Genomic DNA, 56,313 nt, shown 5'->3' on the forward strand with positions numbered 1-56,313 from the left:
CTGTTCGCTTGGGGCCTGAGCGGCACGCAGCGGCGTCCGGCCCCGGATGATGTCTGACGCCTTTTCGGCGATCATGATGGTAGAAGCATTGGTATTGGCACTGACGATCGCGGGCATGATCGATGCGTCCACCACGCGCAGCCCTTCGATCCCGCGCACACGACATTCGGGATCGACGACGGCTCCGGGATCGTCCGCAGCCCCCATGCGACAGGTCCCGACGGGGTGATAGCAGGTCTCGAGCGTCTGCCTGATCCAGCGATCGATTTCCTCGTCCGTCCGCACGGCAGGTCCCGGAAAAAGCTCGGCGCCGGCGAAGGGTATAAGCGCCGGCTGCGACAGCACGCGGCGCAGCAAATGAACCCCGGCGCGCAGATCGGCGAGATCCTGCGGATCGTCCAGATAGTTGAACAGGATCTCCGGTGCCTGGAAGGGATCGTTGCTCGTGGCGCGCACATGCCCGCGGCTGCGCGGCCGCATCAGATCGATGTGAACCTGAAAGGCATGTTCGGCGCGAACTTCCGTTCCGCCCGGCACGACGGCCAAGGGCATGAAGGTGAACTGGAGATCCGGATGGTCGAGTTCCGGACGGCTGGTAATGAAGCCACCCGCTTCAAAATGGTTCGTCGCCGCGGGACCCGAGCCCTTCAGCATCCATTCGACACCGGCAAGCCAGCTGCGCGGCGCGCGCGTTACCGGATAGAGCGAGACGGGCAGTTTACAGGCATGTTGAATGACCAGATCCGGGTGGTCATTCAGGTTTTCGCCGACCCCGGGCAAAGCGTGTCGCACCTTGATGCCGGCCGCCGCGAGATGCCTTTGCGGCCCGATGCCGGAGAGCTGCAGCAGATGTGGCGAGCCGATGGCCCCACCCGAGAGGATCACCTCCTGTGCGGTTGCGATATGCTCGCGGCCATCCTTGGCATAGCGCAAGCCGGTGGCGCGCGATCCCTCGAGCATGACCTCAAGCGCATGTGCGCCGGCGATGACGGTCAGATTGGGGCGGTCGCGTACGGGATTGAGATAGGCATGCGCGGCACTCCAGCGACGACCGCGCCATGTGCTGCGCTCGACAGCACAGAAGCCCTCCTGCTGGCCGCCATTGAAATCGGGCGTGGCCGGATAACCAGCCTCGATCCCGGCGGCAATGAAGGCCCTGGAGAGCGGTGACGCCTCGACATCGCCGCGCGTGATCCGGATTGGGCCACCCTTGCCGCGCAGCTTGTCATCCACCGGTGCGGTTTCCGACCGACAGAAATAGGGAAGCACGTCTTCGTAGCTCCAGCCGCGCGCGCCGAGCTGAGCCCAACCGTCGAAATCGCGGGGATGGCCGCGCAACCAGACCATCCCGTTGATGGATGAGGAGCCGCCGACGACCTTGCCACGGGGATGACCGAGCTGCCGGTTTTCGAGATGCGGCTCGGGCGCCGAGATGAAGGCCCAGCTGTAGCGATCACCCCAGACGACCCGGGACATACCCGCCGGCATTCTGAGCCAGATGGACCGGTCTTCCGGACCGGCCTCCAGCAGCAGGACCCGGCAGGCCGGGTCCTCCGACAGCCGTGCCGCAAGCACGCAGCCTGCCGACCCCGCGCCGGCGATCACATAGTCCCAGGACATGCCGGCATTTGTCGTCATTCCCGGATCGCCTTGTAGCAAAGCGTATGGAAATGATGGACGAGATTTTCACTCTGATGTGGACGGGCAGGATCGATCAGATATTTGCCTGAGCCGAAGCCGAGCGAATGCAGCCCTTTCTGATTGGTGACGTTGAGTTCGATATCTTCAGGGCCGAGCTGCGTGTTCATCCATTCGATCGCCGCCTTCGTCACCGGTGGCGTCTCGCGTCCTTTCGGTGTGTAATAGCCGAAGCGAAGCAGGGACTTTTCCGGTGTCAGCGGGATCATGATGAAGGTGCCGACCATGTCGGTATAGGGGAAGGAATAGAAGGTCGTGTTCGGGAAGATCCCGATGTTGAAGAACCAGTCCGTCTGCCAGGTCGATCCGTCGAGCGGCACGCCATAGGCCTGCGTGGCGCCCTTGTTCGGAGGGCCGATATAAGTCCACCAATCGCCATAGGGCGTGAGCGTATAGCCTTCGAAATTGATGAGCGCGGCCAGATCCTTGTGCACGGGGCCGGAGAGATCGAAGTGATAGCCCTCGATCGAATTCTCCTGAATGACCTTCCAGTTCGCGTCGACGACGACATCGGATTCGGAGGAGAGCTCGAGATTGTCGAGATCGGGCAGGAAACGGCGCATCTCGACATCCGCGCCCTTGGCGATTTCGGCAACCGGGGCGGCATTCTGGTCAAGCGTGATGAAGACGAAGCTCGCGAAGATTTCGAGCCTGACATGCCTGAGGCCCCATTCCTTCTTGTCGAAATCGTCGAGATTTTCTGTGCGCGGGGCGGCACGCAGGCTGCCGTCCTGGTTATAGCACCAGGAGTGGTACATGCAGCGGATCACGCCGACCTTGTTGCCGCGCCGATCCTCGATCAGCCGGTTGCCGCGATGGCGACAGACGTTGTGAAAGGCATTGATCTCGCCATCGCGGCCGGCCATCACGACAACGCTCTGCTCGAAGATTTCCTGCACGACGAAATCGCCGGGTTTGGCAAACTCGCTGACATGTCCGACGACGTGCCAACAGTTCATGAAGATCTTCGCCTTTTCTTCGTCAAACACACCCTTGTCGAAAAAGAACGGCGCCGGCATCGATGTGCCCGTCCGCGGATCGCTGTAGTCCCAGGTCAGTTGCGCTATGGTCATGTCCCACCTCCTGCTCACGATGCGGCCCCGAGAAGGCCGGCTACAGGAGAATGGTAGGATCGGAATTACGTTGTCGTTTGACGATATCTGACACGTTTTGCGCGCAACTACTCTGGTATCTTGTCAAAATCTCCAGGTATTTTAGTATTTTACAGACGAAGCTGGATTCACATGACGAGATTTCCGAAAATCTAACGATTCCAGACATGCCGCGTCTGAAATAATCAAGGTTGATCATGCCTTTCGAGAACTCCAGATCTCATCACATCGGCCTCGTCCTCGTTCCGGGCTTTTCCTATCTGGCGATGGCGATGGTCATCGAACCTTTGTTCATCGCCAATTGGATTGCACAAAAGAAGCTTTTCAGCTGGAGCACACTCTCGACGGACGGATTTGCCGTGACGGCGAGCAACGGCATCCAGACCCCCGTCGATCATCCCCTTGGCACAACGGAGCGTTTCGATGTCGTTCTGGTGCTTGCGAGCTTTGACTCGCGTCGCGGCGCCGAGGACACACGCCTGCTGAAATGGCTGCGCTTCATGGAGCGGGCAGGCAGTGATGTCGGCGCGGTCGAGACAGGCAGCGAGATACTGGCCGCAGCCGGCATGATGGAGGACCAGATCGCCCCCGTTCATTGGTACAATATCGAGGGGGTTCGGGAACGTTATCCCGATGTGAACGTGACGGATACGCTGTATAGCCTTTCGGCACGGCGCCCCATCTCTGCGGGCGCAACTGCGACCCTCGACATGATGACGGCGCTCATCGGTCGCGCCGCGGGCCTCGAGCTCGCAGATGAAGTCGCCCAGCATCTGCTCCTGCAAAAGCGGCAGGGCAACGACCGCCAGCAGACGCTTGAACTCAAGGATCTCGGTGCGACGGCGCGCGATCCCGTCGCCCAGGCACGCCAGATCATGGCGGCAACGATCGACGAGCCCAAATCCTGCATCAGGATTGCTGAGATGGTCGGCGTTTCCGAAAGGCACCTGCAGCGCATGTTCCAGAGACAGCTCGGTTCCGGCATGGCGCAAGTCTATCACATGCTACGCATGGAGCGGGCGCATCAGTTGGTGCAACAGACGGATCTGACAATCACGCAAATCGCGGTTGCCTGCGGCTTCGCATCTCTCGAGGTCTTTTCCCGCACGTATAAAAAGGCCTTCAAGGTCTCGCCCAGCCGGGATCGGCATCAATCCGTCGACAGCAGCGTTTTCCGGCGAGGCCATGCCGGGACACGATCACGGCAATAAGCGCCCTCCGAAGACCAGCGCGGAATCGGCGTCAGTGCTGGCATTGACCGTCACGTGGCAGAATGCATTGGCGACATCTCAATGCATGTCCTCGGCCTGTATCCAATGGCAACCTGTCTTTCCGGCGATCGCTGCGTCGAGCAATGACGCTGCGATCATTTCGGCTGGATTGACATGAAATCTTTTCGGCAGGATGGGTGCTAAAATCCGAGCGGCCATCAGCGCTATCTCCTCTATCGGCCGCGGTTCAATCCGGTCTCCGCCGATGAGGCTCGGCCTGCTGATCGTCAGCGAACGGAAACCGATCTTCTGGAGGTCTCTCTCCACCTCGCCTTTGGTTCTGTAATAGAAGCTTCTGGATTGTGCGGAAGCACCCATGGCTGTGACGATCGCGTATGTTTCGACGCCGGCAGCATATGCGGCCTCGCCGAAGGCGATGGGCAGTTCGTAATCAACGTACCGAAATCCATCCTTTGACCCTGCTATGGCCTGCGTTGTTCCCAGAGCACAGATCACGATATCGGGCTTATAAGACATAGCAACGGAAACAAGGCCTTCCAATCGCGGCGCGACGGGATTGATCGGTCGATCACTCCGCTCCAAAGCCAGTCGCGTCGGCGCAGCTGTCCGGAGGACAGCAGCAGCGTGTGGCAATCGCCCGCTCGCTTGCCGTCGGTCCGAAGCTGATGCTGTTCGACGAGCCGACATCGGCGCTGGACCCCGAACTGCGCGAGGAAGTTCTCAAGGTGATGCAGACGCTCGCCACCGAGGGGATGACCATGCTCGTCGTTACCCATGAGATCGGTTTTGCAAAGCGTGTCGGGTCGAGACTTCTCTTCATGGAACGCGGCCAGCTCGTTCATGACGGAGATCCGAAAACGCTGCTGGCCGAACCGCCCAGCGAGCGCTTTCGAGACTTCCTCAGACATGTGCATTAAGGCCTTGATCGCAGCCTTTTGCGCGCTTGTCAGCTGTAGCCGCCGGTCGCCTTGATCTCCAGGAAGTCCGTGAGGCCGAATTCACCATGTTCGCGGCCGTTGCCCGATTGCTTGTAACCGCCAAAGGGGGCGGTTGCATCCCAATCCGACTGGTTGATGTAGACCATGCCGACGCGCAGCTGGCGAGCGATGCGGCGGGCGCGTTCGACATCGGGTGTCTGAATATAGCCGGCCAGCCCGTAGACCGTGTCGTTGGCGATGCTGACGGCATCCGCCTCGTCCTTGTAGGCCATGATCGACAGGACCGGGCCAAAGATCTCCTCGCGCGCGATGGTCATGTCCGGCGTCACATCAGCAAAGACGGTCGGCCGGATGTAATAGCCGCGATTGAGACCCTGCGGACGCCCCGGGCCGCCGGCAACAAGTGTCGCCCCTTCCGCGATACCCTTCTCGATGAGCGACTGGATGCGCTCGTACTGAGACCGATTGACGACCGGGCCATGATCGGAAGCGGCATCCGTCGGCGGGCCGATCCGGACGGAATCCGCAGTGCGAGCGGCAATAGCCGCAGCCTCCTGCATGCGGTCCGCAGGAACCAGCATGCGGGTAGGCGCCTTGCACGATTGGCCGGTATTTCCATAGCATCCATGCACGCCGCGGCTGACGGCCTCTTCAAAATCGGCGTCGTCGAGAATGATGTTTGCCGACTTGCCGCCGAGTTCCTGGTGGACACGCTTGATGGTGTCGGCAGCCGCGCGAGCAACGGCAACGCCAGCTCTTGCCGATCCGGTCACCGAGATCATGTCGACATCGGGATGCCGTGACAGCGCCTCGCCGACGATCTTCCCCTCACCGTTGATGTAGTTGTAGACGCCGTCCGGGAAGCCCGCCTCCTTGACCAGACCGCTGAAATGGATCGAGCTCAGCGGCGAAAATTCGCTCGGCTTGACCACCATCGTGCATCCTGCCGCAAGCGCCGGCACGACCTTGACCACGAGCTGGTTCATCGGCCAGTTCCAGGGCGTGATCAGCGCGCAGACACCGACGGCTTCCCGCGAGATCAGAATATCGCCGCGCAGCTCCTCGAAGGCATAATGATCGAGCACGTCGATAATCGTTTCGAGGTGAGACCGACCACACCATCCCTGTGCCGATCGCGAGAAGGCCGACGTGGTGCCCATCTCCTCGGTCATCATGTCGGCGATCAGCTCATAGTCGCGATTGTAAAGGTCGAGCAGCCGCTTGAGGAGACGTTGCCGTTCCTTCACCGGAGTTGTCGAGAAGGCCGGAAAAGCCGCCTTTGCCGCAGCAACGGCCCGATCGACGTCACGCTCGTCGCCCATGGCGATCTCGCAGACGGCTTCTTCCGTCGCCGGATTGATCAGCGTGTGGCGCCCCTTGCCAATGGGATCCACCCAGTTGCCGCCAATCAGGAATTTCAGTTCGTTTCCGGACATGACCAATCCTCCCCGGCCCTCATTCGAGCCGTGCTTCAAGTGCTGCCGATGATTTGGAACCCTCAGGTTCAGTGGAAATAGATGCCGCCGCAGACGTTGAGCGCCTGCCCTGTGACGAAATCGGATTCGCTAGACGCAAAGAAGCGAACGGGACCGACGACATCTTCGGGATTGCCGAGCCTCTTCAGGGAGGCGACCGTCTCCCAATGACGGATAGCCTCATCGCTGCCGAGATTGTTTTTGCCCATCTCGGTGAGGATGATGCCGGGGCAAATCGCATTGACGGTGATGCCGTCCGCACCGGCCTCCTGGGCCAACACGCGCGTCAGCGTGATGACGGCCGACTTGGTCGCCGCATAATGACCCTGGGTGGCGACACCCTGACGCCCGGCGATCGAGGCGATATTGATGATGCGGCCGGACTTCTGCTTCCGCATCTGCGGCAACACCGCCTGACACATCAGGAGGACGCCCTTGGCATTGACGTTGAAATGCGCATCCCAGTCCTTTTCGGAGAGTTCCTCCAACGTCGAGGGCTTGAGGATGCCGGCGTTGTTGACTAGCACGTCGACACTGCCTTCCTTCTTGGTCACGTCAGCGACAACAGCGTCAATCTCACTGCGGGCGGTGACATCGACTTCGTATTGATGGGCGACGCGGCCCTTCGCCTCGATCTGTCGCGCGGTTTCGGCAAGCTCGCTCTTCTGCGATGCCAGATCGAGAACGGCGACGTTATATCCGAATTCCGCCAGGCCGACGGCGATGGCGCGACCTATGCCGCGGCTCGCTCCAGTGACGATGGCGATCTTGCCTGTAGGGCGTATCATGATGTCCATTCCTTATTGCTCAAATAAATTATGCGGCGGCCGGCTGCTTGACCGGAAGGCTGTTCATCGCCTGTATCGTGTCATCGAAAGAGACGAGCTTGCCGTCGGAGCCGAGGCCCATGGCAACCTTTGCCGCCACCGCCGACGCGAATTTCATCGTCGTTTTCAGATCCCATCCCTTGATGATGCCGACGATAACACCGGCGGTGAAGCTGTCGCCGCAGCCGGTCGTATCGGACACCTTGACCTCAAAGGCGGGGAGATAGAACTCTTCGCCGCTCTCGGCTGAGACGAACACGCCATCAGCGCCAAGCGTCAGGATCGCATTCTTGACCCCGCGTTGCTTGAAGAAGGCAGCGACCTCGCGAGGATCCTTGCGGCCGGCCATCTCGCTCGCCTCTTCGATGCTCGGCACGAAATAATCGATGTAGGGCAGGCACGGCTCGACCAGCGCAAAGGTCTCGGGATTAGCCTGGATCAAATCGAAAGTCGTGATGCGGCCGAGCGCTTTCGCTCTCTGAAACAATCGAAGCGTCGGCTCACCATCGAAAGACCGCAGCAAGCCGGTGCCGCCGACATGGACGACCTTCGCGTCCAAAGCGGCTTCCATGTCCTCGGCGGCAACGTTGAAGACGGCGGCCGAACCGGGCACATGCAGGGCCGGACGCTCGCCATTCGGCCGGACCGGCAGGATGGTGGCGGAGGTCTGGACATCCCCGGTCCGCCGCACCAGCGAGCATTCGACCCCGAATTTGCGCATCTTCGCCTCGAGAAAGTCCCCCATCTCGTCATCGCCGACGGTGGTCACCGCCCGCGTCTTCAGGCCGAGGATCGCGCAATCGACAGCCGTGGCGCCGGCGGTGCCGGCAACGGTCATGCGGATTTCGTCGATGTAATCCGCGCGCCCTCCCTCCGGAATACGCGTGACGGGGCGTCCGAGGATATCAAGGACATAAAAGCCGATGGAGCTCACATCAAAACGTGTCATGGTCATGCTTTCGGTTAGTGGTCGCGGCCGCGCAGGCCGAAGCTGAGCGCAAGGACGAGGAAGACGAGCACGCCGATGCCGACCTGCTGCCAATAGAAATTCCAGCCGATCAGCAGCAAGCCGTTCTTGACGACGGCCAGCAGCGCCACGCCGAGAAGCGTGCCGATCACACTCGGACGGCGCTCGGCGCTGATGGTGGTGCCAATGAAGGTTGCGCCAATGGCGTCGAGCAGGAAGGCGTTGCCGGAAAGCGGCACATAGGATCTGACCGTGGAGGACAAAAGGATCCCGGCAACGCCGCAAAGCAGGGCGCAGGCGATATAGACGAGCGACATGTTGAACGGCACGCGGATGCCCGAATACCAGGCCACACCCGGCTGGGCGCCAAAGGAGCTGACATAGCGGCCGAAGACCGATTTGTGCAGCGTCAGATAAACAGCCACGCCGCACAACGCAAAGATGATGACGGACATCGGCACGCCGAACACGGGCGCTCGCACGATCGCCGTAAACAGCTTCACCAGATCACCGGTGACGAGATAGATCGGCTGGCCGCCGCCGGTGGCGATCTGCTGCACGCTCTGTCCTATGAACAGGACGCCAAGCGTCGCCAGGAACGGACTGATGCGCAGGCGGGTGATCAGCACCGAATTCAACAGGCCGACACACAGGGCGGCGGCAAGACCGGCCGGGATCGCGATGGCAGCTCCCCATCCGGCGGCCAGCAGCATGATGAAGACCATACTCGCCATATCGACCGATACGCCGACCGAGAGATCAATACCTCCAGCCGAGATGACGACCGTCATGCCGAAAGCGATGACGGCAAGCAGCACGACATTGTTGACGAGAATATTGAACAGATTGGCAGGCGTCAGGAAGCTTGGGCTTGCCATCGAAAAGAACACCAGCAGCAGCAGGAAGGCCAACGCCACGGCGTATCGCGATATGCCGGCAGCATCAAATCGCTGAAATCTCGAGGAAGTCTGCATGATCAGCGCTCCGAAGGTCTGGCGAAGGAAGTTGCGGCAACGACCAGCAGAATGAGCGCGCCCTGGACACCATTGACCCAGTAGCTGGAGACGTTCAGAAGCTGGAAGCCGTTGGCGAGAAAACCGATGAAAAGTGTGCTCAGCAACGTTCCCGCAGCGGTCGGGACGAAGCGTCTTGAAAAGACCGTTCCAAGCAATGCCGCCGCCAGGATTGAAAGCAGCAGTTCACCCGTTCCCGGCGTGCTGGCGCTGAGGCGAGAGATCAAAAGGACGCTCGCCATGGCGGCGCAGGCGCCGGAAAAGAGATAGGTGCCCGTCACATAGCGTCCCACGCCGATGCCTGCAGCGCGGGCCGCTTCCGGATGGCCGCCGACCGCATAGAGCCGCAGGCCGAAACCAGTGAAATGCAACGCAATAACCATGAAAACGGTGAAGACGATCAACGACCAGGCAAGGAACGAAATCCCGGCCACCGATCCCATCGCCATCGCAGCGACGAAATCAGCCGTCACGGGCAGAACCGTATTCTGCGTCAGAATAAGTTCCGCTCCCGCCACGATGTTCATTGTCGCAAGCGTAGCAAGCAGTGGCAGGATATTGAGCCGGACGACGGCGACGGCATTCATCAAGCCCACGATCAGGCCGGTCGCCAGTGTCGCCAGGAACGCTACAGGCGTCGGAAAACCGGCGTTCAGCATGCTGGCGAAGACAGCCGCGCAAAGGCCTGTCGTCGCGGCCATCGACAGATCGATACCGCCTGTCTGGACATCCGAACCACCACCGATGATGACGGTCGACATGCCGAAGGCAAGTATGCCGAGGATTGCCGACTGCTCGACAACATTCAGCGCGTTGTAGAAGGACAAAAAGCCCGGTGCCGTGAACGCAAAATAGAGAAGGATCAGCACGAAGCAGCCGATTGCGCCCAGCCGGACCAGAAAAGCGACGATCGCCTTTCTGCCGGAGGAGACCGTTGCTGGCGGCTTTTCACTGGCTTTCATCGTCATGTTCCCGTTTGCCGAAACCGCGCTCATGCTGCGCTCCTGTCTGCCGATGGGCGTGCGCCCGAGGCTGCAGCGAGCAGCCGGTCGCTATCGACTTCGTCCGCCTTGAATTCATGGGTCAGCTCGCCGCGGTAGACCACCAGGATCCGATCGCAGATACCAATCAGCTCCAGAAGGTCCGATGACATGAAGAGGATTGCCGCGCCTTCGGCGGCGAGCCTGTTGAGGAGATTGTAGATTTCCACCTTTGCGCCGACATCGACGGCAACCGTCGGCTCGTCGAGCACATAGACCTTGGACTGGCAGCTCAGCCATTTCGCAAGCGCGACCTTCTGCTGATTGCCGCCGGAGAGTGTCTTGACGAGGGCATCGCGTTGCGGGGTCTTGATCGAAAGTTCACGGATGAGCCCGTCGACGGCGACATTCTCCTTCTGCCGCGAGACAAAGCCATTCTTGCTGTAGCGGCTGAGGCTTGCGAGGGAAATATTCTCACGGACCGAAAGACCCAGGGCGACGCCATGCGCACGCCGATCTTCAGGAACCAGCGCAACATCCTGTGACACTGCCGAAACGGGCGTGGAGAGCCTGACAGCCCTACCCTCTATAGCGATCTCGCCACGATCGGCCTTCTGCAACCCGAACAGGCAATGGATCAGCTCCTTCACTCCGGAGCCGAGCAGGCCGGTGATGCCGACGACCTCCCCGGCTTTGACATCGAGCGATACATCATCGAAATGTCCCGAGAGGGAAAGGTTCGAGACCGACAGCACAGTTTCGCCGATGGCGGCGGAGCGCTTGGGAAACATATCGCCGACGTCACGGTTGATCATCATCCGCACGATCTCGTCGATGCCGGTGTCGCGCGGGGTGACGACGCCGACGTCTGTGCCGTTGCGCATAACCGTGACCTCATCGCAGAGGTCCTCGATCTCCTGCATGTAGTGCGAGATGAAAATGATCGCGATCCCCTCGTCCTTCAGGCGACGGAGAACGCGGAAGAGACTGTCGACCTCGCGCTTGACCAAAGCCGCCGTCGGTTCGTCGAGCACCAGCACCGAGGCATTCTGGGCAAGAGCACGCGTGATCTGGACGATCTTCTGCTGCGCCGTCGTCAGGTCCTGCACGAGAGTGGACGCCGGTATATGCAGATCGAAATAACGCGACAGCATTTCGGTGGCGCGCCTGGCCATCTTGCGATGATTGACGAAAATGCCGAAGCCGGGTTCGTTTTTCAGAAAGATTGCTTCCCCGACCGTGGCCGTCGGCACAAGCAGGCGATCCTGATGGATGAAATGGACGCCAAGCTTTTCGACATTGGCCGGGGTCAGACGGGAAACGGTTTCGCCATTGATGACGATTTCACCGGCATCCGGCTTCAGCATGCCGGCCAGAACCTTGATGATCGTCGATTTTCCAGCGCCGTTCTGCCCGACAAGGCCGTGGATCGTGCCACGACGTACTTTCAAATCGGCGTCAACCAGCGCCTTCACAACCCCGAAGCTCTTCGAGATCGAACGCATATCGATAGCAAGGTCATTTTCGGAGGCCATATGAACCCCTCCCCGTCATCTTTAGGTTATGGCACGCCTCGCCTCCCGGAAAGGCGTGCCGCAGAGGATCAATTTTCCTTTTTGGGAAGGAAAGGAGCCGCAGTCTTGTCAGCATTTTCCTTGGTGATTAGCACCGCCGGTACGAAGGTGAACGGGCTGACCTTTTCGCCGGCCAGATACTTGGCGGCATTGCGGGCTGCCGAGCGACCGATCTCGTAAGGTTGCTGCGCGCCGACGGCGCCTGCCGCGGAGTCCTTGTTGGCGACCATTTCCACCACTTCGGGGCTGCCATCGATCGCATAGGTCTTGATATTCTTGCGGCCTGCGGCCTCGATCGCCTGCGTGGCGCCGATCTGCGGAATGTCCCAGCATGCCCAGACAGCCGAAATATCGCCTTCATTCGGATACTTGGTCAGCATATCGGTGACGTTGGAATAGGCGCTCTGCACCGTATTCGGAATGACGTCACGCAGTTCAGGCTCGATGATCTTCACATCGGGGAAAGACTGCAGCACGTATTTCAGCTGATCGTAGCGGATCTTGCAAACCGGGACGCTGTAAAAGCCATTGAAGACGAGTACGTTGCCCTTGCCGCCCATGTCGGCAACCATCTGCAACGCGACTTCCGACGCCAGCGCATAGTTGTTCGACGTGCTGTTGTTCAGCGAATATGGTGTGGCTGTATCGACGGTAAATAGCGGGATGCCCGCATCACGGATACGCTTGAGCCAGGGGTTGAGTACATCGAGATTGCCGAGCTGCTCGATGATTGCATCAGGCTTCTGCGCGATCAATGTCTGAAGCTGCGAGATCTGTGTCTGGTCGTTCCGCTTTGCATCGAGCGCGATCGGCTCGCCGCCAAGTGCTTTCACTTCGTCGATAATACCCTGATAGGCCTTGAGGTCCCAGTTGTGGTCGGTGCCGACGGCGGATATGCCGATCTTCTTGCCTTTCAACGAGAGCTTCTCGTCGCCTGCATCCTGTGCTGTTGCTGAATGAATGCCGGCAACCAGGGCGCAAACCGCGACGGCGGCTCTGGCGATGTTACGGCGTGTATTGCTTTTCGATCTGGACATTTTTTCCTCCCAAATTCTGTCCGTGAACGTCTGCCTGCTTTCTCGCTCCGCCGGTCTTTCGACCGGAGCGGATCGTTATTCCTTGAGACCGTAGGTCCCCATCTTGGTGATCACCCGCTCGATCTCGTCTTTCGACAGCAGTGGCGGCTCGCCGAGTTGAAGTGTGCCGTGAAACTGGTGGGCAAGCGTCTCCACTTCCACGGACAGCCAGAGCGCCTTCGCGAGCGAGTCACCGACGGCGATGATGCCGTGGTGCGCCAGAAGGCAGGCCTTGCGGCCTTCGAGTGCCGTCACTGCGTTGCGTGACAGCTCCTCAGTCCCGAATGTCGCATAGGGTGCGCATCTGATGTCATCACCACCTGCGACCGCGACCATGTAGTGGATCGGCGGGATGCTGAGGCCCATGATGGCAATGATCGTCGAATAGATCGGATGGGCATGCACGATCGCATTCACATCCGGGCGTGCGATCATGATATCGCGATGGAACCGCCATTCGCTGGAAGCCTGCAGCGGGCCTTTGGTCGATCCGTCAAGCTCCAGCCGCACGATACTTTCGGGTGTCAACCGCTCATAGGGCGTGCTTGTCGGGGTGATGAGGATGAAGTCCTCGTGGCGCACGCTGATATTGCCCGACGTGCCTTGGTTGATGCCGAGGCGGTTCATCTCCAGGCAGGCGTCGATAATGGCCTGTCGTTTCTCAAGTTCGGCGGAACTAAACATCTGGTTTCCAATCAATATCAAAGAGCTGTGTAGCCGCCGTCGACCGACAGGATGGAGCCGGTGACATAGCTGCTCGCGGGTGAGGCGAGGAAAAGGATTGCGGACGCGATCTCGGACGGCTCGCCGCACCGCTTCATCGGCGTCATGTCCATCCAGACGTTGAACAACTCCGGCCGTTCGCGCATCTTGAGTGTCATTTCCGTTCCGACATAACCTGGGGCGACCGCATTAACCCGCACCCCCTTGTCGACCCATTCGAGCGCCAGCGCCTTGGTGAGCATGTGAACAGCACCCTTGCTGGCCATGTAGGAGGCCGCAAATTGCGGGCGGTTGATGATCAGGCCGGACATGGAGCCGAGATTGACGATGCTGCCGGCACCCGCTTCCACCATGAAGCGGCCGAAGGCGCGCGATGCCCAGAAGGTACCATTGACGTTGACATCCATGACGAGGCGCCATTCCTCGTCGGAGACGTCGAGTGCCGAATGCAGCCGCGCGATGCCGGCGCTGTTGACGAGAATACTGACCTTGCCATGCTCGGCCATGACCTTATCGGCTGCGGCGTTGACAGCAGCGGGATCGGTGACATTTGCCACATGCGTCGAAACCCGGCGCCCGAAAGTCGAAATCTCCGTCGCCGCCTTCGCGAGGCTCTCTGCCGCGACGTCGACAAGCGCCAGATCGGCGCCCGCGCTTGCAAGCGCCCTTGCCGTCTCAAGACCAATTCCGCTCGCGCCGCCGGTCACGACGGCGACCTGCCCTTCAAGGTTGAATTGGTTGCGATAATCCATGCCTGCCTCCCGAAGCCTGCTCACGGCACAAGAGGGCCCGTGCGTGGAGCCATAAGGCTTCTCGCTGTTTCCACTCTCTTCCTGTGAATTCCTCCGGCGCTCCCACGCCTTATGAGAGGAGACTACGGGCCAGCTGGCAGATTGTCAATCTGGTTATAACCAGAAATCAAACTTTTTTGTACCGAATGGTACATCTCTACGGATCGATGCGGACGTGAATCCGCGCGACCGCCGAATTATAGAAGGCCTTGTAGTATTCGAGCGCCGCGCCGTCGTGGTCATAGGCAATCGACTCGATGGCAATCAGCGGCGAACCGCTCGAGATTCCCATGCGCTCGACGGCGTCTTCGTCGGGCATGGCGGCCGTAAACCAACGCTCCGCCCGCTGAACGGTCAGTCCATACTGTTCCTTGATGGTCTGAAAGACGGAGCGATTATGGATATCGAGCTTCTCCATTCCAGGCACCTTATGCCCGGGCAGAGAAATATGCGTCAGCGTAATCGGCTGGCCGTCGCAATAGTATACGCGCGTGATGCGTACGACATCGCCCTCCCCCGGCAGCCCGAAGACACGTCGCTCATCCTCATCGGCGCTGGCGCGATAGAATTCGAAGGTCTTCGTGGTGACGACGTGGCCCTTGGCCGTTAGATCCCCGAAAACGCCGAGGTTCGACGTCATGAAGTCGACGTCCTGCTGCCGGGCATTGGCGACGAACATGCCCTTGCGCGGGAGCTTGATAACGTGTCCCTCGGTCGCAAGTGCACTCAATGCCGCGCGAACCACCGGCTTCGAGACGTCGAAGATCTCGCAAAGCGCCTGCTCCGAGGGCATGCGTGAATGAGGGCTGAGCTGCTGAGAAACAATCGCGTCCTGGATGCGGTTTTTCAGCTGCACCCAGAGCGGCGCGGTTTCGCCGCGATCGAGGTTTTCCCGAGCCATGGCCCGGAAAGCATCGTTGGCGCTGTCGTCTGAATGGTCATAGCGGGGGCGGCCGACCGAGCGGAGTTTTGTCGTCATGGGGCAATACTGCTTATATCTAGAATTACCCCAAACTCTTTCGCTTTTGGCCAAAGGTCAAGACGGACAGTTGCGTCCGTGTCCGGTCATACACTCTCCAGACAGATCGCCACGCCGAGCCCGCCGCCGATGCAGAGCGAAGCAAGGCCCTTTGCGGCCTGACGCTTCTGCATTTCGTGGACGAGTGTCGTCACGATGCGGCAGCCGGAGCCAGCGAGCGGATGGCCAAGCGCGATAGCGCCGCCATTCACGTTGATGCGCTCACTGTCCCAGCCCATTTCGCGATTGACCGCGATCGCCTGCGCGGCGAATGCCTCGTTGATTTCCATCAGATCGAGATCGGCGGCGCGCCAACCGGCCTTCTTGAGCGCCGCGCGGGACGCGGCGACTGGACCGAGCCCCATATCCATCGGCTCCACGCCGGCCGAAGCATAGGAGGCGATGCGCGCGATCGGCGTGAGATTGAGTTCGGCCAATCGCCTGCCCGAGACGACGAGCACAGCGGCTGCGCCATCATTCAAGCCCGATGAATTGCCAGCCGTTACGGTTCCCTCGGCATCGAACACGGGCTTGAGGCCCGCAAGCTTTTCCAGCGTGCTTGCCGGGTTGGGGTGTTCGTCCGCATTGAAGATGGCTTCGCCCGTTCGGCTCTTGACGGTGACGGGCACGAGTTCTTCGGCAAAGCGCTGCCGCTCGATCGCGGCGGCTGCCTTTTGCTGCGACGCCAAGGCAAATGCGTCCTGCTCCGCGCGCCCGACCTGATAGCGCCGGGCCAAATGTTCGGCCGTTTCACCCATATGAACGTCATGAAAAGCATCCCAAAGGCCATCGACAACCATCGAGTCCTTAACCGTCTGGTCGCCTGACTTGACACCGCCTCTGAGCCCATAGATCAGATGTGGCGCAGCACTCATGCTGTCCTGACCGCCAGCTATAACAACGTCGGCATCGCCGCAACGGATCGCCTGTGCTGCCAAATGAATGGATTTCTGCCCCGCGCCGCAGACCTTGTTGATCGTCATCGCGGGTACGTTAACAGGAATTCCTGCCGCTAGAGCCGCCTGTCGCGCCGGGTTCTGTCCGGCACCCCCCATCAACACCTGCCCGATGATGACCTCGTCGACTGCATCAGCTTCGATGTCCGCTTCATCGAGGAGCGCGCGGATCACCCTGGCGCCCAACTCGGCCGCACTGAGCGATCTCAGGCTTCCATTCAGCCGCGCGATCGGTGTGCGCCGCGCCGCAACGATGAAGACGTCGTCCTGCATCCGCCCTAATCCTTAGCTGCTGCGCGCAAAGCAATGCCCGCGAAATTTTCGGAAATGGCGCGCACCGTCATGGCGCCGTCACCACGGATCCAAAGGAAGCTGTAGAAATACATTCCAAGGACCGCTTTGACCTCGATCTTGGACAAAGACCGGAACACACCAAGCCGCGCGCCATCCGCAAAGACTCGAACCCAGATATCCTGATATTCGGCATGGAGCGCCATCACGCCTTTGCGCCGCGCTTCGGTCAAAGCATGCACTTCACGGAAACAGACAGTCATCTCCGGGCGGCTTGCAAACATGATCTCCATGAAGCTTTCGCTAAGCGCGCGCACACGGTCTGTAACGTTCGCCCCACTGATTTCGATGGTCCGGGCGGCATTGATCAGCTCCACCATATAGACCGTCATGATATCGTAAAGCAGGTCTTCCTTGGACTTGATATGATAGTATAAAGCCCCCTTGCCGAAGCCCGCCGCATCACCGACCTCGCTGATGCCAACACCGCCGTATCCCTTATCTGCAAAGAGTTTAGCGGCGACCTCCATGATCATCCGCTTGCTGTCGGAGAGGTCCCCCGGTTTTGGCACGCTTTGCAGTTCGTCCATTCTTTTCTCCAGCTCAGGCGCGGACAAGATGCAGCCTTCTTAATCGATTTCCCATCAATCCAGCCAGGAAAATCGATTGACACTTTTGTCGATATACGGAATTGTACCGATCGGTCAGTACTTTTGCAACGGCAAATATGGTGCTGTGTATGGGAGGGGAAATGCATTCCGATATTGTCTGGCAGCCCGCCGACAACTGTTTTGAGGCTAGCAATCTGGCAGCCTTTGCGCGCCTCAACGGTTTCGACCCGCGCGACTACGATACGCTGCATCGTTGGTCGATAGCCGATAAGAGCGCATTCTGGCGCGCCGTCTGGGACTTTGCCGGCGTGATCGGCACCCCCGGCGATATCGCGTTTGCCGAGAATACAGACCGGCCAATGACCGGTTCGTCTTTCTTCCCCGATGCTCGCATCAATCTGGCCGAAAATCTTTTGCGCGGCGACGACGGAGCCATCGCGATCCATGAAGCCGACGAGACCGGCCACAGGGCGCAGGTGACGCGCGGCCAATTGCGGATGATGGTCGCGCGCGTGGCCGAAGGTCTGCGACGCGCCGGCGTCACCAAAGACGATTGCGTGGCAGGCGTCCTGCCGAACCGAACCGAGGCGCTCGTCGCCTTGCTCGCCACAGCGTCGCTCGGCGCGACATGGTCGTCCTGTTCACCGGATTTCGGCACCGTCGCCATTCTCGACCGCCTCGGCCAAATTCGACCGAAGGTGCTGTTTGCTGCAACCTCCTACCGGTATGGCGGAAAGGATCACGATATCACCTCCCGCGTTGCGGAGATCGCAGCCGGTATGCAAAGCGTCGAGCATGTCGTTGTCACGTCGGGATCGGCACCGACACGCGCGTCGGGAAACTTCGAAATTCATGCCTATGAGAGTTTTGGCGATAACGCGCCGCTCGTCTTCGATCGCGTCGCCTTCTCGCATCCGCTCTACGTGCTCTACACCTCAGGCACGACCGGAGCGCCGAAAGCCATCGTCCATTCAACCGGCGGAGTGATCCTCCAGCACGTCAAGGAACATCGCCTGCACGGGGACGTCGGACAGGGAGACGTGGTCAGCTGGTACACCAACACCGCCTGGATGATGTATCATTGGCTCATCTCCGCGCTCGCCTGCGATGCCGCGATCCTGCTTTATGATGGCGCCCCGATCCTGAAGACTCCGGCCGGCCTAGACGTCACCCCGTTGTGGAAGGCATGCGAGGCAGCCCGCGTCACGCATTTTGGCACCAGCCCGAAATATCTGGCAACGCTTGCCGACGAGGGATACCATCCCGCCGAACATCATGATCTTTCTGCGCTGCGCTCGGTTCTGTCGGCCGGCGCGCCCGTATCTCCGCAGCAGTTCGACTGGGTTTACGATCACATCAAGCGCGACATGGTCTTCGCATCGATCTCCGGCGGCACGGAGATCATCGGTTGTTTCCTGCTCGGTTCGCCCCTGCATCCGGTTCGACGTGGCCACTTAACGGTAAAGGGCCTCGGACTCGCCGTTGCCGTCATGGACGATCGCAATGCGCCGGTCTTTGGCCGCCAGGGCGATCTCGTCTGCACCGAACCCTTTCCATCCATGCCGCTCACTTTCTGGGGTGACGGCGGGATGCAACGATACCACGATACATATTTTGCCCATCGCCGAGAGATCTGGACACACGGCGATATCGCCGAAATGACGCCATATGGGTCTGCGGTGATCTATGGACGCTCGGATACCACGCTCAAGCCTGGCGGCGTCCGCATCGGGACTGCCGAAATCTATGCAGCCTGCGAACGCTTCACCGAAATCGAAGATTGCCTTGTCTTCGGCGCGCCGGTTCCCGGCGACGAAGAAATCGTTCTTTGCGTGAAGTTGAAGGACGGTGCAGCGCTTTCGGACACACTCGCCAAAAAGATCCGCGGCATGATCCGCGACATGGCGTCGCCGCGCCACGTCCCGCATCGCATCCATCTGGTCGGTGCCATTCCCTACACGCTGAACGGCAAGCGCGTCGAGGGTGCCGCCCGCACCGTAGTTGAAGGCGGCACAGTCAAGAATATGGGGTCCTTGGCCAATCCCGAATGCCTCGAAGAATATAGGGCGCTCGACAGGAGCAAAGCCGCATGAGGCAGCAGGGATCAAAAGGCGCGATCATCGGTATAGGCGAATTGAAGCCGATGCGCCGGACCGAGGGTATCACGACACTGGAGATGCTGGCGAAAGTGTCGACAGCCGCCGTTGCGGACGCAGGGATCGAGCCTTACGAAATCGACGGCCTGCTGGTTGGTCCGCAAGTCGGCGAAACGCCGCAACATGTGCCGGCGACGATTGCCGAATATCTGGGGCTGCGCCCCTCAATGGGCAACGTCGTCGATCTCGGCGGCGCGTCGGGTGCCGGCATGGTCTGGCGAGCTGCGGCAGCCATTGAGGCAGGCATGTGCGAGACGGTCCTGTGCGTTCTCGGCAACGCGCGAGACGACGATCCTCCGCGCTCGCCCAATCGAAACCCCATCCGCGAATTCGACGTGCCGTTCGGCGCATCGGGCGCCAACATCTCCTACGCGCTGTTCATGCAGGCCCACATGGCCCGCCATGGAACGAAGCCGGAGGACTACGCCGCGATCGCGCATTGGGCACGGCACAATGCGCAATTCAACGAGGAGGCGATCTTTTACGGCAAGCCGGCCAGCGTCGAGGAAATCCTTGCCTCACCGATGATCGCCTCACCGCTCCACCTTTTCGAAATCGTGATGCCGGTCGCAGGTGCCGAGGCCGTTATCGTGACCTCGGTGCGGCGGGCGCGCGAGCGCCAGCAGCGCCTGGTCCATCTGCTGGGTGCCGGCGAAAAGATCACCCACAGGGCCGCATCCCAGGCTCCGGACCTGACCACGGGCCCGCTGAAGCAGGCCATCGCGCGCGCACTGGCTCAGTCGGGAACGCGCGTCGAGGAGATGAATCTTCTGTCTCTCTACGACTGCTATACCATCATGGTGGCGCTGACGATCGAGGACGCCGGCCTTTGCCAGCCGGGCGGCTTTGGCGACTGGCTGAACGGCCGCGATCTCTCGTTCAGCGGCGACACACCGCTCAACACGCATGGCGGTCAACTTGGTTTCGGTCAGCCCGATCTCGCCGGCGGCATGACACATATCGTGGAGGCGGTGCGCCAGCTTCGCGGCTCGGCGACCGGCCGTCAGATCAAGAATCCTCAGCTTGCGCTTGTCACCGGCAACGGCGCCACCGTCAGCGAGGCGACCGCACTCGTGCTGGGAGCAGATTGATGAGCCTTGATCTTTTAAGGACACCCGCGCCGACGATGACCGCGCTTACCGCGCCCTTCTGGAAGGCGGCCGAAGAAGGACGACTTTCCATCCAGCACTGCCAGGAATGCGACGTCCATGTCTTCTATCCACGCCCGATATGTCCGCACTGCTGGAGCGACAAACTCGTCTGGAAAGACGCATCGGGTCGCGCCACGCTGAAATCTTTCTCCGTGGTTCACAAGCCCGGTCATCCGGGATGGCTGCCGATTGCTCCCTACACCGTCGGCGTGGTCGAACTTGAGGAAGGGCCGACCATGCTCACCTTCATTCTGCGAGATGCCGGTGACGAACTTGATGTGGGCGCAGCGGTTCACATGGTGCCGACGCGCATAGGCGGCCGGAACATGCCGGCTTTCAAGCAGTCACGATCTCAAGAAAGGACCTGATATGAGTGAATCGAAACTGGACGGCTGGGCGGGCGTCATCAAGGGCAAGCCGAAGGTCGGTGACGTCGCCGAACGATCGAGACGCACGGGCATGAAAGACATCGAGGCGTTCACCGAAATGACCGGCGACCGCAATCCGCTCCACTACGACCGGGCGCTCGCGGAAGCCTCGATCTTCGGTAAGTTGATCGTCCAGGGCGGCGTGACGTCGGGTATCCTGAACGCACTGGTCGCAGAAGACCTTCCCGGGCCGGGCACCGTCTTCCTTGGCGTCGAATGGAAATTCGTCAAAGCCGTCGGCGTCGACGAAACAATCACCGGCCGCGTCGAAATCAAGGACGTCCGCGACGACAAGCCGATCTGCAAGATCGAGACGACCGTGCGCAACGAAGCCGGCGAAATCTGCCTCTCCGGAACCGCGACCGTCTATACCGTCGCGCTGGCGAAGGGCTGACGGCATTGGGCGCATCCGGGACCTTGCACGACCGCGCAACCGGCATTGCACCGGGCCGGTGGTCGGTGTTGCTGACGCTTTGCATATCGGTCGTGCTGTCGATGACGACCTGGTTCTCCGCAACCGCCGTAACGCCGGAATTGAAGGCGGCCTGGGCGCTGAGCGACGGCCAGGTGGCCTGGATGACCAATGGGGTACAGATCGGCTTCGTGATCGGTGCGCTGGCTTCCAGTCTCGTCAATCTGCCGGATGTCGTCCAACTGAATCGGCTGATGGCCATTGCCTCCATCCTGGCAGCGGTGGTCAACGCCACGCTGCTGCTGGAACCCAGTGCCTCGCTGGCTGTCCTCTGCCGCTTTCTCACCGGCTTGTCGCTGTCGGCCGTCTATCCGCCGGCGCTGAAGCTGGTCTCGACCTGGTTCGTGCGCGATCGCGGCCTTGCCCTTGGGGCCATCGTCGGCGCGCTGACGCTTGGCTCCTCCATGCCGCACCTGTTTCGGGCCATCACCCAGGCAATCGATTGGCATCTGGTTATTGCATTGTCGAGCGCGGCCTCTCTTGTCGCCGGGCTCTGCTTTCTCCTGTTTGCGAAAGAAGGCCCTTACCCGTTCGGAAAGGCCATCTTCAATCCACGCCAGATCGGCAAGGTCCTGAAGGACAGGGATCTCGTTCTGGTGAATATCGGCTATTTCGGCCATATGTGGGAGCTCTATGCCATGTGGACATGGCTTCTGGTCTTCGTGCGCTCCGCACTCGATGGCAAGATATCGCTCGCGCACACGTCGTTGGTCACATTCTTTGCCATCGGCGCCGGCCTCCTCGGCTGTATCGCCGGCGGCCTGCTCTCGGACCGGTTCGGGCGAACGGCAACGACGGCGGGCTTCATGATCGTTTCCGGCCTGTGCGCCTTGCTGATCGGCTTCGTCTTCGATGGTCCGACCTGGCTGGTCGTCCTGGTTGCAATCGTCTGGGGCATCTCCATCATCGGCGATTCCCCGCTTTTCTCCGCCGCCGTTACCGAACTCTGCGATCGCAATTTTGTCGGCACGGCGCTGTGCCTGCAGATGGGTCTCGGTTACGCGCTCACTGTCCTGGTGATCTGGTTGATGCCTTTGATTGCGGCCTTCACCGGAAGCTGGCACTGGACGTTCATGTTTCTCGCTCCCGGACCGTTGCTCGGCGCCTGGGCGATGCTCTCGCTCAGACGTTCCCCGTCAGCCATCAAGCTTGCCGGCGGCAGACGGTGAAAACGACGCTCGGCAGGATTTGCCTTCTGGCACTAGGCCCGGCACTCGGTCTCGGCATCGCGCGCTTTGCCTATGGGCTGTTGCTTCCGGCAATGAAGAGCGATCTCGGCTGGAGTTATTCGCAAGCGGGATGGCTGAACACGATCAATGCGGTCGGCTATATCGCCGGCGCTGCGACGTCGGCTGCTACGGCCCGTTGGCTGGGTGCTGCGCGAACTTACGGATTTGGGGCTCTCATCACGGTCGTCAGCGTGCTTTCGCTCGGCATCACCGACAATTTCGCAGCCCTCAGCCTGTTCCGGTTGTTGTCCGGCGTATCAGGCGCGTGTATCTTCGTGACGGGCGGCGCAATGACGATGGCGCTTGCTGCGGAACGGCCGCAGGGTCGAAGCGTGGCGATCGGCCTTTTCTACGCCGGAGCCGGCTTCGGTCTTGCCGTTACCGGCCTGCTGGTCCCCGAATGGCTGGAAAAATTCGGACAGGAGACTTGGCGAAGCATGTGGCAGCTGCTTGCCGCCATGGGCGCGATCTTTGCCGTCGCCGGTTATCTCGCCGCGCGAGAGACGCATGCGGGCAGCGCCATTCGTGAAAGCGAACGTCGACGCTATGCTCCGCTTGGCCATAAATGGATCCTGCTCGGCTACGCCGCATTCGGGGCGGGCTCGACCGGCTACATGACCTTCATGGTCGCCTATCTCAAATCCGATGGCCAGCCAGCCTGGCATGTCGGTCTTTTCTGGACGACGATCGGCCTCGCATCCATGGCCGCGCCATGGATCTGGCCGCGTCTCCTGTCAGGCACCAGAAACGCCGTCGCATTTTCTATCCTGGTCGGTATCAATGGCTTGGGAATGGCGATCCCGCTCTGCAACCCTTCCTTTGCTGCCATGATAGGTTCAGCACTGGTGTTCGGCTCGACATTCTTTGCCGTCGTGGCCGCGACAAGCGAATTCGTCAGGCGCCATGTCGAGGACAGCAGGCATACCGCCGCAATCGGCACCTTTACCCTCGCCTTCGGGATCGGTCAGACGCTTGGCCCCTTCAGCATCGGCCTTTTCACGGATATGACCGGTTCTCTTTATACCGGTCTTCTGATCGGCGCCGTGCTGGTCGCCGCCGGGATGATCCTGTCGCTGTTTCAGAGGAGCTGACGGCAATTCGCGGCAAGCTCCCCGTTCTCGCGTATCGAGGAACATCGGGTTTGCAATCCTATGCCTTGATGATCTTTTTTAGATACCCATCATATTCGATTGCCAAAAATGGCAAATCAGTCCACCCTTTATGCATGTCCGATATTAGCCGCCCTTTCGTGACCGAGGATGATCCAGACAGGCACTTGCGCTGCCAGGATGCCCTTCAGGCGTCTTTACAGGATCTTGTGAAGGCGGCCGAGGCGGCGGGATGGTCTGAACGCGAAGTCGTGCTTGCCATATTTGAGCTCGCGGACAATCACCTGCGCACGCTTGAGGCCAACGATAATACCGACGCCTTGATCGAACTCCTCAAACGGATGACCTGAGCGCCGTTTCCAGTTTCCAAACCTGCGTATCACGGCCTCTGATTATCGGCCCGCGCTTCCGTGAGAAGCCAGTTTGCAAAATCCTGTATCGGACCGTCGCTCAATCGGATCGGCTCGGGAAGGATCAGGCAGAAGGTCTTGGAGATCGACCGGCCGTCAGGCCACGGCGCGACAAGGCGGCCTTCCGCCAACTCCGTCTCGACGTAGAGGCGCGGCACCAGCACAACGCCGAGCCCCGCGAGCGCCGCTTCAATCAGCATGACGTGAAGATCATAGCGAGGGCCGATCGCAGGATTGGTCAACGCGATCCCGGCCTCCTGAGCATAGCGCTGCCAAGCGTCCGGGTTCTGGCGCCGATGGAGGCGCGGAAGCTCATCGAGAACGGGCGGTTCCCCACCTTTGCCAAGAAGCATCGGATGGCAAACGGGAACCAATGTTTCCTGCAGCAAGCGATGCGTTCGCATTCCGGTCCAGGCAGGATGATCGAAATGAATTGCTCCGTCAAAGCCGCTTCCGGCTAGGACGAACGGCTCCATCCTCTCGGCAAGATGCACGATAATATTCGGATGCTTCTCTCGAAATCGAGCCAAACGGGGGATGAGCCAGCGCGCGGCGAAAGTGGGAATGGTGGCGATATCGATGCTGCCACCATTGCTCGGCTCACCCATCAGATATTGGCTGTCGCGCTCCAGCCGATCGAGCGACTCGCGAACCTGGGCTGCATAACGTTCTCCATTCGGTAAAAGCCGGACACGATTGCCGATCCGCTCGAACAGCGTGACGCCCAGGAAGACCTCGAGCCGCCCTATCTGGCGGCTGATAGCGCCTTCGGTCAGCGCCAGTTCCTCGGCAGCGCGAGCAAAGCTCCCATGGCGGGCCGACGCTTCGAACGCCATCAGCGCGGAATTGCTTGGAATCTTGCGGCGCATGATCGGCTCCCGGCGTGCTGGCTCGGCACCAGCTTGATATTATGTCATTGAAGCGTGAGCCGATATCGATATGTGGCCGGCAATCAGCGCCTTATCATGATCAAATATCAACGACAAGCAAGGCCAAAGACGGCGCTTGCGATTAAAGGTGGTACAATGATCTACACGGTGGAATGCAGCTTTGCCGACCCAGTCAGCGAGGGCGAATGGAACAACTTCTATAGCTTCGACAAGCTCCCGGCCCTCATTTCGGTCAGCGGCTTTCACACGTCGCAGCGCTTCAAGGCATTGCGCGTCGGCTGCCCCGTTTATCTCGCCATGCACTCGATCGACGGCCTCGAGATTCTGACTGGAGAGGAATACCGCCAGAAGGGCGGTGGTAATTTTGCGCGCTGGCAACAGCACATCACCGACTGGCACCGAAATCTCTATGACGGCGTCGAGCGGGTAATGGCCGTTCATGACGACGAGTATCTGGTGCTCAGCGCGACGGGGCCCGAGTCACTGCTCGAATTAGGTCTTGCGCCACAAGCAATACACGCGGTCGCAATGGAGAAATTTCCGGAACGCCGATGGCTGGCAAAATCGAAGCGCGATGAGATTGCCGACATCGACCGCTTGCCCGACGGTATCCATATCTACGAGCCGATGACCGCGCAGCTGACCAGCGGTAGCGACCCCATTGTCGGGAAGGCACGATAAGCACCGATGCCGAATATCACGATCTTCCTTCCTGCAGAAAGACTGCCTTCCGACGAAGCACTCGCGCAGCTTACGGAGCAATGTACCGAACTTTGCACGGGCGTGCTGCAGGCCGCCTTGGCAAAGGTCCATGTCATCTATGTCCCCGTTCGCCACGGCCGGGGGCACCCGGTCTTTGCAGACATCCGCTATCGCCTTGAGACCTTTCGCACACCGGCCGTCATGGATCGGTTCATGAAGGGTCTGGATGATGCCATCAGACGCCACCTCGACCTGACCGCACGCATCCGTTGCTTCGGCTATGCAGCTGCCAACATTCAAGCGCGCAACTGAACTGCGGCCCGGAGACAGTCATGAATAAAACTGCATTTCCCAGCCAACAGATTGGCGACTTGACGATTACGGCGATCAGCGACGGCTACCTCGCCGCAGGCCTTGATCTCCTGTCGAATATTGCCCCTGGTGACGCCTCCCGCATGCAACAGAATGCAGGGATCGCGAATAATACCGAGATCCATATCAACTGCTACCTGGTGCGGGGAGGCGGCCGCACGATCCTGATCGACGCGGGAGCCGGCGGTTTCAGGCAGTGGGGTGGCAGGCTTGAGAGCAATCTTGGATTAGCCGGTATCGAGCCCTACCAGATCGACGCCATCCTGTTGACACACGCCCATCCGGATCATGTTGGAGGGCTCGCCAAGACTTCGGGAGAAGCGACTTTTCCGAATGCAGAGCTTGTCGTTCACAACCGGGAACTCGCATTCTGGCGAGATGACGGCAACTTGAGCCGCGCGACGGAGCGTGCTCGAGGCGGCTTCCTTGTCGCGCGTCGAGCTTTCGACGCCTATCGCGACAGGCTGCGGATTGTTGAAGCCGGCGAGGTGCTTCGCGGCATCACGGCGATGCCGTTACCGGGTCACACCGCAGGGCATACCGGTTATCGCCTTGAATCCGGCGGTCGCAATCTACTTGTCTGGGGGGACATTGTTCACTTTCCCCAAATCCAGATTCCGCGGCCGGATGTTTCGATCGCGTTCGATCATGACGCGTCTCTTGCCGCCTCGACTCGAGCGCGACTGCTGGATCTTGTGAGTGCGGATCAGCTGTCGATCGCCGGCATGCATCTGGGCGAGCTTGGTTTCGCGCACGTCGCGCGAAAGGGTGAAACCTATGCCGTTAGGTATATGGAGCATCCGCCGAAATGACTTGAGAGCAGCTACATCCCTGGAGATTGTTGCAACAATCACAATTTAATAGAAATTATTGTTGCAATTGTTCGCTTGGACAGGTTGGGCGATTGTCACCTCACAGACAACCGCTCAGCCAAACCGAAACAGCTGTTTCGGCATCATAACGTGAGGATAGTCCCATGCCGCTCACATCATCCGGATTGAAAATTCTAACCGTCGCCGTTGCAGCGATACTCCCGACATTTGCCACGATTTCGCAGGCCGCAAGCAACGCTCCAGCGGTCGGCGCGCAATACGACACCAGCCACGTTTACGTCCCAGTCGCTGAGACCGACGCCTTTGCGGCAAGCTTTGTCGCGACATTCGGCGGAGCATCAACCAAGCAGATCGTTGCCACCGTGACGCCGACGCCCAGCAGCACGACGTCGCAGTTGATCCAGACACCAGTCGGCACCATCTCGCTCTTCGGCTTCAAGACGCCAATTCCCTATCCCTTCGGCCAGGAACGGACCGGGTACCTTGTAACGGACCTGGATCAATCCATCCGTGAGGCCAGAAAAGCGGGAGCGTCCGTCATCGTCGAAGCCTTCCCCGACCCGATCGGTCGCGATGCCATCATTCAATGGCCAGGCGGCGTCAACATGCAGCTCTATTGGCACACCAAAGCGCCGAACTATCCGAAACTCGATACGATCCCGGAAAACAGGATCTATGTTTCGAAGGATTCCGCCAACGCGTTCATTCAGGATTTTCTGCGATTTTCGCATGGCAAGATTGTCGCTGACGACAAGCAGGCTCCGGGTGTGGAAATCGGCCGCCCAAGCGATACCTTTCGGCGCGTGCGCATCACATCGGACTTCGGCAAGATGTCCCTACTTGTGACCGACGGCCACCTGCCCTATCCCTATGGGCATGAAACGACGGGCTACGAAGTGACGAACCTGGAAGAGACGATTTCCAAGGCGACAACCGCCGGGGCAACGCTCCTGGTTCAACCGTATACATCGGATCAGCGTCGGGCCGCCATCGTCCAGTTTCCCGGCGGATATATTGCGGAGATCCATTCAGCCGGTGCTTCGCAGTGACGATGCGATCACTCATCTGACGTCAATCCAGAATAGTAACCGCCTTCGATCGCACGGCATCTTCCGATGTCGTGCGATCGTGCTTTCATGATGGCTGCAACCGGCACCGCATTGTCATTTCCAGTTCGGGCCATGCGCAAACTGCCATTGATCGCCTGCCACTTTCGCAATAATCATGCGCGATCCATTGCCAGCTGCGAAATAATTTCATGAACGACTACAAAGCTCTCAAGATCTTTCTCCTGGCCGCCGAAAAGCGCAACTTCGCGCAGGTCGCTCGAGAGCTGGACATGACACCGGCCGCCGTAACGCGAGCCATAGCAGCGCTGGAGGAAGATCTTGGGGTGCAGCTGTTCGTGCGCACCACCCGCCAGGTGTCGCTGACGACGGACGGCGCGGTTTTCGCCGCCCAAACCCAGCCGGCGGTCGAGGCGCTCGAAACCGCCCGCAAGGATATCCGCAATGCACACAAGGCCGATCAAGGGCGCCTGCGGCTCAGTGCGCCGACATGGTTCGGCAAGTCGGTGTTGCCACCGATCCTTTCAGGCTTTCGGCAACTCTATCCGAAAATGAGCTTCGAGATTTCCCTGTCGGACGGGCTCGTCGATATCGTCGACGGCGATTACGATCTGGCGATCCGGATTTCATCGCAACCGACGGACAAGTTCACGATCTGGCGCAAGATTCGAGTCGTGCCGCGCATCCTTGTTGCCGCGCCCGGAAGCCGGTTCGCCGAGATGCAGCATCCCGCCGAGCTGACCCCCGACGATTGCCTTGCTTACAGCGGTGAAAGCCGGGGCGAGATTTGGGTGCTGTCAGACGGTGGCTCGAGCATGACGATTTCGGCCGGACGCGCATTCAGCGCCAACAACGGCGAAGTTCTTGCCGACATGGCGGCCGATGGCGCTGGCGTTGCCATGCTGCCGGGCTTTCACATCTCCGAGCACCTTAAGACAGGACGTCTGGTTCACGTCCTGCGCGGTTGGGCGCCGCCCGATCTCTGGTTGACCTTATACTACCCGCCATACCAGACCTTGCCGCCGCGCATCGCTTCATTTTCGAAATTCTTCGAAGAGCAGATCGCATCGCACATGGCGATGCTGGACTGAGTCGCGACTTTCGGGCTGGCGCGATCCAGCGCGTGACCTCATGCCTTGTGACGGGCGATTATGTCTTCGGCGACCAAGGCCTGCAGATGCCATAGATTGCGGTCGCGGATGCCTTCAGCCTGAAGATCGACGATCGTGTTGCGCAGATACTCGGCGCAGGATCCGCCCTGCCCGCAGGCACGTGCGATGAGCTGTGAGGCCTGATCGGCCGGTAGGGGCCTCGTCAATCCGAGCCGTTTCGTGCTTGCCCAGAAGGTCAAAGCCTTGCGAGTGCCATTTTCGGTCCGCACGGGAAGCCATCGCACCATATCCCGGACCTCTCGGTATTTGATCTCGCGGGCGATCAACGCACGGAGGTCGGCACGCTGCCGTTCGGCCGACAAGGTGAAGACGATGCCATCGCACTGGCCGCCACGCTCGAGAGCCATCATCAGGCCGGGCTGCTCGCTGGTGGCCCGCCAGCGCGCGATTCTGAGCGAAAACGACCTGTGCCAGCCATGGGCGGTGGCACGCTCGCGACGGGCGGGCTCGAACTCGGGATTCCAGATGAGCGAACCGTAGGCAAAGATCATGAGAGGTTTGCCATCCGCTTCGCTCTCGACCTTGTCGACGAGATCATCGAGCTCCGCCTCGCACAGAGGCGTAAAGCCCGGCTCAGGTCCGTCATCGCGGACATCCTTGATCGTCAGGGCGACAAGCTCGGGGGTCAATTGCATCATTCCATCAATCCGCATGCCACAACAGAAAACAGGCGCGCCTGGCCACGGCATCAACCGTGGCCAGGCCTTTTAGTCAGGCCCGAACGAAGGCCAGCAGGTCGGCATTGAGCACGTCTGCATTGACGGTCAGCATCCCATGCGAGAGGCCGGGATAGGTCTTCAGCGTTCCGTTTTTCAGAAGCTTGATCGACTTGTGGGCCGAATCCGCAATCGGCACGATCTGGTCATCCTCGCCATGCAGAACGAGCGTCGGCACGGTGATCGCCTTCAGATCCTCTGTCTGGTCGGTTTCCGAGAAGGCCTTGATGCCGTCGTAATGCGCCTTGGCGCCGCCCATCATGCCTTGCCGCCACCAATTCTGGATCACGCCTTCCTGAACTGTGGCTCCATCACGATTGAAGCCGTAGAACGGGCCTACCGGCACATCCCGGAAGAATTGGGCGCGATTGGCAGCAAGAGCGGCGCGGAAGCCGTCGAAGACTTCGATGGGCAAGCCTTCCGGATTGCTTTCGGTCTTCAGCATCGAAGGCGGCACGGCGGAAACAAGCACGGCCTTTGCGACGCGGCCGGCCGGCTCGCCGTGCTTTGCAACGTAGCGGGCCACCTCGCCGCCGCCGGTCGAATGGCCGATGTGGACGGCATTCTTCAGGTCAAGATGTTCAACGACGGCGGCAGCATCGGCGGCATAGTGATCCATATCGTGACCATCGGCGACCTGTGCGGACCGACCGTGACCACGGCGGTCATGAGCGACGACGCGGTATCCCTGCTGCAGGAAGAACAGCATCTGCGCATCCCAGTCATCCGACGAAAGCGGCCAACCGTGGTGGAAAACGATCGGTTGAGCGGTCTTGGAACCCCAGTCCTTATAGAAGATTTCAACGCCGTCCTTGGTCATGATGATAGCCATTTCAGTATCTCCTTTGAATGATTTGGTGACGGTGGCAACACCGGATGAAAGCTGTTCTTCGTGAGGCGGCATGGAACGATGATCGTCTGTCATGTCTCGCCCTGTGATCGTATCGGTTTGGCTTCAGGCGATGTTTCTTTCGTCTGATGCAGCAATATTGCCGCGACAGACACTCAACAACAATTGCATTAATACTTCATATTTTGTTGCGCTTTCCGCAACATTGGCAGAGGCGTACCAAAAGCTTAGGGAAGACCGCTCCAGGCGGCGGGGGAATGTTTCACCGCAAAACTCGGCCATGGCAGCACGCGCCAGCATTTCTTTCCGATCTTGCCAAGTTCTCCAAAGGGCGGACTTTACAGAAACTACGCGCTCAACGAGTATATTTAATCTGGCCCTCGCTCCACACCGACCATATCCGCGTATTGCGTAGACGTTTTCAGACCGGCGTGCTGATCGATTGTCCGACGTGATCCGCATTTCCATCCCTATCCCAGGAGCGAGACGTCATGGCAAAGAATAGCGATGAGATCATAGCCCAGCTTGCAGATGAACTGCATATGCCCTTGGCTGCGTTGACATCACTTCCAGCGTTCGAAAAATTCCGCAATCGAGACATTTCCGAAATTCCGATCTCCGATCAGGAGAAGCTGCGCGCAGTCGTGCGGGAGAACATTCGAGCGCTGCTTCTCCGGCGCAAGGTCACCAAGGGCATAGTGGAGGCGACGACACCGGACCTTATCGAAAATGCGCTTTTCGACACACGCCAGCAGATTCTGGCCGACAAAACCGTGAGCGATGTCATGCGAGGTTTCATCGCAGATCACTGCATCTGCTGAGGCAAGCTATGGACAAGATAATCGATTATGCCAAATACACGACTGCGCTCGCAGTCGCCTTGCTGCTGTATATCCCGGCAAACCTGTTGCCGACGGAAAGCATCGTGAACCATTTCATCCTGGGTCTCACCAGCCTCATGGCGGCGCTGTCGGCGCTGTTTGGCATCCTGTTCTATACGCGGGTCACCCGCGTGATCCTCGACAAGAAGGAGAGCGACGACAAGGGCTGGTCCAAGACATGGGGTACGCTCCACATGGCTCTACTGGTCGTTGCCTATATTATCGGCGGCATCTACTTCTTCGCCGACAAGGTCATCATGGCCACGCCGGAAAAGGAATGCTCGGCGGCAATCCCCGGCACCGGCACATCGCAAATCGTCATCAAGTTCAAGTGCTCCTCAGGCGCATCCTGAGGGCGCATGCGATTGGCAGCCTCTTGCACTTGGCCAGAGGCTGCACGGTAGAGCTATCGTTTCAGGCAAACGCTAAGCACGTTACAGCGGCTTGGCGTTTGGTTGGGGGTTACCAAGGTCATCGCTCGGCATGAGCTGCTGGTCGAAGGCGGCGAAATAGGCTGCCCATTCCGGCTCACCCAGATCCACGAGCAACGCACCATCCTGCCAGATATCGTTGTGATCGTTATGGTCGTCGCCAGCCTTGTGAAGGTAGCTGCCGGTCGATCCCTGGTTCATGTGCGTATCGTGAATGCCAAGATCGCCACCGGTGTAAAAGCGGCCGAACAGATAGACATCACGGGATTCGGACTTGGCTTTCGTGAGAAGACGGATCAGCGAAGCGGCAGGCTCTACATCGGTTGAACCATCCATGATGCCACTGTCACGCCAAGGGCCTGTCGACGCGAGCACATCGCTGCGCTGGAAGTCGAGCGCCGGCAGCATATTGTGATCGGTGAGATCCGATTTGCCGGGTGCGGCGGCCGCAAGCATCTGGATGACGGCATGCTGGTAATCGTAGACCATCTTGTATTTCAGCAGGTCATCGCTGTCGCTGGTGCCGACGTTGATCGCCACGTCCCAGGTCTCTCCGTCGACATCGAGGTCACAATGGAGGTGATACTGCACCTCGTGACTATGCTTGTTATGACCACGACTGCCTTTGAGGGTCGGGGTTGAGGTTACTTTTGCCTTCACAAAGCCGTAGCCAAGCGTCATCGTTCCAGGGTCCTTCTTGGGGGTGTTGATCGAGGTTTATCGCTGGGACCGTTATTCGGCGTCGCCGCTCATCCAGAACTTCAGTTCGGCGTTGCGCGCGCCACCCGGCTTCCAGCCGGTAATCGGCTTGTAGATTTCATCGGGTTTACCCCCAGCTTCGAGAAAAGCGCGCCAGGAGTAAGCGTCGTAAACTCCATTGATATGAACGGCATAGGCCTGGGCAAGCTTCTGATTGCCGCGAATGATCAGGAGATTCTCGTCGTTCTTCTCGGATGCACTGACCGAGAAATTGTGCGAGCCCGTGACAACGACACAATCCGGGCTGAACGGATCGATGACGATGACCTTGGAATGGACGATCGCGATCAGGCCGGCGCCCATGAACTCCTCGACCGGAAACTCGGCTTCCGCCCAGCTTGGCTTGTTATCCTCGGGCACGCCTCCGGGCACCAGCACGTCGCGATGAAACGAAGCCGGATCCTGGCCCGATTTTATGACCTGACTTCCGACCCGGACAATGTCTTTTCCTGTCGCATGCACAGACGAGACGATGCCGCGCACATAGAGCTGGTTGCTCTTTGCCTGATCCAGCACGGCCGCCAGCAATGGCGAGTTTCCGGGCATGAACATGAGCGACAGAACCCCTTGCTTGGCACCGTCGATCAACGATTTGACGGCATCCATCTCCGGACCGTTCGTGGTGGCCGAGAAGAACAGCCCGATTTCATTGTCCTGCGTGCTGTCGCCGTTGCTTTGCTTGAGCGTCGCGGTCATATCGTCGCCGGCAGCGACAAGGGCGTCCCATTGCTTGCGATAGCGATCGGCGATGGCCGGGCGCTGCAAGATCACGACGTTGTTGAGCTGCGTGCAAAGCCCCGTCACGGTCCAGTTGGTGCTGCCGCTGAGCACCCGCAGGGGCAACCCGTCGGCACTCACTTCAACAACGAACTTGTTGTGGACGCTCGGCGAGCTTCGGCCATGATGGCTAAGATCGCGATGCCTCACTTCGAAGCCGGCACCTTCGAGTGTGGTGGCAACCCAAGGCTGGGTCGCGCTACCGTTGCCGATGAGAATGTGGCCGCGCGCTCCAAACGGAACGAGACCCTGAACCAGCTCCTTGTCGTTGATCTCGTAGATCGCCGCATAGATCGAACTGCCGCGTCGATCGGCGTCGGCGAGGAACTCAAGAATCTCGCTGCGCGCATCGCCACCCAGATAGCGTCGCGCTGCAAAGCCGGGATCGGCGAGATCTTTGACGAAGTTGCGCAGGGAATCCTCGGAAACATCACCCTTCACGAACCGCGTCACCACCTGCGACATCAATGTTCCGCGGTTGAAATAAGCTTCGAGCCCATTTCCCATATCGCCGGAAACAAGCGTCGGCTCCGTCCAGACGGACACCGTCTCTGCATCCGGGGCAAAGCCGCCATGACCATCATCCGTCATGCCTGTCACCCGATAGGAAAGCTGATCGGTCGCGGTGACGCCGTGATCGGTCCAAATGCATCGTCTGATGGGCGAGAGCGCTGAGGAGATGCCGCCCGGGGCGGTCGCGCCCTGTCCAGGCTTTGGCGGGATGCGATTGTTGATGATCGAAATCGCCCCGGTCTTCTCGTCCTTGCGCTCGAGCTGGAAGCCCACCAGCGCGTCGGGCCAATCCTCGGGCTCCCATGCAATCAGCACGTCGTCAGCGTTCGCGAACGCCTTGATACGGATCACCATTGCCCTCTCCTCCCATGCGTTTCGCTGCGAAGACGCAGCCGATAATCCCCACTCATCCGTCAGCAAAATCGCAGTTTTGCCGATCTCAACTGCACTTATTTGGAAGCAGACCGTCCGGTCCCAGACAGCCAGATATCAATCGCCGCAAGACTTTCATCCTCCACAAGAATTACGACACGACGGTGACAGGTCATTTGCGTGATTGCCTCAGGTAAATCGAGCATTGCCGAGCTTACTTTTGTTTTTGAAGGCAAGGCCATGTGGATTGGCAGCCGTCGAACAAAACCTGATAATAATAAAGATGTCTCGGACGCAAATATGCCAGGCACAGATCAACGAGAGCCGGATATCCGGCACCGCCTGACACATTCGATAGAACTAGTAGCGCTTGGTCTGCACAGCGCCTTGAAGAATATCACTCAAGGCCCATGAGACGGCAATCGTGCGCAATTGATTGGCATTTCTTATTTTCATTCCGATCAAGAGACGCAGCCGCGATTTCAAGGTTTTATGGCAGCACGAATTATGCGCGAACCATGGCTGACCCGAAATATTGTCTAGGACTCTCTGAAATGTTTCATCATCCTCATCAGAAAGAGGAGCTTCCATAAGACTACGATGCCCGCCCATCTTTTTCCCTAAAAGAAAGTATCAAGATCCAAAACATCAATCTGAAAGTAGAATGTAGCGGAAGAATATGAACGCATCATATAGAAACGATCCCATAAAGGATTATATAGTGATCAAAACACCGTGTATTCAGATCAATCGATGAAGATAAAGCGTATCAGATTCATCAAGCTCTATTGCAAGCGCGCGGCTGAAGACATGATCAGATCGGACGTTTGGCATTTCTCCGCTGGGTCCGCCCGAAATTCAGCAGGATCAACCCGTTCACATCCGATCTGAAAATGAACTGCTACCGCGAAAAAGAGAGCAAAAAATGCGCCCGCTCGCATCCCCCATTTGGGTGAGATCGCTCGCAAATTTCAGACACCGGCGCTAGCGCACAGCTCCGCCGCCAGGAGCTTCGTACCCCTTGAACTGTTGCCATAACTCGCTGGCAGTTAGGCCTGACGGTAAGAGCTGAGGATGAACATGGTCTGTCGCCGCACGATGGCTTTCAGCGTCGCGATCCTCTCAGCAGTGATCTTCTGCCAACCCATCAGTTCCTCGACATGTTCACGAGCCAGATGAACAACGATCAACTGTCCATTGATCGTCGTGCAAATGACATTGATCTCCTCGTCGCTGAAGCGGGATCCGCCAACCCGCGAGACGATCGCGGCGCAGCAACTGCGGATACGGCGGCCCGTAGCGCTTTTTCCTTCGGACTTCTCCGTCGGCCGGGTCAGCGGCGAATGATGCTGGGCGATGAACAAGGCGCGTGTCGCCGCATCAGGCGTGGCAAAGAGAAAATCCGCCAGCGCGTCAAGGATACTGCAATAGCCTTCGACAAGCTGCCCAATTTCCACGTTGGCGGCCAACATCTCCTCGACATCACGCGCGACAGGTCCGATCGCCTCCCAGGCCGACTCGTGAATGTCCTCGATGCAGGCCTGGTATAGACCTTCCTTGTTCTCGAAATAATACTGCAGCGACGGCGGCGGCACGCCCGCCGCACTGGCGATCTCCCGGGTGGAGACACCGGCAAACCCCTTTTCACCAAAGAGCGTAATCGCCGTCTTGATGATCTTGGTTTTCGTCTCCTCGCCGCGCGGATAGCCGTTCGCGGTGTTACGCCTTCTCAAACTCGTCATTCATCACTCCATTCCGCTGGCACGATAACACGGCCGGAAGAAATCTTCCATTCGCAAAAAATATTCCAATTGACATAATTCTTCCAAATGGAATAATTCGAGCAACAACCCCATTTCGAGTGACATGACCATGGACGCAAAAGTCACCTCCCCTCCGCTCTCGTCAGCGGAGGTCCCCACGCAGAAGAAGCGGAGGCCACGGCGATACATCGTGGCCGCCTTCGCCGCGCTCTTAGCCATCGGCGGCGGCTATTACGGCTATGACTGGTATGTGAACGGGCGCTTTGTGGAGAGCACGGACAACGCCTATCTGCGTGCCGACCAGGTCTCGATGGCGCCGGTGGTGTCGGGTCAGATCACGGAGATATACGTCGCCGACAATCAGGCGGTCAGTGCAGGCCAGCCGCTCGTCAAGATCGATCCGCGGCGCTACGAAATGGCTGTTCGCGAAGCGAAAGCGACGGTGTCGGCCAGAGAGGCCGACGTGGCCAAGAGCGAAGCCGATATGGGACACCAGAATTCGGTCATCGCGCAGGCGCAGGCAGATCTGGACAATGCAGATGAAAATGCCCGACTCGCAAAGCAGGACTTCGACAGGACTGCGCCTCTCGCGGCAAAAGGCATCGAGAGCCAGCAGAAGGGCGAACAGGTTCAGAGCGCACTTGAACAGGCAAGATCCGTCATTCGCCTGAAACAGGCGGTCCTTGACGCCGCACGCCAGCAGACGACGAGCCTGAAAGCCCAGGTCGAGCAGGCGCATGCGGAACTCGCCGCGGCAGAGCAGAGCCTCAGCAAGGCGGAAATCGACCTCAGCGATACCGTCTTGCGCAGTGCCATCTCAGGCCGCATTGGAGATCGCACCGTACAGATCGGCCAGTTCGTTCAACCCGGCACGCAATTGCTGACCATCGTGCCGACAGACAAGATCTATCTGGTTGCGAACTACAAGGAAACGCAGATCGGCGAGATGCGTCAGGGGCAACCGGCGACGATCAGCATCGACGCATATCCCGACGTCAAGCTGACGGGCGTCGTCGACAGTTTCGCCCCTGGAACCGGAGCGCAGTTCGCTCTGCTCCCCCCGGAAAATGCGACGGGCAACTTTACCAAGATCGTTCAGCGCGTGCCTGTGCGCGTCAGACTGGATGCCGGTCGGAAAGATATGCCCGCGCTGGTTCCCGGCCTCTCCATCGAGGTCTCCGTCGATACGAAGGCAACGGTCTTGCAGAAGGTTGCATCGGCGCAATGAGCAGCGAACCGGCATCGATGAGTTCTGAGAGCGCAAGCGTCACGGATTGGGTGGCGGTTGTCGCCGGCGCGCTTGGCGCCCTCATGGCGACGCTCGACATCTCGATCACCAACACGGCGCTTCCCCAGATTCAGGGCGCGATCGGAGCCAGCGGAACCGAAGGAACATGGATCGGCACGGGATACCTCGTCGCAGAGGTCATCATGATCCCTCTGACGGCTTGGTTTACACGGCTCTTTGGGCTTCGAACCCTGCTTCTCGTCACCACGACGGCCTTCGTCCTGTTCTCGATGTTTTGCGGACTTTCAGACAGCCTCATCGGAATGATTGTCGGCCGTGTTGGTCAGGGCTTCTTCGGCGGAGCCTTGATCCCCACAGCGCAGGTGATCGTGCGGACGCAACTGCCGCCTCGGCAGATGCCGGTCGGCATGAGCATTTTCGGTGTGATCGTGCTGATCGGCCCGATCCTTGGCCCTGTGCTCGGTGGCTATCTCGCCGAGGAGGTGACATGGAGATGGTGTTTCTTCCTCAACCTGCCGGTCGGGATTGCACTCTCCATTCTCCTTCTCGTCGGACTGCCCAAACAAAGCCCGAACCTTGGTCTGATTGCGAAAGCCGACTGGTTGGGCATTGCGGGCATGACCCTCGCGTTCAGCTGCCTGACCGTCGTCCTTGAAGAAGGTCAACGCGACAGCTGGTTTGAGTCTCCGATCATCGTTGAGTTGAGCATCGCGTCGCTGCTTGGCTTCGTCATCCTCTTCGTTGCCCAAAGAACAAGCGCGGATCCGGTCATCAAGCTGTCGCTTCTTCGAAACAGCGCTTTTGCCAGCGCAACGACGATCGCTCTTGCGGTGGGTGCCGCCACCTATGGCGCAACCTTTATCCTGCCGCAGTTTCTAAGTTCGATTGCCGGATACAATCCTCGTCAGGCCGGAGGCATCATGGCGCTGTCGGCAATCCCGGTGTTTCTGCTCGTGCCTGTTCTTCCACGCATCGTTGGTCGTTTCGATGCGCGGATCATGGTGGCGCTGGGCCTGCTTTTCTTTGCCGCCAGCTGCTTCATCGACATCGGTCTCAGCCCGGATAGCGCCGGAGGAGACTTCCAGATCTCGCAACTCCTACGCGGCGTCGGCCAAATCCTGGCGGCGATGCCGCTCAATCAGGTCTCGATGGCGGCCATCGGCAGGGAGAATGCAGCAGATGGCGCCGGAATATACAGCATGGCGCGCAACCTCGGCGGTTCGATGGGACTTGCCTTGAGCGGCGTCGTCATCGACCAGCGAAGCGCTGCCCATTCGGACACGATCCGCGAGGCACTCACGGCCAACTCGATCGCCGGACAGGCGCGGCTCGCGGCCAGCGGCGTGAGCCAGGGAATAGACACCGCTACCGCCAAACTGCGCGCCATCTCGCAATTGTCCAGCCTCATCGAGCGCAATGCGCTTGTGATGACCTATAGCGACTGCTTCTGGCTGATGGGTGTCATGATCCTTGCCATGATGCCCGTTGTTCTGTTGCTTCGCCGCCCAAATCAGGTGGCTGACAAAGCTACGCTGCAGGCCGCCCACTAGAGCGATCCTCCCGCTTGCTGCCAGTTCAGGCGAAAGCATGCGCCGAATTGGCGTCAAAGCCGAGCCATGCTTGATCGCCGCGGGCAAGATGCGAAATCGCCTCGTGCCCGAACGGAAGTCGAACCGACAGGTTGTCACCGCTTGCGGTCTGCGTGCTGACTTCGACATTGTTGCCGAGAAAAGTGATGTCGCTGATCGTGACCGCAAGGCCGGCCTCGACCTGCGCGCGAGACAAGGACAGGCGTTCGGGGCGCAGCAGCAGCGAGGCCTTCGTAGCCTTGCTCCCATTGGCACGCATCGGAACGCCATCGACGATCGTCCCGCCCGGCAAGGCGAGACGCGCTTTCCCATCCCCGTGCGCGACGACTTCGGCATCGATGAAATTGCTGTCGCCGATGAAGCCGGCGACGAAATGCGTTGCCGGATTGGCGTAGAGTTCCTGACCCGAACCGATCTGATCGATCTCGCCATGGCTGAAGACGGCGATGCGATCCGAAAGGCGCAAAGCTTCTTCCTGATCATGCGTGACGTAGAGGATGGTGACGCCGGTTTCCTGATGAATGCGCCTGATCTCGAACTGTATTTCCTCGCGCAGCTTTTTATCCAGCGCCGATAGCGGCTCGTCCATCAACAGCACCGGCGGGTTATAGACGAGCGCACGGGCAAGCGCGACGCGCTGCTGCTGACCGCCGGACATCAAGGCCGGCTTACGATCTTCAAACCCCTCGAGCCGCACCAGGCGTAGCGCGGCGCGCACGCGCTCGGTAACCTCGGCTTGGCCTGTACGGCGCACGCGCAACGGGAATGCGACATTCTCACCGACGGTCAGGTGCGGGAAGAGCGTATAACGCTGGAAGACCATTCCGATGCTGCGCTTGTGCGACGGTATCGAGAGAAGACTTTGGCCTTTCAGCAGAATGTCCCCCGCCGTCGGATCCTGAAACCCGGCAAGAATATAGAGCGTGGTGGATTTTCCGGAGCCGGAGGGTCCAAGGAAGGTCATGAACTCGCCTTCGGCAATATCCATCGTCACGTTCTTGACCGCCGTCACCTGGCCATAGACTTTGCGGATGCCGCGAATGGAGAGAAATGCTTCGGTCATGTTTTATGTCCCTTGCGGAAGATAGCAGCCAGGACCATGAGGACGATGGTAAAGGCGATGAGTATTGTCGAGGCGGCGGCAATGACCGGCGTCAGATCCTGACGCAAGGTAGACCAGATCTTCACCGGCAAGGTCTGAAGCGTCGGGCTCGCCATGAAAATGGCCAGCACAACCTCGTCCCACGAGGCCAGGAAGGAAAAAATGGCGGCGGCAAAAATCCCGTGGCTGATCGCCGGCACGGTGACCCGAAGCCGCGCTTCCCAAGGGCTGGCGCCGCATAGAATGGCGGCATCCTCGATTGATTTGTCGAAGCCATCGAGAGCGTTTCCGATCGAGATGATCGAGAACGGCAGCGCAATCAGCAGATGCGCGATGATGAAGGCAATCGTTGTTCCGGCAAGACCGAGCTGCAGGAACAAGGCATAAAGCGCCACAGCCAGGACCACGACCGGCAGGATCATCGGCGTCAGGAACAGCGCGCGCAAGACCTCGCGTCCAAAGAAATTACTGCGGTTTAGACCGAATGCGGCGAGAAAGCCGATTATAACGGATAGTACCGTCACGACGGCCGCGATCTCCAGGCTCGTCAACGCCGAATAAAGCCAGCGCGGATCGGCAAAGAGTTCCTGATACCATTTGAATGTCCATGACGGCGGCGGAAAGATCAGCCATTGCGACGACCCAAAAGAGAGTGCCGCGATGAACACGATGGGAAGGATCAGGAAAAGACAGACGATAACTGTCAATCCGATCAGAAAATACTTGAGGCCGCCGAGCTTTTCGAAATCGAGCAACATGGCTTACCTCGCCCGATTGGGATTGAAAAATCGAAGTTGAACTGCGTAAAGGGCGAGCGTGACCAGCAGCAGGACAAATGCAGCCGCGCCGCCCATGCCCCAATTGACCAGCGATTGAACGAACTGTGCGACGAGTTCGGCAAGCATCATGTTGGACGTTCCGCCCAACAAAGCGGGTGTCACGTAATAGCCAAGCGACATAACGAAGACCATCAAAGCCCCTGCTGCTATCCCTGGCAAAGATAGCGGCAGCAAGATCAGCATGAAACACTGGCGCTTATTGGCTCCACACAAGGAGGCAGCTCGCAATATTCCGGGATCGATCGAGCGCAGAACCCCCATCAGCGGCAGGATGACGAAGGGAAGCATGATATAGGTCATGCCGATGGTCACACCGACGAGATTGTTGACGAGTGCAAGAGGCTTGTCGATCAATCCCAGTCCGATCAGCAGCTTGTTGACGACCCCCGTACGCTGCAGAAGCACCATCCAGGCGTAAGTTCTGGCCAGCAGATTGGTCCACATGGAGAGAACGATGATCGCCAGAACCAGCCGTGACCAGCGCTCCGGCATGATGGCAAGAAGCCATGCAATCGGATAGCCGATGATGATCGAGACGATCGTAACCAGCCCCGCCACCATGAATGTATTGAGGAAGACCCGGAGATAGGTCGTAGAGCCGAGCAGCGCAACATAGTTCTGCAGCCCAAGCTGCGGTTCCAGGACGCTCCGCAACAAGAGCATGCAAACCGGCACGATAAAGAACAGCGCAATGATGAGAAGCGCCGGCAGAAGGTAGCCGAAGCTGCCTCGTCTAGGTGCTCTTTGCAGAGCGCTGCCAATCGTTGCCGTCAGTGCCATCTTGCATCTCCCGAAAGTCTGGCGATCCCGACGGCCCGGCATTGCCGGCCCGTCGGCAAATCAGCCATCAGCACTTATTTCGCTTGCCAGGCGTACCAGCGCGTGCCGATTTCATCGCGGTGCTGCGCCCAATAGTTCATGTCCGCGTTGACCTGCGTCGCGGCCTGCTGATCCGGCAGCGACTTGCGCAAGGCCGGATCCATCAGGGCAGGCGAGCCGAGATTGATCGGCGCATAGCTGGTCTTGGCGGCAAACTTGGCCTGAGCATCGGCGCTGGTCGCATTGGCGATGAACTTCATCGCTGCTTCCTTGTTCTTCGTGCCCTTCGGAACGACAAGTGCGTCTGCGGCCGTGATATTGTTCGTCCAGGATGTCTCGACGTTTACGCCAGTCTGGGCAAGCGCAGTCAGGCGCCCGTTCCAGAACGATCCGTAAGGCGCTTCCGCAGAAGCGAGCAGCTGTTGCGATTGCGCTCCGCTATCCCACCAGACGATGTCCGATTTGATCGTGTCGAGCTTCTTGAACGCGCGGTCGAGATCGAGCGGATAAAGCTTGTCGGCGGGAACCCCGTCCGCCAGAAGAGCGGCCTCGATCACACCCGGGGCCGACCATTTGTAGAAGGTGCGCTTGCCTGGAAATTTCTTGGTGTCGAACAGATCGGCCCAGCTTTGCGGGCATGCGTCGACGGCATCCTTGTTGCATCCGATGACGAATGAATAATAGAAGCTGCCGACCGAGTAGTCCGTCACGAAGCGCGGATCGAGCTTGCTCTTGTCGATGACGGAGAAGTCCAGCTTCTCCAGAAGGCCTTTACTACCCGCCTGAACCGCATAGTCGCCTTCGACGTCGACGACATCCCAGCCAACCGCGGTTGCCTCGACCATGGCTTTCAGCTTGCCGTAGTCGGTCGGACCATCCTCCGTAACGTTGACGTTTGCCGTCTTGCTGAAGGTATCGGCCCAGTATTCCTTCTGCGCGTCCTGTGTCGTCCCTCCCCAGCTGGTGAACACCATATCCTGCGCCGCGGCGGCACCCGCGAAAACCAGGCCGGCCGTAACAACTGCGATTGCAAGTGATCTAGTCATGTTCCCTTTTTCCTTTTTTGTGCTGGATAGTTGATTGCTTCACGTCGGCTCTTGACCGCCGAGCGGCGAGAAAGACGCCGGCGACATGATCTTGTTTTCCGCGGTGACGATCAGGTCACGGATCTTCGGCAGGAAGGCCTGCCACTCGGGATCAGCCGTAAGCCGGGCACGCCTCGCGTGGCGATCGTCCAGGCTCGTGTAGCCCCAGATGTGGACGATCTCGTTGATCGGCCCGATCTCCGAGGAGAAATATCCCACAAGGTTGCCGAGATGCTTTTTCTGGATCGCGATACCGATCTCGCCGACAACCTTGAGATATTCGGGGATAGCGCCGTTCTTCAGCCGGTAGGTCCTGATCTCGTAAAACATGGGCTCACCGCATGACAAAGGGGTCGGGGAATGGATCGTCCGACGTCTTGAGCCAGACAGTCTTGGTTCGCGTATAGTCGAGCGCTGCCGCAAGGCCGCCTTCACGGCCATGGCCGGACGCGCCAAAGCCGCCGAAAGGAGCGATCGGCGAGACGGCGCGATAGGTATTGACCCAAACGATGCCGGCACGGATCTTCCGGATCATTCGATGCGCGCGGGCAAGATTCTGCGTGAAGACACCGGAGGCCAGGCCATAGGTCGTGGCGTTGGCAAGGGCGACTGCTTCGTCCTCGTTCGCGAAGGATACGACCGAGAGAACCGGACCGAACAGTTCCGTTTCGAAGGACGACGCCTTGACGCCATCGCAATCGATGATCGTCGGAGGGTAGTAGAAGCCGTCACCCGAGATCGGCTGACCGCCGGTCACGACCTTGGCGCCAGCGCTGACCGTAGCGGCGACGACACTCTCGATATGCGCACGCTGCCGCGCGGCGCAGAGAGGACCGACCTCCGTCGCCATATCGAGCGGCGCACCAATTCGGATCGCTTCGGCCTTTGCCTTCAAGAGAGCGATGAACTTGTCCTTGATGGCCGCGTCGACCAGAAGACGCGAGCCGGCAACGCAGCTCTGGCCCGTCGCTGCGAAGATGCCGGCGACCTGGGCATTGGCCGCGCTTTCGAGGTCGGCGTCGGCAAACACGATAAAGGGTGACTTTCCACCAAGCTCAAGCGATGTGCTGGCTAGGTTTTCGGCAGAGTTGCGAACGACATGCGCCGCCGTCGCCGGACCGCCGGTAAAGGCGATGTGCGCAACGCCGGGATGCCGCGTGAGCGCGCTGCCGCAAGACGCGCCAAACCCTGTAATGACGTTGACGACCCCGTTGGGAAACCCGGCTTCATGCACGAGGCGAGCAAATTCCAACATGGGCGCCGGCCCATCTTCGGACGCCTTGATCACGAGCGTACAGCCGGCGGCAAGCGCCGGTCCGATCTTGACGGCGGACAGGAAGAGCTGGCTGTTCCACGGCACGATTGCGGCGACCACGCCGACCGGCTCGCGGCGGGTCCAGACCTCCATATCCGCCTTGTCGATCGGCAGGGTCGCCCCCTCGATCTTGTCGGCGAGCCCGGCATAGTAGCGATAATAATCGGCGACATAAGCGATCTGCGCCGACGTCTCGCGGATGATCTTGCCGGTATCGAGCGTTTCGAGTTCGGCGAGGCGTGCGGCGTTCGCCTGAACCATATCGGCGAGCTTGAACAGTAGCTTGCCCCTTGCGCTTGCGGTCATCGCGGGCCAAGCCCCTGACCAGAGCGCCCGCTCCGCGGCTTTGACAGCGCGATCAACATCGTCTTCTCGCGCCTCGGGCATCGACGCCCAGACGCGGCCGGTCGAGGGATCGATGCTGTCGAAACGTGCCGAGCCGTCTTCAAAGACACCATCGATATATTGCTGGAAATCCTGCATCTCGAGCCTCACTGGAATGCGGGCATCACGTCGGCGATGAAGCGCTCGAGCGACGCCTTCTTGCGCTCAAAGCTCATGCCGGTGTCGATCCAGAACGAATATTCGTTCCAGCCCTGTTTCTCGTAAACCTTCAGACGATCGATCACCGTCGCAGCGTTGCCGATCGGCATGTTTGCGATCATCTTGTCGGGGGACAGGTTCGCATTGGCGGCTAGCTCCTCTTCGTTCAACCGCTCGATCAACCCCTGTCGAATGGGTCGCTCGTTTTTGAACCAGGCGAAGAAGTAGTTGTAGTAGATGCTGATTTCCTTGGCCGCCTGCGCGATATCGGCATCGTCGGAACCGACATATGTATGTTGCAGCAGCATGATCTTCGGGCGCTGCACATCCGGAGCCTTTTCGCAGGCCGCATTGAAGCGATCCATCAGGCTTGCGATTTCGGCTTCGCCGTTTGCAAGGGGCGTGCACTGAACATTGCAGCCATTGGCGACGGCGAATTCATGGCTGTTTGGATCACGCGCGGCGACCCAGATCGGCGGATGCGGCGCCTGCACCGGCTTGGGAGCCGACGTCGTCGCGGGGAATTTCCAGAACTCGCCATCATGGGCATAGTCACCCGCCCACAGGCCCTTGATTGCAGGGATCAACTCACGCATGCGCTGGCCGGCGCCCCAGGCATCAAGCCCCGGCAGCAGCCGCTCATATTCGAAGCTGTATGCGCCGCGGGCAATCCCGATATCCAGCCGGCCGCCGCTGATGATATCCGTCATCGCGGCTTCACCGGCAAGCTTGATCGGATGCCAGAACGGCGCAATGACTGTGCCGGTGCCCAGCCGCACGTTTGTCGTCCGGCGAGCGAGATCGGCAAGATTGACGAACGGGTTCGGCGCGATGGTGAAATCCATGCCGTGGTGTTCGCCGGTCCAGATCGCATGCATCCCACCCTTGTCTGCGATCTCACAGAGCCGGATGAACTCTTCGTACAGTTCCGGATGGCTCTGGCTGGCGTTCAGCCGCTCCATGTGGACGAAAAGCGAGAATTTCATGCGTCACCTTTTTTGGCCACGGCGTGAACCCGGCCCTTTTCATGGTTGCCAAAATAAATGCCGAAATTGCCGAGCATGCTTTCCTGCGCGTAGCGCTTCACGGTTTCGCGCACGGCGCTATCCGGTATCTCGGCCAGAGGAAGATCCTGCAACGAGAATAGCCGCCCGATCTTCGGTGTGCCGTTGCCAAGGCTTGCACGATAAATGATATGCTGACAGCCGGTCTTCGTATCATCGTAAATGGAGTAGAGGAGACCGGTCTGGATCTTGAGACCGATTTCGGCTGCGAACTCGCGCTCGAGAACACCCATCCCTTCGCTTTCGGCCTTGTCGACAAATGGCAGCGTCCAGCCGCCCGAGGCTGCCGGCACAAGCAGAATCTCGCCAGAGCGCTCCGCGACCGCACCGACGGACAGGCTTCCCTCGACATTGGCGAGAAGATCCTTTTCCGTCGCAGCCGGTGTGAAATAGCCGCCACGGGCGTAGCCCAGTCCGGTTTTGCCGGAATTATCCAAAGCCTCGATGCGACCGATCAAGATAACATGGTCGCCGGCGTCGATACGCTCATGCATGGAGCAGTCGAACCACGCCGCAACCTCTGCAAACACCGGCGAGCCGAACGGCCCGGGCGCCCATGCGACGGATGCAAAGCGATCTTCGACAGGACGGGCAAATGTATTCGACACGTCCTTCTGGTCCTCAGACAATATGTTGACCGCAAAACCGCGAGCGGTCGTCAGCGTTTGATAATTGCGTGAGGTCTTCGCCAAACAGACCAGCAGCAGCGGCGGGTCGAGCGACACACTCGTAAAGCTGTTTGCCGTAAAACCGATGGGCGCCCCAGCCTCGTTCATGGTCGTGACAACAGTCACGCCGGTGAGAAATGCGCCGAATGCGTCTCTCAGAGCTCTTGCCTCAAGCATTTCTTCCTCCTCGTCTGGCTGTCCAGGTGAGCCAGTCGGCCAAGGCCGCAGTGACCTCGTCCGGTGCCGTAAGGTTGACCATATGGCGGTGCCCCTCGATAACCCGGGCCTTGCCGTTCCGCGCAGCCTTTGCCATGTCCCTGGCCATCTCCGGCGTCGAATTCGGGTCACCGTCGCCGGTCAGGAACAGGGCCGGGATCGTCACGGCCGGCCAGCAATCGCAATAAAGCATATCCCCAGTCGCAAAGGCCCGGTAAGCGGCGGCGTATCCGCCTGCATCGACCTGCTGGAGAAGGCTTCGCACCAGACAATAGGCCTCGGTATTCGCTTCATCGGCGGCAAACCATCGGCCCAATGGCGCCTCGCGATCGAACGCACCCGTGAATATTTCGTCGGCTCGCGCTTCCACCGCCTGCCGGGCCTCGGCCGTTCGCCTGTAGACCCCGTTCAGCAAGGCAATCCGCGAAAGACGCTCGGGCGCCGTTGCTGCCATCCCGGTCGCGATCAGCGCGCCCATGGAATGCCCTGCTACGTTGATCACGCCGAGCTCCAGCTCCTCGATCACCCCGCCGAACCACGTGACGAAATCGGACAGATCCGGCCTGCCCATCAGCGGCGTCGAAGAGCCGTGTCCCGGCAGGTCGACCGCAATGATGCGGTGGCGCGTCGACAGTCTCTCGATTTGCGGCCACCAGGCCTCGATCCTCATTCCGACACCATGAAGTAAAACCAGGATCTCATCTCCGCTGCCGCGGTCGATGTAGGCCGTGCCGGACGGCGTCTTAGACCGCTGCAGGGTTTGCAACATCGTGACCCAGCTCCTTGAGATCCTGATAGCGATCACCGATGCGATGGTGCGGACGCCCGCCAATCGAAGCACCCAGAGCCACGACAATCTCGTCTGCGGCCGGTGCATCGGGCACGGCGCATTGGATCGTCAGGTAATGCGAGCGCCGCCCCTCGTCATTCTTGTCCATAAGCGGAATCATGATCGGTGCATTGGCCGGCCCGCGCGTATTGCAGAAAGCGAGATAGGATTTGGCGCCAACGGCCGTGCGATAATGATTGCCGAAGCGCAGCGTATGGATCAACGCAGAGGCGTGTTCGATTTCGCCATCGAGACCGACGATGGCGGACTTTCCGTAGGCTTCGACCGCCTCTCCTGAGCCGGCTGTCTCGATGATCATCCTGGTGAGCAATTCCCCGAGAACGGGGGCAACCGTGTGGATTTCCGGCTTCAGATCTTCAATGAAACCGCGGCCCGCCCAAGGATTTTTCAGAACGGCGATGGCGGCGATCAGCTTGAGAGGAACGGCAGCGTCCTTTCCGCCTTCGATATGGGTTGTTTCGACGTGCAACAACGTTTTGCGAATAAGTGATGCCATCTGCCTCTCCTGTCCATTCAGCTGTTCGTATGTTGGTATACCATAAGACAACGTGTCAAGAGCTTGTGCAAGATTTCTTTTCGTTCTAAAAAGTCGGCATGAGCCAGAACGCAAACGACCTCGCCGCCCTCCGGATCGACTCTCCGCCCGCAACCTTGAGAGAAATCGCCCTCGATCGAATGCGACGGGCCATCATCAACGGATTGTTCGAACCGGGTGCACGCCTTGTGGAGCGGACACTGTGCGAACAGCTGGGCGTCTCGCGTTCGGTCATCCGGGAAGTGCTTCGGCATCTGGAGGCGGAAGGCCTTGTTGAGATGCTGGCCAAACAGGGGCCGATCGTTGCGCGTCTTGAATGGGACGATGCCCGCCAGATTTACGAAATCCGGGCCTCACTGGAATCGACCGCCGTCGCCGATTGCGCGCGCACCGCAGCAGATGACGTCAAGAGCAGGCTTCGCCAGGCATTGGACGAACTCGATCGCACCTCCCATCAGCAGTCACCTCAAGGCATTCTTGACGCGACTACAGAGTTTTACCGGATCATCTTTGAATCCGGCGGCCACAACATTGCCTGGGATATCGTCAGCCGCCTGAACAGCCGAATTTCGCGATTGCGCGTGATGACCCTGTCCACCACGAACCGGACGACGACAGGCCCGGCGCAGATTCGAAAGATCTTTGCCGCGATTGAACAAAACGAGCCGGACGTTGCTGCCGAAGCCTGCAGGACGCATGTCGTAGCGGCCGCAGCGATCGCCAAGGAGCTTTTGGCTTCGGCGACTTGAATGCAAACACTGGCGCTCCTCGCCCCTTCGTTCAGTCAGGCAGGCAATTGCCGAAAAGTGACAGAGGACCGAAAAGACGATAGTTCATCCTGAGGATCGGAGCCGATGCGAGATTCAGGAATAATTCTTTAGCTTCTGTTAACCATAACAGCCCCAAAAATTCACGTATCGCGTGCATATTCGGGGTTGAAATGACAAGCATAGTGACGAACAACTCGGCCATGGCCGCGCTTCAGACGTTGCGCACCATCGGGGCCGGCCTCGCATCTCAGCAAATGCAGGTTAGTTCGGGCCTTCGCATCTCAAATGCCTCGGATAATGCGGCCTACTGGTCCATCGCGACATCCATGCGTTCGGATAAAGGTGCGGTCTCGGCCGTTTCGGACGCGCTTGCTGTCGGTCACGCAAAGATCGACACCGCCTATTCAGGCATGACTTCCGTCATCGATGTCTTGTCGGAGTTCAAAAGCAAGCTGGTAGCCGCAAAAGAGGATGGCGTCGACAAGAGCAAGATCCAGGAAGAACTGGATCAACTCAAGAAACAAGTCGTGTCGATATCCCAGAGCAGTTCCTTCAACGGCATGAACTACCTGCAGTCCGATATCAGCGATATATTCGACCCACAGCAAACCGTGGGATCGGTTGTCTCTTCGTTTGTCCGTGGCTCCGACGGCGGGGTCTCTGTCAATACCGCCGATTTTGATCTCAGCAAGATATCGCTCTTCAACTCCACCGGCGGTGGTCTGCTGCAGGCAGATCCGCGCGATGTCAAAACGATTGGCGGCCTGCGCTTCGGGAGCTTCAACGCCATGAGTTCATATAGCGCCGGCAATACCGGTGGTGGAGGTGCTGGCGGCGAGGATTTCTGGTTTACCGGACCGATGACATTCGGAGCCGGCGACGTCATATCCTTCGATCTCACCGTCGATGCAGACAACCCGGCGGATGGAATCCCGGGGCCATACGATCCTGGAACGACCGCGCATGTCTTCATAGATCAGGCGACGGTGAATGCTGCCTTGGGCGTCTCGGACGGCCATATCGCAACCTATACCGACTATACGAGGGTAATAAACAAAGCTCTCGGCAATGCTGGTGCGCATGCTTTTGCTACGAATTACACCCATCCGGAACCGCCCCATCAGGATGTTATCTACGTACCGACCATCGACGAGATCGGTATTGTCAGAACCGCCGACCCGACGAAGGATGGCTCGTCCTTTCAGATCTCCAATCTGGTCTCCACAATCCCCGGCAACGGAGGACTGTCTGCAACGGCAGGCATAAATTACGGACACCGGGCTTCTTCGATGACATTGAATTTCCAACCCTTCAACGTCGCCGGCGGTGTCGTCATCAACTTCAACTTCTCGACGGATAGAGGCGGAAGCCCGGCTTACTCGTTTGATCGGGACTATATCAATACACTGCTCGGCAAAGACGACGGCACGATCCAGACACCCGCCGAAATGGCGACGCTGCTGAATTCACTCATTGCGCGGCCGGATGTCATCATTGCCGACAACGGCGCCGGCGGCGTCACGGTCAAAACGGATGTCATGTCCGATCGCAAGTCGGGTGAGAAATCCGCAATCGGCTTTAACGGCATCAACGTCAACATCGAGCCGATACCGACGCTCAACTTCACCGACATCGACATCGTTCACAATCCGGATCTGGTCGACAACTATCTCAGCTATATCGAGATTACATCCAACAGGATCACCGACGCCGCGTCCAAACTGGGCTCCCTGATCAAGCGGATCGACATGCAGACGGATTTCGCCAGCAAGCTCCAGGACAGCATTGGCAGCGGCGTCGGCCGGCTTGTCGATGCCGACATGGAAGAAGCTTCGGCACGGTTAAATGCCATGCAGACGCAACAGCAGCTTGCCGTTCAGGCCTTGTCGATCGCAAACCAGGCCCCGCAAAACGTCCTGACGCTCTTTCGGAATTAAGTCGATGGCGGCCCGAAGCGGTTGAGGGACGCGATCAGGGCATTGCCTTGAAGTATCTCATCCGGGTGAAGCTTTGCGACAATACGGTGAGAAGAGCGGTGATCGATATCTGGTTTTCGGTTTTCATCGGCGGCAAGGATGCCATCAAGGAAATGCTTTTGCCAAGTCATCGCAGGTGATGGCCGACGCGCGTCTCAGGCGGGCCCAAGCATGATGAAGGTTTCACTCTTCGACACGCCATCCGTTGCCCTTACAGTGGAAATCAGCTCATTCAGCTGAGACATGGTCGATACTTCGATCTCCGCGATCATGTCCCAAAGCCCGTTTGTATTGGAAAGCGACGCCACGCCCGGCAACCGCTTGATGGCCGATATCGCATGTCGGGGCGATCCCGAAATCTCGACCAGGATAAAGGCCCGGATGAGATCCTTGCTGGCGTCGTCCTTCAGCCGGACCGTGAAGCCTTTGATGTCTCCCGTCGACATCAACCGGTCGAGGCGCTTCTGGGCGGTCGCGCGCGCGACTCCCAAAATCTGCGCAATCTGCGGCACGGAAGCTCGTCCATTGATCCGCAGTTCGGCGATCAGCTTTCGATCCAGCTCATCCATGAAACTACCATTTCGTCAAATCTCTTACTATTTCGTCATTTTATCCTGATTTCGATCAGTTTGCATTCTTTTTTGTTCACCGATCCGAGACTACGACTCCTCTCGCTTTGACGGAACGCGCGCTGGATAAAACGAGGGCAAAAACCAAATAGCCAGCAGCAGCTCGGTCATCGCTCGGACCAAAAATGAGTGCGATCCAAGGTCATTGAGTGACCTGTTTGGGAGATGATCTACAATGAAGTTGAACCTTATTTTCTCTGCGATTGTTATTGCAGCAGCGGCATATCTGCCTTTGAACGCCGCCCAGGCTGACGACCTCCAGAAAATCGAAAAATCGGGCAAGCTTTCCGTCGCCCTTTCCGGCGTCTTTCCGCCATTCAGCTTTGTCGATGAAAACAACAAGGTGGTCGGCTTCGATGTGGATATCGGTACAGAGATCGCAAAGCGCCTGAAAGTCGAGCCGACTGTCGTCACCACGGCCTGGGACGGCATCATCGCCGGGCTGGTGACGGGTCGTTACGACACCATCATCGGTTCGATGAGCATCACCGACGAGCGCAAGAAGGCGGTCGATTTTGTCGGCCCTTATTATCGCTCCGGACTTGCCGCCTTCGTCAAGAAGGGCGCGACCATCAAGAGCGTCGACGAACTCAAGGGCAAGACCGTCGGCGTCACGCTCGGCGAGGCGGCGGAAAAATGGGCGCGAGAGCAGAATGCGTTCGAAATCCGCACCTATAAGGGCTTGCCGGAAATGCTTCTCGATCTGCAGGCCGGCCGCGTCGATGCCGTCATTGCGGATGACGTTCCGGTCTTCGTCGCGATTGCCAAGAGCAATGCGCCGATCGAGCAGGTCAAGGATGACAAGATGCCGAAATACGACATCGGCATAGCAATCCGCAAAAACAATCCCGAGCTTGCGGCGGCCATGCAAAAGGCGCTCAACGATATGATGGCCGACGGAACCTATGAGGCCATCTCCAAGAAATGGATCGGCCAGGACATTCGCTGACCGATGCGGCCAGGCCCTCACCCGACCTGGCCGACGCCCACTCTTTCGGAACCCGGGCAAGCGCGAACGATTCGCGGCAGGTTCCTTAAAGCCCCGCAATCGCCGCTTGCCGGCAGATGCGCAAGGTGCTGGCCGGGGAGGCCGGAATGGATTTCCAACTTATTGGACGAATAGCACCATTTCTGGTGGACGCGTCTCTGGTGACAATCGAGCTGACGGCCTGTTCGCTGCTTATTGGCCTCGTCGTTTCCGCCGTTGTGGTGATGGGGCGCTTTTCGAAACTGCGCGCCGTGCGCCTGCTTGCGACGATCTATGTCAGCGTCATGCGCGGAACGCCGCTCCTGGTGCAGCTCTTCATGGTGTTTTTTGGCGGGCCGCAGTTCGGACTTGAGCTGACACCCTTTACGGCCGGGATCATCACAATGGGCTTCAACATCGGCGCCTATATGTCCGAGGGCATCAAGGGTGCCATCATCGCGGTCGACAAGGGGCAGACGGAAGCATCGCGGTCGCTCGGCTTCGGACGCTTCGATACAATGCGCCTCTTCGTCCTGCCGCAGGCTGCTCCTTTGATCATCAGGTCGCTCGGGGTCAACACCGTGATCCTATCGAAGAGCACCGCTTTGGTATCAACCATTGGCGTCGTCGAGCTGACTTATGCCGCGCAGCGTTTTGTAACCTCGACCTATAAGCCCTTTGAAGTCTTCACGGTGGCCGGCGCGGCCTATATCGCAATCGTCGGCGCCATCTCGCTGATTGTTCGTGGCATCGAACATGTCTTCGACGCCGCACGGAGGGCTGAGGCATGAGCTTCGATTTCAGCGTCGTCCCTTCCTACTCTCAGATACTCGGGACCGGTCTTCTTTGGACTGTCGTCATCACCGCGCTCGCGGGTACGATCAGCATCCTGTTCGGAGTCGGCATCGCAATCATCTCCCTGTACGGCTCAAAGATCGTCAGCCTGCCCGTGCGCGGCGTAGTGTTCCTGTTCATGGGAACACCGCTCCTTCTGCAGCTCTATCTTCTCTACTACGGCCTCTCGCAGGTTGGGGTCATGTTGCCGGCATTCTGGACGGGCGTATTGGGTCTCGGACTACACTATGCCGCCTACAACGCCGATATCTTTCGCACCTGCCTGAGGGGTGTCGACCCAGGCCAGACGGAGGCCGCCAGATCGCTCGGCTTTGGTCGTGGCGCGACACTGCGGCACTTCATCATCCCCCAGGCACTGCTCACCGCCCTGCCCCAGGTCGGAAACAACAGCATCATCCTTCTCAAGGACACGGCCGTGCTTTCAGTGCTCGGCATTACCGAGCTTGTTCTGAACGCTCAGCGAGCGATCAGCGAAACCTATCGACCCTTTGAGTTCTATTTCACCGCAGCGCTGCTCTACTACCTCGTCAATCTGGCGATGGAAGGTCTGCTGAACGTTGCTGCACGAAAAGCGGAAGCCATCCGATGACATCACAGCCCCCCATGATCGAACTGCGGCAGATCCGCAAATCATACGGAAATCACGAAGTCCTCAAAGGCATCGATCTGAGCGTCGAACGCGGCAAGATCGTTTCGATCATCGGCCCGAGCGGATCCGGAAAGAGCACCCTTCTGCGCTCCATCAATATGCTCGAAGCGCTGTCGTCCGGAGAAATATGGCTCGACGGGCATCAGGTAAACCGCCCGCTCAAGTGGCGCGCATTCGAGAACCACATCAACCATATCCGCCAGGAAATGGGCATGGTGTTCCAGCAGTTTAACATCTTTCCCCATCTGACGGTTCTCCAGAACATCATGATTGGACCGATGAAACTGAAAGGACTGGCGAAGTCTGCCGCTATCGAGCGTGCAAACACACTTCTGGCCAAGGTTGGGTTGACCGACAAGGGAGAGGCTTATCCGGCCCGTCTATCCGGCGGACAGAAGCAGCGCGTTGCGATCGCCCGCGCTTTGGCCATGCAGCCCAAGGTCATGCTGTTCGACGAAGCGACTTCGGCTCTCGACCCGGAGCTTGTCGAAGAGGTCAATCAGGTGATGAAGCAGCTCGCAAGCGAACACATGACCATGCTGATCGTCACGCACGAAATGCGGTTTGCAGCCGAAGTGTCGGATCATGTCCTGTTCATGGACGGCGGCGTTGTGGTCGAGCAGGGCAAGCCCGACATCATTCTATCCAACCCGGCCGAGGAGCGCACACGCGCCTTTCTTCGGAAGCACCTGGCGAACTGAAAGCGGACACGAACGAAATGACGAACCAAGCCGAAACGCGCAAAATCGACCGAAAGCATGTCCGCGACCTGGCGCTGCGCCTCACCTCATGGCCAAGCGAGACAGGAACACCCGGCGAGGCTTCCTTCGCAGATCACCTGCGGGAGCTCCTGATGGAAATTCCATATTTTCGGGACCATCCGGACAACATCCGCCTGGTGGCGAGCCATGGCGAGCCCCTTACCCACAGCGTGGTTGCCCTTGTGCGCGGAACGGGCAAGCGCACCGTTGCTTTGGCTGGCCACTTCGACACGGTATCGACAGACAATTACCATGAGCTGCAAGGTCTCGCCTGCGACGCTGCCGCGCTGCGAGATGCTCTCATCGAGACGATTTCGGCGCGAACCGATCGATCGGCACAGGAAGAACGCACGCTCGAGGATCTGCTCAGCGGCGATTTCCTTCCGGGGCGCGGCCTCCTGGATATGAAAAGCGGCATCGCCGTTGCAATCGCTTGTCTCGAGCAATTCGCCGCCGATCCGAACAGAGAGGGCAACCTCCTGATGGTCGCGACACCGGACGAGGAGCGCGAAAGCCGCGGCATGCGCTCACTGCGGGACGCACTACCATCGCTCGTCAAAGACTTCGACATCGACATCTCGGCCGGGATCAATCTCGACGTGACTTCGGATCAGGGCGACGGCAGCGAAGGGCGCGCCGTTTATGCGGGCACGATCGGCAAACTGCTCCCATTCGCACTCGTCGTCGGCTGCAGCTCTCATGCGAGCTACCCGTTCGAGGGCGTCAGCGCGCAGGCCATGGGATCAGCCATCCTTTCCCGGCTCGAGGGCAATGCAAGCCTTGCGGACCGCGATGACACCGATATTTCGCCCGCGCCGATCTGCCTGGAGGCAAAGGATTTGCGCGATGGCTATGAGGTTACCACGCCCGAGCGCTTCTGGATCGCCTTCAACTGGCTGTACCATGCCATGTCTGCGGATGATCTTTTCGCGCGCTTCAAGGAAGAGGTGGTCTCCGGCGCTGAAGAGGCCGTTGAGAAATTTTCCGAGCAGTCGGTGAAATTCGGCAAGCTCGTTGGCAGAAGCGCGGGCGCGACACCCGCCAAACCCCACATTTTGAGTTTCAGTGAGTTGCGGTCGATCGCTGCGAATGTCGCGGGGTCGGAGTTCGAGCGCATCTATGCCGAGAAGGAGAAGGCACTTTCCACCATCGACAACCCGCTGGTGGTCACCCGTCAATTGACCGAGTGGCTTGTCGGCATTGCGCGCGTTTCCGGTCCGGCTGTCGTCATCGGCTTTGCCGGCCTGCACTATCCGTCCTCACGCCTCAAGCTGGATGCCGTGCGTGACCGGGGTTTGCATGATGCCATCGAGCAAGCCCGAGCCGATCTTATGAACGATCCAACGAAGAGCATTCGCTGGAAGCCCCACTTCCAGGGCATTTCCGACATGAGTTTTCTCGGACTTTCCGCCAGCGGCAGCAAGATCGTCTCGGACAATACGCCGATATCGCGTCTCATCGACAATCCACCGAACGATGCGCTGGAATTCCCCACCG

General features: G+C 59.2%; 57 protein-coding genes and 3 pseudogenes (2 of these 60 running past the window's edge). 27 read left to right on the forward strand and 33 right to left on the reverse strand.

The features are described from left to right. Positions 1 to 1,638, reverse strand: partial view of a choline dehydrogenase gene (locus tag HGP17_RS24570; protein WP_205926112.1) — the 5' portion only. The gene continues 24 nt to the left of window position 1, outside the view; only the first 1,638 of its 1,662 coding nucleotides appear in the window; it begins with the start codon at positions 1,636 to 1,638; the stop codon falls past the left edge of the window. Beyond that, positions 1,635 to 2,771, reverse strand: coding sequence for an aromatic ring-hydroxylating dioxygenase subunit alpha (locus tag HGP17_RS24575; RefSeq protein ID WP_168813067.1), 1,137 nt, complete (start codon positions 2,769 to 2,771; stop codon positions 1,635 to 1,637). The genes HGP17_RS24570 and HGP17_RS24575 overlap by 4 nt, the downstream gene beginning before the upstream one ends. A gap of 236 nt (positions 2,772 to 3,007) precedes the next feature. On the opposite strand from HGP17_RS24575, the gene HGP17_RS24580 reads away from it, so the two are divergent. Next, positions 3,008 to 4,021, forward strand: a complete 1,014-nt coding sequence (locus HGP17_RS24580) for a GlxA family transcriptional regulator (RefSeq protein ID WP_168813068.1) — start codon at positions 3,008 to 3,010, stop codon at positions 4,019 to 4,021. A gap of 78 nt (positions 4,022 to 4,099) precedes the next feature. Here the strand turns inward: HGP17_RS24580 and HGP17_RS24585 are convergent, their stop codons facing one another. Next, entirely contained in the window at positions 4,100 to 4,558 is a 459-nt protein-coding gene (locus HGP17_RS24585; RefSeq protein ID WP_205926113.1) for an NAD-dependent dehydratase, read from the reverse strand. A gap of 77 nt (positions 4,559 to 4,635) precedes the next feature. Between HGP17_RS24585 and HGP17_RS24590 the strand changes: the two are divergent. Beyond that, positions 4,636 to 4,959: pseudogene (locus tag HGP17_RS24590) on the forward strand (ATP-binding cassette domain-containing protein); the annotation flags it as partial. Positions 4,960 to 4,988: 29 nt separating this feature from the next. On the opposite strand, the gene HGP17_RS24595 reads toward HGP17_RS24590, so the two are convergent. The 12 genes from HGP17_RS24595 to HGP17_RS24650 all read right to left on the reverse strand — a co-directional run bounded on the left by HGP17_RS24595 (position 4,989) and on the right by HGP17_RS24650 (position 17,261). Further along, on the reverse strand, positions 4,989 to 6,416 hold the full coding sequence (locus tag HGP17_RS24595) for an aldehyde dehydrogenase family protein (RefSeq protein WP_168813070.1): 1,428 nt from the start codon (positions 6,414 to 6,416) through the stop codon (positions 4,989 to 4,991). Between the two features lie 68 nt (positions 6,417 to 6,484). After that, complete coding sequence (locus tag HGP17_RS24600) at positions 6,485 to 7,243, reverse strand: 3-oxoacyl-ACP reductase family protein (RefSeq protein WP_168813071.1); 759 nt, start codon at positions 7,241 to 7,243, stop codon at positions 6,485 to 6,487. A gap of 28 nt (positions 7,244 to 7,271) precedes the next feature. Continuing rightward, on the reverse strand, positions 7,272 to 8,231 hold the full coding sequence (locus HGP17_RS24605; protein WP_168813072.1) for a sugar kinase: 960 nt from the start codon (positions 8,229 to 8,231) through the stop codon (positions 7,272 to 7,274). Between the two features lie 14 nt (positions 8,232 to 8,245). Continuing rightward, positions 8,246 to 9,223 (reverse strand): ABC transporter permease, encoded by a 978-nt coding sequence (locus HGP17_RS24610; RefSeq protein ID WP_168813073.1) that lies wholly within the window; start codon positions 9,221 to 9,223, stop codon positions 8,246 to 8,248. 2 nt (positions 9,224 to 9,225) lie between these two features. Continuing rightward, positions 9,226 to 10,257, reverse strand: coding sequence for an ABC transporter permease (locus HGP17_RS24615; RefSeq protein ID WP_205926114.1), 1,032 nt, complete (start codon positions 10,255 to 10,257; stop codon positions 9,226 to 9,228). Further along, on the reverse strand, positions 10,254 to 11,777 hold the full coding sequence (locus HGP17_RS24620) for a sugar ABC transporter ATP-binding protein (protein WP_246704194.1): 1,524 nt from the start codon (positions 11,775 to 11,777) through the stop codon (positions 10,254 to 10,256). Before HGP17_RS24620 ends, HGP17_RS24615 begins: the two co-directional genes overlap by 4 nt. Before the next feature lie 68 nt (positions 11,778 to 11,845). Next, a complete protein-coding gene (locus HGP17_RS24625) occupies positions 11,846 to 12,853 on the reverse strand; it encodes a sugar ABC transporter substrate-binding protein (protein ID WP_168813074.1) in 1,008 nt (335 codons plus the stop codon). 75 nt (positions 12,854 to 12,928) lie between these two features. After that, positions 12,929 to 13,576: a class II aldolase/adducin family protein gene (locus tag HGP17_RS24630; RefSeq protein WP_168813075.1), complete on the reverse strand. Its 648-nt coding sequence runs from the start codon at positions 13,574 to 13,576 to the stop codon at positions 12,929 to 12,931. 17 nt (positions 13,577 to 13,593) lie between these two features. Then, positions 13,594 to 14,367 (reverse strand): glucose 1-dehydrogenase, encoded by a 774-nt coding sequence (locus tag HGP17_RS24635; RefSeq protein ID WP_168813076.1) that lies wholly within the window; start codon positions 14,365 to 14,367, stop codon positions 13,594 to 13,596. Positions 14,368 to 14,563: 196 nt separating this feature from the next. Further along, positions 14,564 to 15,385 (reverse strand): GntR family transcriptional regulator, encoded by an 822-nt coding sequence (locus HGP17_RS24640; RefSeq protein WP_168813077.1) that lies wholly within the window; start codon positions 15,383 to 15,385, stop codon positions 14,564 to 14,566. An 86-nt stretch (positions 15,386 to 15,471) separates the two neighbouring features. Then, on the reverse strand, positions 15,472 to 16,653 hold the full coding sequence (locus tag HGP17_RS24645; RefSeq protein WP_168813078.1) for an acetyl-CoA C-acetyltransferase: 1,182 nt from the start codon (positions 16,651 to 16,653) through the stop codon (positions 15,472 to 15,474). A 5-nt stretch (positions 16,654 to 16,658) separates the two neighbouring features. After that, positions 16,659 to 17,261 (reverse strand): TetR/AcrR family transcriptional regulator, encoded by a 603-nt coding sequence (locus HGP17_RS24650; protein WP_168813079.1) that lies wholly within the window; start codon positions 17,259 to 17,261, stop codon positions 16,659 to 16,661. Between the two features lie 161 nt (positions 17,262 to 17,422). Here HGP17_RS24650 and HGP17_RS24655 point away from each other — a divergent pair, with 161 nt between their 5' ends. Genes HGP17_RS24655 through HGP17_RS24685 form a run of 7 tightly spaced genes read left to right on the forward strand, consistent with a single transcriptional unit; the run spans position 17,423 to position 24,177 of the window. Continuing rightward, positions 17,423 to 19,375: an acetoacetate--CoA ligase gene (locus HGP17_RS24655; RefSeq protein ID WP_168813080.1), complete on the forward strand. Its 1,953-nt coding sequence runs from the start codon at positions 17,423 to 17,425 to the stop codon at positions 19,373 to 19,375. Next, positions 19,372 to 20,529, forward strand: a complete 1,158-nt coding sequence (locus tag HGP17_RS24660; protein ID WP_168813081.1) for a thiolase family protein — start codon at positions 19,372 to 19,374, stop codon at positions 20,527 to 20,529. Before HGP17_RS24655 ends, HGP17_RS24660 begins: the two co-directional genes overlap by 4 nt. Next, positions 20,529 to 20,957, forward strand: a complete 429-nt coding sequence (locus HGP17_RS24665) for an OB-fold domain-containing protein (RefSeq protein ID WP_168813082.1) — start codon at positions 20,529 to 20,531, stop codon at positions 20,955 to 20,957. Before HGP17_RS24660 ends, HGP17_RS24665 begins: the two co-directional genes overlap by 1 nt. A 1-nt stretch (position 20,958) precedes the next feature. After that, positions 20,959 to 21,411: a MaoC family dehydratase gene (locus HGP17_RS24670; RefSeq protein WP_168813083.1), complete on the forward strand. Its 453-nt coding sequence runs from the start codon at positions 20,959 to 20,961 to the stop codon at positions 21,409 to 21,411. Between the two features lie 5 nt (positions 21,412 to 21,416). After that, complete coding sequence (locus HGP17_RS24675; protein WP_246704195.1) at positions 21,417 to 22,658, forward strand: MFS transporter; 1,242 nt, start codon at positions 21,417 to 21,419, stop codon at positions 22,656 to 22,658. Further along, entirely contained in the window at positions 22,655 to 23,809 is a 1,155-nt protein-coding gene (locus HGP17_RS24680) for a YbfB/YjiJ family MFS transporter (protein ID WP_168813084.1), read from the forward strand. Before HGP17_RS24675 ends, HGP17_RS24680 begins: the two co-directional genes overlap by 4 nt. A gap of 50 nt (positions 23,810 to 23,859) precedes the next feature. Then, the gene (locus tag HGP17_RS24685; protein WP_246704196.1) at positions 23,860 to 24,177 is read left to right on the forward strand and encodes a hypothetical protein; all 318 of its coding nucleotides are present in this window, start codon (positions 23,860 to 23,862) and stop codon (positions 24,175 to 24,177) included. Positions 24,178 to 24,206: 29 nt separating this feature from the next. Here the strand turns inward: HGP17_RS24685 and HGP17_RS24690 are convergent, their stop codons facing one another. Next, positions 24,207 to 25,106 (reverse strand): LysR substrate-binding domain-containing protein, encoded by a 900-nt coding sequence (locus HGP17_RS24690; protein WP_168813085.1) that lies wholly within the window; start codon positions 25,104 to 25,106, stop codon positions 24,207 to 24,209. A gap of 72 nt (positions 25,107 to 25,178) precedes the next feature. Here HGP17_RS24690 and HGP17_RS24695 point away from each other — a divergent pair, with 72 nt between their 5' ends. The 5 genes from HGP17_RS24695 (at position 25,179) to HGP17_RS24715 (ending at position 29,192) form a co-directional block, all read left to right on the forward strand. Beyond that, positions 25,179 to 25,808 (forward strand): sugar ABC transporter, encoded by a 630-nt coding sequence (locus tag HGP17_RS24695; protein ID WP_348648991.1) that lies wholly within the window; start codon positions 25,179 to 25,181, stop codon positions 25,806 to 25,808. A gap of 6 nt (positions 25,809 to 25,814) precedes the next feature. Beyond that, complete coding sequence (locus HGP17_RS24700; protein WP_168813086.1) at positions 25,815 to 26,141, forward strand: hypothetical protein; 327 nt, start codon at positions 25,815 to 25,817, stop codon at positions 26,139 to 26,141. A 20-nt stretch (positions 26,142 to 26,161) separates the two neighbouring features. Then, complete coding sequence (locus HGP17_RS24705; protein WP_168813087.1) at positions 26,162 to 27,013, forward strand: MBL fold metallo-hydrolase; 852 nt, start codon at positions 26,162 to 26,164, stop codon at positions 27,011 to 27,013. A 164-nt stretch (positions 27,014 to 27,177) separates the two neighbouring features. Continuing rightward, the gene (locus HGP17_RS24710) at positions 27,178 to 28,083 is read left to right on the forward strand and encodes a glyoxalase (protein ID WP_168813088.1); all 906 of its coding nucleotides are present in this window, start codon (positions 27,178 to 27,180) and stop codon (positions 28,081 to 28,083) included. A 209-nt stretch (positions 28,084 to 28,292) separates the two neighbouring features. After that, positions 28,293 to 29,192 carry a LysR family transcriptional regulator gene (locus HGP17_RS24715; RefSeq protein ID WP_168813089.1) on the forward strand — a complete coding sequence of 300 codons (900 nt, stop codon included), beginning with the start codon at positions 28,293 to 28,295 and terminating at the stop codon, positions 29,190 to 29,192. A 38-nt stretch (positions 29,193 to 29,230) separates the two neighbouring features. Here HGP17_RS24715 and HGP17_RS24720 read toward each other — a convergent pair whose 3' ends face one another. The 3 genes from HGP17_RS24720 to HGP17_RS24730 all read right to left on the reverse strand — a co-directional run bounded on the left by HGP17_RS24720 (position 29,231) and on the right by HGP17_RS24730 (position 31,139). Continuing rightward, entirely contained in the window at positions 29,231 to 29,908 is a 678-nt protein-coding gene (locus HGP17_RS24720; RefSeq protein ID WP_168813208.1) for a gamma-glutamylcyclotransferase, read from the reverse strand. 76 nt (positions 29,909 to 29,984) lie between these two features. Continuing rightward, positions 29,985 to 30,821 carry an alpha/beta hydrolase gene (locus HGP17_RS24725; RefSeq protein ID WP_168813090.1) on the reverse strand — a complete coding sequence of 279 codons (837 nt, stop codon included), beginning with the start codon at positions 30,819 to 30,821 and terminating at the stop codon, positions 29,985 to 29,987. Between the two features lie 123 nt (positions 30,822 to 30,944). After that, entirely contained in the window at positions 30,945 to 31,139 is a 195-nt protein-coding gene (locus HGP17_RS24730) for a hypothetical protein (protein ID WP_168813091.1), read from the reverse strand. Between the two features lie 191 nt (positions 31,140 to 31,330). On the opposite strand from HGP17_RS24730, the gene HGP17_RS24735 reads away from it, so the two are divergent. Together HGP17_RS24735 and HGP17_RS24740 are read left to right on the forward strand one after the other, a co-directional pair. After that, entirely contained in the window at positions 31,331 to 31,660 is a 330-nt protein-coding gene (locus tag HGP17_RS24735; RefSeq protein ID WP_168813092.1) for a hypothetical protein, read from the forward strand. An 8-nt stretch (positions 31,661 to 31,668) separates the two neighbouring features. Continuing rightward, entirely contained in the window at positions 31,669 to 32,073 is a 405-nt protein-coding gene (locus tag HGP17_RS24740; protein ID WP_168813093.1) for a hypothetical protein, read from the forward strand. A gap of 81 nt (positions 32,074 to 32,154) precedes the next feature. Here the strand turns inward: HGP17_RS24740 and HGP17_RS24745 are convergent, their stop codons facing one another. From HGP17_RS24745 to HGP17_RS24755, 3 genes are all read right to left on the reverse strand, one after another. Beyond that, a complete protein-coding gene (locus HGP17_RS24745; RefSeq protein ID WP_168813094.1) occupies positions 32,155 to 32,832 on the reverse strand; it encodes a DUF2278 family protein in 678 nt (225 codons plus the stop codon). Between the two features lie 51 nt (positions 32,833 to 32,883). Further along, positions 32,884 to 34,554, reverse strand: coding sequence for a phospholipase D-like domain-containing protein (locus HGP17_RS24750; RefSeq protein WP_168813095.1), 1,671 nt, complete (start codon positions 34,552 to 34,554; stop codon positions 32,884 to 32,886). Positions 34,555 to 35,621: 1,067 nt separating this feature from the next. Next, on the reverse strand, positions 35,622 to 36,314 hold the full coding sequence (locus HGP17_RS24755; protein ID WP_168813096.1) for a CerR family C-terminal domain-containing protein: 693 nt from the start codon (positions 36,312 to 36,314) through the stop codon (positions 35,622 to 35,624). Between the two features lie 211 nt (positions 36,315 to 36,525). Between HGP17_RS24755 and HGP17_RS24760 the strand changes: the two genes are divergently transcribed. Both HGP17_RS24760 and HGP17_RS24765 read left to right on the forward strand, forming a co-directional pair. Continuing rightward, positions 36,526 to 37,563 carry an HlyD family secretion protein gene (locus HGP17_RS24760; RefSeq protein ID WP_348648992.1) on the forward strand — a complete coding sequence of 346 codons (1,038 nt, stop codon included), beginning with the start codon at positions 36,526 to 36,528 and terminating at the stop codon, positions 37,561 to 37,563. Positions 37,564 to 37,580: 17 nt separating this feature from the next. Further along, positions 37,581 to 39,134: a DHA2 family efflux MFS transporter permease subunit gene (locus HGP17_RS24765; protein ID WP_246704197.1), complete on the forward strand. Its 1,554-nt coding sequence runs from the start codon at positions 37,581 to 37,583 to the stop codon at positions 39,132 to 39,134. 25 nt (positions 39,135 to 39,159) lie between these two features. Here the strand turns inward: HGP17_RS24765 and HGP17_RS24770 are convergent, their stop codons facing one another. The 10 genes from HGP17_RS24770 to HGP17_RS24815 form a co-directional block, all read right to left on the reverse strand. After that, positions 39,160 to 40,236, reverse strand: coding sequence for an ABC transporter ATP-binding protein (locus HGP17_RS24770; protein WP_168813099.1), 1,077 nt, complete (start codon positions 40,234 to 40,236; stop codon positions 39,160 to 39,162). Next, positions 40,233 to 41,033, reverse strand: coding sequence for an ABC transporter permease (locus HGP17_RS24775; protein ID WP_168813100.1), 801 nt, complete (start codon positions 41,031 to 41,033; stop codon positions 40,233 to 40,235). Before HGP17_RS24775 ends, HGP17_RS24770 begins: the two co-directional genes overlap by 4 nt. A 3-nt stretch (positions 41,034 to 41,036) precedes the next feature. After that, positions 41,037 to 41,894 (reverse strand): ABC transporter permease, encoded by an 858-nt coding sequence (locus tag HGP17_RS24780; RefSeq protein ID WP_168813101.1) that lies wholly within the window; start codon positions 41,892 to 41,894, stop codon positions 41,037 to 41,039. Between the two features lie 74 nt (positions 41,895 to 41,968). Beyond that, positions 41,969 to 42,979: an ABC transporter substrate-binding protein gene (locus HGP17_RS24785; protein WP_168813102.1), complete on the reverse strand. Its 1,011-nt coding sequence runs from the start codon at positions 42,977 to 42,979 to the stop codon at positions 41,969 to 41,971. Positions 42,980 to 43,018: 39 nt separating this feature from the next. Then, entirely contained in the window at positions 43,019 to 43,348 is a 330-nt protein-coding gene (locus tag HGP17_RS24790; protein WP_168813103.1) for an NIPSNAP family protein, read from the reverse strand. A 4-nt stretch (positions 43,349 to 43,352) separates the two neighbouring features. After that, the gene (locus HGP17_RS24795; protein ID WP_168813104.1) at positions 43,353 to 44,816 is read right to left on the reverse strand and encodes an aldehyde dehydrogenase; all 1,464 of its coding nucleotides are present in this window, start codon (positions 44,814 to 44,816) and stop codon (positions 43,353 to 43,355) included. A gap of 8 nt (positions 44,817 to 44,824) precedes the next feature. Further along, entirely contained in the window at positions 44,825 to 45,862 is a 1,038-nt protein-coding gene (locus tag HGP17_RS24800; protein ID WP_168813105.1) for an LLM class flavin-dependent oxidoreductase, read from the reverse strand. After that, positions 45,859 to 46,785 (reverse strand): flavin reductase, encoded by a 927-nt coding sequence (locus HGP17_RS24805; RefSeq protein WP_168813106.1) that lies wholly within the window; start codon positions 46,783 to 46,785, stop codon positions 45,859 to 45,861. The genes HGP17_RS24800 and HGP17_RS24805 overlap by 4 nt, the downstream gene beginning before the upstream one ends. Beyond that, the gene (locus HGP17_RS24810) at positions 46,778 to 47,593 is read right to left on the reverse strand and encodes an alpha/beta hydrolase (protein WP_168813107.1); all 816 of its coding nucleotides are present in this window, start codon (positions 47,591 to 47,593) and stop codon (positions 46,778 to 46,780) included. Before HGP17_RS24810 ends, HGP17_RS24805 begins: the two co-directional genes overlap by 8 nt. Then, the gene (locus HGP17_RS24815) at positions 47,568 to 48,170 is read right to left on the reverse strand and encodes an amino acid synthesis family protein (protein WP_168813108.1); all 603 of its coding nucleotides are present in this window, start codon (positions 48,168 to 48,170) and stop codon (positions 47,568 to 47,570) included. Before HGP17_RS24815 ends, HGP17_RS24810 begins: the two co-directional genes overlap by 26 nt. 98 nt (positions 48,171 to 48,268) lie before the next feature. Here HGP17_RS24815 and HGP17_RS24820 point away from each other — a divergent pair, with 98 nt between their 5' ends. From HGP17_RS24820 to HGP17_RS33960, 4 genes and pseudogenes are all read left to right on the forward strand, one after another. Continuing rightward, on the forward strand, positions 48,269 to 48,958 hold the full coding sequence (locus HGP17_RS24820) for a GntR family transcriptional regulator (RefSeq protein WP_168813109.1): 690 nt from the start codon (positions 48,269 to 48,271) through the stop codon (positions 48,956 to 48,958). Positions 48,959 to 49,149: 191 nt separating this feature from the next. Continuing rightward, positions 49,150 to 49,542 (forward strand): annotated as a pseudogene (locus tag HGP17_RS34060) (flagellin); the annotation flags it as partial. A gap of 1,095 nt (positions 49,543 to 50,637) precedes the next feature. Further along, positions 50,638 to 50,916, forward strand: a pseudogene (locus tag HGP17_RS34065) (flagellin); the annotation flags it as partial. A 47-nt stretch (positions 50,917 to 50,963) separates the two neighbouring features. After that, positions 50,964 to 51,095: a hypothetical protein gene (locus HGP17_RS33960; protein WP_281412782.1), complete on the forward strand. Its 132-nt coding sequence runs from the start codon at positions 50,964 to 50,966 to the stop codon at positions 51,093 to 51,095. A gap of 15 nt (positions 51,096 to 51,110) precedes the next feature. Here the strand turns inward: HGP17_RS33960 and HGP17_RS24830 are convergent, their stop codons facing one another. Then, complete coding sequence (locus HGP17_RS24830; protein WP_168813111.1) at positions 51,111 to 51,524, reverse strand: Lrp/AsnC family transcriptional regulator; 414 nt, start codon at positions 51,522 to 51,524, stop codon at positions 51,111 to 51,113. Between the two features lie 235 nt (positions 51,525 to 51,759). Between HGP17_RS24830 and HGP17_RS24835 the strand changes: the two genes are divergently transcribed. The 5 genes from HGP17_RS24835 to HGP17_RS24855 all read left to right on the forward strand — a co-directional run. Next, positions 51,760 to 52,533: a transporter substrate-binding domain-containing protein gene (locus HGP17_RS24835; protein WP_205926115.1), complete on the forward strand. Its 774-nt coding sequence runs from the start codon at positions 51,760 to 51,762 to the stop codon at positions 52,531 to 52,533. A 146-nt stretch (positions 52,534 to 52,679) separates the two neighbouring features. Next, positions 52,680 to 53,342, forward strand: coding sequence for an amino acid ABC transporter permease (locus HGP17_RS24840; RefSeq protein ID WP_168813112.1), 663 nt, complete (start codon positions 52,680 to 52,682; stop codon positions 53,340 to 53,342). Continuing rightward, positions 53,339 to 53,995, forward strand: a complete 657-nt coding sequence (locus HGP17_RS24845; RefSeq protein WP_168813113.1) for an amino acid ABC transporter permease — start codon at positions 53,339 to 53,341, stop codon at positions 53,993 to 53,995. Before HGP17_RS24840 ends, HGP17_RS24845 begins: the two co-directional genes overlap by 4 nt. Further along, entirely contained in the window at positions 53,992 to 54,756 is a 765-nt protein-coding gene (locus HGP17_RS24850; RefSeq protein WP_281412783.1) for an amino acid ABC transporter ATP-binding protein, read from the forward strand. Before HGP17_RS24845 ends, HGP17_RS24850 begins: the two co-directional genes overlap by 4 nt. A 17-nt stretch (positions 54,757 to 54,773) precedes the next feature. Continuing rightward, a protein-coding gene (locus HGP17_RS24855; protein WP_168813114.1) for a M20/M25/M40 family metallo-hydrolase crosses the window boundary here: on the forward strand, positions 54,774 to 56,313 show its 5' portion. It continues 131 nt past the right edge of the window; the window shows 1,540 of its 1,671 coding nt (coding positions 1-1,540); the start codon lies at positions 54,774 to 54,776; its stop codon lies beyond the right edge, outside the window.

This window comes from Rhizobium sp. P38BS-XIX, from assembly GCF_012641435.1.
In the GTDB taxonomy this organism is placed as follows: domain Bacteria; phylum Pseudomonadota; class Alphaproteobacteria; order Rhizobiales; family Rhizobiaceae; genus Rhizobium.

Coding starts and splice junctions, on each gene's coding strand:
- HGP17_RS24830 (WP_168813111.1), bottom strand. CDS start 51,524: ATGGATGAGCTGGATCGAAAGCTGATCGCCGAACTGCGGATCAATGGA.
- HGP17_RS24640 (WP_168813077.1), bottom strand. CDS start 15,385: ATGACGACAAAACTCCGCTCGGTCGGCCGCCCCCGCTATGACCATTCA.
- HGP17_RS24790 (WP_168813103.1), bottom strand. CDS start 43,348: ATGTTTTACGAGATCAGGACCTACCGGCTGAAGAACGGCGCTATCCCC.
- HGP17_RS24835 (WP_205926115.1), top strand. CDS start 51,760: ATGAAGTTGAACCTTATTTTCTCTGCGATTGTTATTGCAGCAGCGGCA.
- HGP17_RS24605 (WP_168813072.1), bottom strand. CDS start 8,231: ATGACACGTTTTGATGTGAGCTCCATCGGCTTTTATGTCCTTGATATC.
- HGP17_RS24795 (WP_168813104.1), bottom strand. CDS start 44,816: ATGCAGGATTTCCAGCAATATATCGATGGTGTCTTTGAAGACGGCTCG.
- HGP17_RS24625 (WP_168813074.1), bottom strand. CDS start 12,853: ATGTCCAGATCGAAAAGCAATACACGCCGTAACATCGCCAGAGCCGCC.
- HGP17_RS24690 (WP_168813085.1), bottom strand. CDS start 25,106: ATGCGCCGCAAGATTCCAAGCAATTCCGCGCTGATGGCGTTCGAAGCG.
- HGP17_RS24805 (WP_168813106.1), bottom strand. CDS start 46,785: ATGCTTGAGGCAAGAGCTCTGAGAGACGCATTCGGCGCATTTCTCACC.
- HGP17_RS24720 (WP_168813208.1), bottom strand. CDS start 29,908: ATGCAATTGACCCCCGAGCTTGTCGCCCTGACGATCAAGGATGTCCGC.
- HGP17_RS24850 (WP_281412783.1), top strand. CDS start 53,992: ATGACATCACAGCCCCCCATGATCGAACTGCGGCAGATCCGCAAATCA.
- HGP17_RS24715 (WP_168813089.1), top strand. CDS start 28,293: ATGAACGACTACAAAGCTCTCAAGATCTTTCTCCTGGCCGCCGAAAAG.
- HGP17_RS24645 (WP_168813078.1), bottom strand. CDS start 16,653: ATGCAGGACGACGTCTTCATCGTTGCGGCGCGGCGCACACCGATCGCG.
- HGP17_RS24700 (WP_168813086.1), top strand. CDS start 25,815: ATGCCGAATATCACGATCTTCCTTCCTGCAGAAAGACTGCCTTCCGAC.
- HGP17_RS24725 (WP_168813090.1), bottom strand. CDS start 30,821: ATGGCTATCATCATGACCAAGGACGGCGTTGAAATCTTCTATAAGGAC.
- HGP17_RS24585 (WP_205926113.1), bottom strand. CDS start 4,558: ATGTCTTATAAGCCCGATATCGTGATCTGTGCTCTGGGAACAACGCAG.
- HGP17_RS24740 (WP_168813093.1), top strand. CDS start 31,669: ATGGACAAGATAATCGATTATGCCAAATACACGACTGCGCTCGCAGTC.
- HGP17_RS24620 (WP_246704194.1), bottom strand. CDS start 11,777: ATGGCCTCCGAAAATGACCTTGCTATCGATATGCGTTCGATCTCGAAG.
- HGP17_RS24775 (WP_168813100.1), bottom strand. CDS start 41,033: ATGTTGCTCGATTTCGAAAAGCTCGGCGGCCTCAAGTATTTTCTGATC.
- HGP17_RS24845 (WP_168813113.1), top strand. CDS start 53,339: ATGAGCTTCGATTTCAGCGTCGTCCCTTCCTACTCTCAGATACTCGGG.
- HGP17_RS24780 (WP_168813101.1), bottom strand. CDS start 41,894: ATGGCACTGACGGCAACGATTGGCAGCGCTCTGCAAAGAGCACCTAGA.
- HGP17_RS24705 (WP_168813087.1), top strand. CDS start 26,162: ATGAATAAAACTGCATTTCCCAGCCAACAGATTGGCGACTTGACGATT.
- HGP17_RS24840 (WP_168813112.1), top strand. CDS start 52,680: ATGGATTTCCAACTTATTGGACGAATAGCACCATTTCTGGTGGACGCG.
- HGP17_RS24580 (WP_168813068.1), top strand. CDS start 3,008: ATGCCTTTCGAGAACTCCAGATCTCATCACATCGGCCTCGTCCTCGTT.
- HGP17_RS24785 (WP_168813102.1), bottom strand. CDS start 42,979: ATGACTAGATCACTTGCAATCGCAGTTGTTACGGCCGGCCTGGTTTTC.
- HGP17_RS24595 (WP_168813070.1), bottom strand. CDS start 6,416: ATGTCCGGAAACGAACTGAAATTCCTGATTGGCGGCAACTGGGTGGAT.
- HGP17_RS24660 (WP_168813081.1), top strand. CDS start 19,372: ATGAGGCAGCAGGGATCAAAAGGCGCGATCATCGGTATAGGCGAATTG.
- HGP17_RS24600 (WP_168813071.1), bottom strand. CDS start 7,243: ATGATACGCCCTACAGGCAAGATCGCCATCGTCACTGGAGCGAGCCGC.
- HGP17_RS24630 (WP_168813075.1), bottom strand. CDS start 13,576: ATGTTTAGTTCCGCCGAACTTGAGAAACGACAGGCCATTATCGACGCC.
- HGP17_RS24635 (WP_168813076.1), bottom strand. CDS start 14,367: ATGGATTATCGCAACCAATTCAACCTTGAAGGGCAGGTCGCCGTCGTG.
- HGP17_RS24575 (WP_168813067.1), bottom strand. CDS start 2,771: ATGACCATAGCGCAACTGACCTGGGACTACAGCGATCCGCGGACGGGC.
- HGP17_RS24610 (WP_168813073.1), bottom strand. CDS start 9,223: ATGCAGACTTCCTCGAGATTTCAGCGATTTGATGCTGCCGGCATATCG.
- HGP17_RS24750 (WP_168813095.1), bottom strand. CDS start 34,554: ATGGTGATCCGTATCAAGGCGTTCGCGAACGCTGACGACGTGCTGATT.
- HGP17_RS24800 (WP_168813105.1), bottom strand. CDS start 45,862: ATGAAATTCTCGCTTTTCGTCCACATGGAGCGGCTGAACGCCAGCCAG.
- HGP17_RS24615 (WP_205926114.1), bottom strand. CDS start 10,257: ATGAGCGCGGTTTCGGCAAACGGGAACATGACGATGAAAGCCAGTGAA.
- HGP17_RS24770 (WP_168813099.1), bottom strand. CDS start 40,236: ATGACCGAAGCATTTCTCTCCATTCGCGGCATCCGCAAAGTCTATGGC.
- HGP17_RS24820 (WP_168813109.1), top strand. CDS start 48,269: ATGAGCCAGAACGCAAACGACCTCGCCGCCCTCCGGATCGACTCTCCG.
- HGP17_RS24810 (WP_168813107.1), bottom strand. CDS start 47,593: ATGTTGCAAACCCTGCAGCGGTCTAAGACGCCGTCCGGCACGGCCTAC.
- HGP17_RS24765 (WP_246704197.1), top strand. CDS start 37,581: ATGAGTTCTGAGAGCGCAAGCGTCACGGATTGGGTGGCGGTTGTCGCC.
- HGP17_RS24650 (WP_168813079.1), bottom strand. CDS start 17,261: ATGGACGAACTGCAAAGCGTGCCAAAACCGGGGGACCTCTCCGACAGC.
- HGP17_RS24670 (WP_168813083.1), top strand. CDS start 20,959: ATGAGTGAATCGAAACTGGACGGCTGGGCGGGCGTCATCAAGGGCAAG.
- HGP17_RS24735 (WP_168813092.1), top strand. CDS start 31,331: ATGGCAAAGAATAGCGATGAGATCATAGCCCAGCTTGCAGATGAACTG.
- HGP17_RS24755 (WP_168813096.1), bottom strand. CDS start 36,314: ATGACGAGTTTGAGAAGGCGTAACACCGCGAACGGCTATCCGCGCGGC.
- HGP17_RS24655 (WP_168813080.1), top strand. CDS start 17,423: ATGCATTCCGATATTGTCTGGCAGCCCGCCGACAACTGTTTTGAGGCT.
- HGP17_RS24815 (WP_168813108.1), bottom strand. CDS start 48,170: ATGGCATCACTTATTCGCAAAACGTTGTTGCACGTCGAAACAACCCAT.
- HGP17_RS24665 (WP_168813082.1), top strand. CDS start 20,529: ATGAGCCTTGATCTTTTAAGGACACCCGCGCCGACGATGACCGCGCTT.
- HGP17_RS24710 (WP_168813088.1), top strand. CDS start 27,178: ATGCCGCTCACATCATCCGGATTGAAAATTCTAACCGTCGCCGTTGCA.
- HGP17_RS24730 (WP_168813091.1), bottom strand. CDS start 31,139: ATGCTGGCGCGTGCTGCCATGGCCGAGTTTTGCGGTGAAACATTCCCC.
- HGP17_RS24745 (WP_168813094.1), bottom strand. CDS start 32,832: ATGACGCTTGGCTACGGCTTTGTGAAGGCAAAAGTAACCTCAACCCCG.